Origin of the sequence: Streptomyces roseicoloratus, from assembly GCF_004117935.1 — a bacterium.
GTDB classification, from domain to species: domain Bacteria; phylum Actinomycetota; class Actinomycetes; order Streptomycetales; family Streptomycetaceae; genus Streptomyces; species Streptomyces roseicoloratus.
Genome location: NZ_SDOY01000170.1, coordinates 1 through 55,860, shown reverse-complemented (window position 1 = coordinate 55,860; position 55,860 = coordinate 1). Strand labels below are relative to the sequence as shown.

Annotated in this window: 52 protein-coding genes, 1 tRNA gene and 1 pseudogene (1 of these 54 only partly in view); 18 read left to right on the top strand and 36 right to left on the bottom strand. The window is 72.4% G+C overall.

Features of this window, described 5'->3' with window-relative positions:
• Together ESG85_RS30030 and ESG85_RS30025 are read right to left on the bottom strand one after the other, a co-directional pair.
• Positions 1–98: the 5' portion of a GntR family transcriptional regulator gene (locus ESG85_RS30030; RefSeq protein ID WP_128984328.1), read on the bottom strand. Its footprint begins 688 nt before the window's first position; the window shows 98 of its 786 coding nt (coding positions 1–98); it begins with the start codon at positions 96–98; its stop codon lies off the left edge, out of view.
• Between the two features lie 202 nt (positions 99–300).
• Positions 301–1,677 (bottom strand): aspartate aminotransferase family protein, encoded by a 1,377-nt coding sequence (locus ESG85_RS30025; RefSeq protein WP_128984327.1) that lies wholly within the window; start codon positions 1,675–1,677, stop codon positions 301–303.
• Between the two features lie 227 nt (positions 1,678–1,904).
• Here ESG85_RS30025 and ESG85_RS30020 point away from each other — a divergent pair, with 227 nt between their 5' ends.
• Together ESG85_RS30020 and ESG85_RS30015 are read left to right on the top strand one after the other, a co-directional pair.
• Entirely contained in the window at positions 1,905–2,531 is a 627-nt protein-coding gene (locus ESG85_RS30020; RefSeq protein WP_128984326.1) for a DJ-1/PfpI family protein, read from the top strand.
• Positions 2,528–3,013 carry a MarR family winged helix-turn-helix transcriptional regulator gene (locus ESG85_RS30015; RefSeq protein WP_128984325.1) on the top strand — a complete coding sequence of 162 codons (486 nt, stop codon included), beginning with the start codon at positions 2,528–2,530 and terminating at the stop codon, positions 3,011–3,013. The genes ESG85_RS30020 and ESG85_RS30015 overlap by 4 nt, the downstream gene beginning before the upstream one ends.
• 165 nt (positions 3,014–3,178) lie before the next feature.
• Here the strand turns inward: ESG85_RS30015 and ESG85_RS30010 are convergent, their stop codons facing one another.
• Entirely contained in the window at positions 3,179–3,748 is a 570-nt protein-coding gene (locus ESG85_RS30010; RefSeq protein WP_309548890.1) for a MarR family winged helix-turn-helix transcriptional regulator, read from the bottom strand.
• 96 nt (positions 3,749–3,844) lie between these two features.
• Here ESG85_RS30010 and ESG85_RS30005 point away from each other — a divergent pair, with 96 nt between their 5' ends.
• Positions 3,845–4,294 (top strand): MarR family transcriptional regulator, encoded by a 450-nt coding sequence (locus ESG85_RS30005; protein WP_128984324.1) that lies wholly within the window; start codon positions 3,845–3,847, stop codon positions 4,292–4,294.
• A gap of 226 nt (positions 4,295–4,520) precedes the next feature.
• Here ESG85_RS30005 and ESG85_RS30000 read toward each other — a convergent pair whose 3' ends face one another.
• A complete protein-coding gene (locus ESG85_RS30000) occupies positions 4,521–5,474 on the bottom strand; it encodes an NADP-dependent oxidoreductase (RefSeq protein ID WP_128984323.1) in 954 nt (317 codons plus the stop codon).
• 607 nt (positions 5,475–6,081) lie between these two features.
• On the opposite strand from ESG85_RS30000, the gene ESG85_RS29995 reads away from it, so the two are divergent.
• Positions 6,082–7,962, top strand: coding sequence for a serine/threonine-protein kinase (locus ESG85_RS29995; RefSeq protein WP_128984322.1), 1,881 nt, complete (start codon positions 6,082–6,084; stop codon positions 7,960–7,962).
• 44 nt (positions 7,963–8,006) lie between these two features.
• On the opposite strand, the gene ESG85_RS29990 is transcribed toward ESG85_RS29995, so the two are convergent.
• Both ESG85_RS29990 and ESG85_RS29985 read right to left on the bottom strand, forming a co-directional pair.
• The gene (locus ESG85_RS29990; RefSeq protein ID WP_128984321.1) at positions 8,007–8,372 is read right to left on the bottom strand and encodes a hypothetical protein; all 366 of its coding nucleotides are present in this window, start codon (positions 8,370–8,372) and stop codon (positions 8,007–8,009) included.
• Positions 8,369–8,899 carry a DUF6232 family protein gene (locus tag ESG85_RS29985; RefSeq protein WP_128984320.1) on the bottom strand — a complete coding sequence of 177 codons (531 nt, stop codon included), beginning with the start codon at positions 8,897–8,899 and terminating at the stop codon, positions 8,369–8,371. The genes ESG85_RS29990 and ESG85_RS29985 overlap by 4 nt, the downstream gene beginning before the upstream one ends.
• On the opposite strand from ESG85_RS29985, the gene ESG85_RS36355 reads away from it, so the two are divergent.
• Positions 8,886–9,080, top strand: a complete 195-nt coding sequence (locus ESG85_RS36355) for a hypothetical protein (RefSeq protein ID WP_128984319.1) — start codon at positions 8,886–8,888, stop codon at positions 9,078–9,080. The genes ESG85_RS29985 and ESG85_RS36355 overlap by 14 nt on opposite strands.
• 232 nt (positions 9,081–9,312) lie before the next feature.
• Here ESG85_RS36355 and ESG85_RS29975 read toward each other — a convergent pair whose 3' ends face one another.
• Positions 9,313–10,596, bottom strand: a complete 1,284-nt coding sequence (locus tag ESG85_RS29975) for an adenylosuccinate synthase (RefSeq protein ID WP_128984318.1) — start codon at positions 10,594–10,596, stop codon at positions 9,313–9,315.
• A gap of 143 nt (positions 10,597–10,739) precedes the next feature.
• Here ESG85_RS29975 and ESG85_RS29970 point away from each other — a divergent pair, with 143 nt between their 5' ends.
• Both ESG85_RS29970 and ESG85_RS29965 read left to right on the top strand, forming a co-directional pair.
• Entirely contained in the window at positions 10,740–11,573 is an 834-nt protein-coding gene (locus tag ESG85_RS29970) for a diacylglycerol kinase (protein ID WP_128984317.1), read from the top strand.
• 238 nt (positions 11,574–11,811) lie between these two features.
• Positions 11,812–13,305 (top strand): hypothetical protein, encoded by a 1,494-nt coding sequence (locus ESG85_RS29965; RefSeq protein WP_128984316.1) that lies wholly within the window; start codon positions 11,812–11,814, stop codon positions 13,303–13,305.
• Between the two features lie 22 nt (positions 13,306–13,327).
• Here ESG85_RS29965 and ESG85_RS29960 read toward each other — a convergent pair whose 3' ends face one another.
• The 17 genes from ESG85_RS29960 to ESG85_RS29880 all read right to left on the bottom strand — a co-directional run bounded on the left by ESG85_RS29960 (position 13,328) and on the right by ESG85_RS29880 (position 31,467).
• Positions 13,328–14,542: a cytochrome P450 gene (locus tag ESG85_RS29960; protein ID WP_128984315.1), complete on the bottom strand. Its 1,215-nt coding sequence runs from the start codon at positions 14,540–14,542 to the stop codon at positions 13,328–13,330.
• A gap of 52 nt (positions 14,543–14,594) precedes the next feature.
• A complete protein-coding gene (locus tag ESG85_RS29955) occupies positions 14,595–15,260 on the bottom strand; it encodes a response regulator (protein WP_128984314.1) in 666 nt (221 codons plus the stop codon).
• Positions 15,257–16,573 (bottom strand): sensor histidine kinase, encoded by a 1,317-nt coding sequence (locus tag ESG85_RS29950; RefSeq protein ID WP_128984313.1) that lies wholly within the window; start codon positions 16,571–16,573, stop codon positions 15,257–15,259. Before ESG85_RS29950 ends, ESG85_RS29955 begins: the two co-directional genes overlap by 4 nt.
• 95 nt (positions 16,574–16,668) lie before the next feature.
• Positions 16,669–17,538: an alpha/beta hydrolase gene (locus ESG85_RS29945; protein WP_128984312.1), complete on the bottom strand. Its 870-nt coding sequence runs from the start codon at positions 17,536–17,538 to the stop codon at positions 16,669–16,671.
• A gap of 109 nt (positions 17,539–17,647) precedes the next feature.
• Entirely contained in the window at positions 17,648–18,928 is a 1,281-nt protein-coding gene (gene kynU / locus ESG85_RS29940; protein WP_128984311.1) for a kynureninase, read from the bottom strand.
• Positions 18,921–19,781: a tryptophan 2,3-dioxygenase gene (locus tag ESG85_RS29935; protein WP_128984310.1), complete on the bottom strand. Its 861-nt coding sequence runs from the start codon at positions 19,779–19,781 to the stop codon at positions 18,921–18,923. Before ESG85_RS29935 ends, kynU begins: the two co-directional genes overlap by 8 nt.
• A gap of 108 nt (positions 19,782–19,889) precedes the next feature.
• Complete coding sequence (locus tag ESG85_RS29930) at positions 19,890–20,774, bottom strand: DUF3152 domain-containing protein (protein WP_128984309.1); 885 nt, start codon at positions 20,772–20,774, stop codon at positions 19,890–19,892.
• A 247-nt stretch (positions 20,775–21,021) separates the two neighbouring features.
• On the bottom strand, positions 21,022–21,435 hold the full coding sequence (locus tag ESG85_RS29925; RefSeq protein ID WP_128984308.1) for a DUF3151 domain-containing protein: 414 nt from the start codon (positions 21,433–21,435) through the stop codon (positions 21,022–21,024).
• A gap of 20 nt (positions 21,436–21,455) precedes the next feature.
• A complete protein-coding gene (locus ESG85_RS29920; protein ID WP_128984307.1) occupies positions 21,456–23,027 on the bottom strand; it encodes an MFS transporter in 1,572 nt (523 codons plus the stop codon).
• Between the two features lie 173 nt (positions 23,028–23,200).
• Positions 23,201–24,358, bottom strand: coding sequence for a MalY/PatB family protein (locus tag ESG85_RS29915; RefSeq protein WP_128984460.1), 1,158 nt, complete (start codon positions 24,356–24,358; stop codon positions 23,201–23,203).
• 132 nt (positions 24,359–24,490) lie between these two features.
• A complete protein-coding gene (gene fbaA, locus ESG85_RS29910; RefSeq protein ID WP_128984306.1) occupies positions 24,491–25,513 on the bottom strand; it encodes a class II fructose-bisphosphate aldolase in 1,023 nt (340 codons plus the stop codon).
• A gap of 233 nt (positions 25,514–25,746) precedes the next feature.
• A complete protein-coding gene (gene pyrE / locus ESG85_RS29905; protein ID WP_128984305.1) occupies positions 25,747–26,295 on the bottom strand; it encodes an orotate phosphoribosyltransferase in 549 nt (182 codons plus the stop codon).
• Positions 26,296–26,320: 25 nt separating this feature from the next.
• Positions 26,321–27,139, bottom strand: coding sequence for an aldose epimerase family protein (locus ESG85_RS29900; protein WP_128984304.1), 819 nt, complete (start codon positions 27,137–27,139; stop codon positions 26,321–26,323).
• A 41-nt stretch (positions 27,140–27,180) separates the two neighbouring features.
• A complete protein-coding gene (locus ESG85_RS29895; RefSeq protein ID WP_128984303.1) occupies positions 27,181–28,356 on the bottom strand; it encodes an SRPBCC family protein in 1,176 nt (391 codons plus the stop codon).
• Positions 28,357–28,433: 77 nt separating this feature from the next.
• Complete coding sequence (locus ESG85_RS29890) at positions 28,434–30,203, bottom strand: spermidine synthase (protein ID WP_246095393.1); 1,770 nt, start codon at positions 30,201–30,203, stop codon at positions 28,434–28,436.
• Between the two features lie 75 nt (positions 30,204–30,278).
• On the bottom strand, positions 30,279–30,797 hold the full coding sequence (locus ESG85_RS29885) for a DUF2617 family protein (RefSeq protein ID WP_128984302.1): 519 nt from the start codon (positions 30,795–30,797) through the stop codon (positions 30,279–30,281).
• Between the two features lie 469 nt (positions 30,798–31,266).
• Entirely contained in the window at positions 31,267–31,467 is a 201-nt protein-coding gene (locus tag ESG85_RS29880; RefSeq protein ID WP_128984301.1) for a hypothetical protein, read from the bottom strand.
• Positions 31,468–31,617: 150 nt separating this feature from the next.
• Between ESG85_RS29880 and ESG85_RS29875 the strand changes: the two genes are divergently transcribed.
• The 3 genes from ESG85_RS29875 (at position 31,618) to ESG85_RS29865 (ending at position 36,031) form a co-directional block, all read left to right on the top strand.
• The gene (locus tag ESG85_RS29875) at positions 31,618–32,799 is read left to right on the top strand and encodes a pyridoxal phosphate-dependent aminotransferase (protein ID WP_128984300.1); all 1,182 of its coding nucleotides are present in this window, start codon (positions 31,618–31,620) and stop codon (positions 32,797–32,799) included.
• 126 nt (positions 32,800–32,925) lie between these two features.
• Positions 32,926–34,701 carry an NlpC/P60 family protein gene (locus tag ESG85_RS29870; protein WP_128984299.1) on the top strand — a complete coding sequence of 592 codons (1,776 nt, stop codon included), beginning with the start codon at positions 32,926–32,928 and terminating at the stop codon, positions 34,699–34,701.
• A gap of 52 nt (positions 34,702–34,753) precedes the next feature.
• Positions 34,754–36,031: a glycosyltransferase family 39 protein gene (locus ESG85_RS29865; RefSeq protein ID WP_128984298.1), complete on the top strand. Its 1,278-nt coding sequence runs from the start codon at positions 34,754–34,756 to the stop codon at positions 36,029–36,031.
• 21 nt (positions 36,032–36,052) lie between these two features.
• On the opposite strand, the gene ESG85_RS29860 is transcribed toward ESG85_RS29865, so the two are convergent.
• Both ESG85_RS29860 and clpB read right to left on the bottom strand, forming a co-directional pair.
• Complete coding sequence (locus tag ESG85_RS29860) at positions 36,053–36,589, bottom strand: type III secretion system chaperone family protein (RefSeq protein WP_128984297.1); 537 nt, start codon at positions 36,587–36,589, stop codon at positions 36,053–36,055.
• 182 nt (positions 36,590–36,771) lie between these two features.
• Complete coding sequence (gene clpB / locus ESG85_RS29855; RefSeq protein WP_128984458.1) at positions 36,772–39,369, bottom strand: ATP-dependent chaperone ClpB; 2,598 nt, start codon at positions 39,367–39,369, stop codon at positions 36,772–36,774.
• Between the two features lie 121 nt (positions 39,370–39,490).
• Between clpB and ESG85_RS29850 the strand changes: the two genes are divergently transcribed.
• Positions 39,491–39,904 carry a pyridoxamine 5'-phosphate oxidase family protein gene (locus ESG85_RS29850; RefSeq protein ID WP_128984296.1) on the top strand — a complete coding sequence of 138 codons (414 nt, stop codon included), beginning with the start codon at positions 39,491–39,493 and terminating at the stop codon, positions 39,902–39,904.
• Positions 39,905–40,065: 161 nt separating this feature from the next.
• On the opposite strand, the gene ESG85_RS29845 is transcribed toward ESG85_RS29850, so the two are convergent.
• Complete coding sequence (locus ESG85_RS29845) at positions 40,066–40,401, bottom strand: Rieske (2Fe-2S) protein (RefSeq protein WP_128984295.1); 336 nt, start codon at positions 40,399–40,401, stop codon at positions 40,066–40,068.
• A 321-nt stretch (positions 40,402–40,722) separates the two neighbouring features.
• On the opposite strand from ESG85_RS29845, the gene ESG85_RS29835 reads away from it, so the two are divergent.
• Complete coding sequence (locus tag ESG85_RS29835) at positions 40,723–41,748, top strand: helix-turn-helix transcriptional regulator (RefSeq protein WP_181019155.1); 1,026 nt, start codon at positions 40,723–40,725, stop codon at positions 41,746–41,748.
• 123 nt (positions 41,749–41,871) lie between these two features.
• On the opposite strand, the gene ESG85_RS29830 is transcribed toward ESG85_RS29835, so the two are convergent.
• The 4 genes from ESG85_RS29830 to dnaK are packed head-to-tail and all read right to left on the bottom strand — an operon-like array spanning position 41,872 to position 46,005.
• Entirely contained in the window at positions 41,872–42,321 is a 450-nt protein-coding gene (locus ESG85_RS29830; protein ID WP_128984293.1) for a heat shock protein transcriptional repressor HspR, read from the bottom strand.
• 4 nt (positions 42,322–42,325) lie between these two features.
• Positions 42,326–43,504, bottom strand: a complete 1,179-nt coding sequence (gene dnaJ / locus ESG85_RS29825; RefSeq protein WP_128984292.1) for a molecular chaperone DnaJ — start codon at positions 43,502–43,504, stop codon at positions 42,326–42,328.
• Between the two features lie 33 nt (positions 43,505–43,537).
• Positions 43,538–44,164, bottom strand: a complete 627-nt coding sequence (gene grpE / locus ESG85_RS29820) for a nucleotide exchange factor GrpE (protein WP_128984291.1) — start codon at positions 44,162–44,164, stop codon at positions 43,538–43,540.
• On the bottom strand, positions 44,164–46,005 hold the full coding sequence (dnaK, locus tag ESG85_RS29815; RefSeq protein ID WP_128984290.1) for a molecular chaperone DnaK: 1,842 nt from the start codon (positions 46,003–46,005) through the stop codon (positions 44,164–44,166). Before dnaK ends, grpE begins: the two co-directional genes overlap by 1 nt.
• A gap of 215 nt (positions 46,006–46,220) precedes the next feature.
• Here dnaK and ESG85_RS29810 point away from each other — a divergent pair, with 215 nt between their 5' ends.
• From ESG85_RS29810 to ESG85_RS29800, 3 genes are all read left to right on the top strand, one after another.
• Positions 46,221–46,739 (top strand): sugar transferase, encoded by a 519-nt coding sequence (locus ESG85_RS29810; RefSeq protein WP_246095391.1) that lies wholly within the window; start codon positions 46,221–46,223, stop codon positions 46,737–46,739.
• A gap of 163 nt (positions 46,740–46,902) precedes the next feature.
• Complete coding sequence (locus ESG85_RS29805) at positions 46,903–49,182, top strand: (Fe-S)-binding protein (protein WP_128984289.1); 2,280 nt, start codon at positions 46,903–46,905, stop codon at positions 49,180–49,182.
• 160 nt (positions 49,183–49,342) lie between these two features.
• Positions 49,343–50,224, top strand: a complete 882-nt coding sequence (locus tag ESG85_RS29800) for a Yip1 family protein (protein ID WP_128984288.1) — start codon at positions 49,343–49,345, stop codon at positions 50,222–50,224.
• 130 nt (positions 50,225–50,354) lie between these two features.
• On the opposite strand, the gene ESG85_RS29795 is transcribed toward ESG85_RS29800, so the two are convergent.
• Both ESG85_RS29795 and dcd read right to left on the bottom strand, forming a co-directional pair.
• Entirely contained in the window at positions 50,355–50,852 is a 498-nt protein-coding gene (locus ESG85_RS29795) for a phosphoribosyltransferase (protein ID WP_128984287.1), read from the bottom strand.
• 12 nt (positions 50,853–50,864) lie between these two features.
• Positions 50,865–51,440 (bottom strand): dCTP deaminase, encoded by a 576-nt coding sequence (gene dcd, locus ESG85_RS29790; RefSeq protein WP_030690788.1) that lies wholly within the window; start codon positions 51,438–51,440, stop codon positions 50,865–50,867.
• A 416-nt stretch (positions 51,441–51,856) separates the two neighbouring features.
• Between dcd and ESG85_RS29785 the strand changes: the two genes are divergently transcribed.
• A tRNA-Gly gene (locus ESG85_RS29785) sits at positions 51,857–51,927 on the top strand.
• Positions 51,928–52,252: 325 nt separating this feature from the next.
• Complete coding sequence (locus ESG85_RS29780; RefSeq protein ID WP_128984286.1) at positions 52,253–52,720, top strand: hypothetical protein; 468 nt, start codon at positions 52,253–52,255, stop codon at positions 52,718–52,720.
• Positions 52,721–52,800: 80 nt separating this feature from the next.
• Here ESG85_RS29780 and ESG85_RS29775 read toward each other — a convergent pair whose 3' ends face one another.
• The 3 genes from ESG85_RS29775 to ESG85_RS29765 all read right to left on the bottom strand — a co-directional run bounded on the left by ESG85_RS29775 (position 52,801) and on the right by ESG85_RS29765 (position 54,850).
• Positions 52,801–53,952 carry a tyrosine-type recombinase/integrase gene (locus ESG85_RS29775; RefSeq protein ID WP_128984285.1) on the bottom strand — a complete coding sequence of 384 codons (1,152 nt, stop codon included), beginning with the start codon at positions 53,950–53,952 and terminating at the stop codon, positions 52,801–52,803.
• Positions 53,952–54,170, bottom strand: a complete 219-nt coding sequence (locus ESG85_RS29770; protein WP_128984284.1) for an excisionase family DNA-binding protein — start codon at positions 54,168–54,170, stop codon at positions 53,952–53,954. The genes ESG85_RS29775 and ESG85_RS29770 overlap by 1 nt, the downstream gene beginning before the upstream one ends.
• Before the next feature lie 185 nt (positions 54,171–54,355).
• Positions 54,356–54,850 carry a helix-turn-helix domain-containing protein gene (locus tag ESG85_RS29765; protein ID WP_128984283.1) on the bottom strand — a complete coding sequence of 165 codons (495 nt, stop codon included), beginning with the start codon at positions 54,848–54,850 and terminating at the stop codon, positions 54,356–54,358.
• A gap of 297 nt (positions 54,851–55,147) precedes the next feature.
• Here ESG85_RS29765 and ESG85_RS29760 point away from each other — a divergent pair.
• A pseudogene (locus ESG85_RS29760) lies at positions 55,148–55,860 on the top strand (DUF3631 domain-containing protein); the annotation flags it as partial.

Sequence of the window (55,860 nt, the reverse complement as noted above, 5' to 3'; positions counted from 1 at the left end):
TCGCCCGGTTGGAGACGCCCCGCGAGCACCTCGTCACGCAGCGCGTCCGCGATCTGCTGACGAAGGGTGTTGCGGGTGACTGCTCCGCTCGCGGGCATGGACTCCTCGGCCCCCTCCGTACGACTTCCGGGACACCCTAGTCCAGGCCACGCGGGGAGCGGCCAGGTCACGCGGAGTGGTGCGCGGAGGGAGCGTCCACGTCACGCGGAACGGTGCGCGGAGGGAGCGTCCACGTCACGCGGAACGGTGCGCGGGGCGAGGGGGCGGCGCGGGCTTGGGCCCGCCCGCCCCGGGCCGGTTTCAGACGGTGTGCTCGTCGGCGACGGACAGGGCCGCGTCCAGGGCCGCCAGGCCCTCCTTCGCCTCCGCCTCGGTGATGTTGCAGGCGGGGACCGCGTGGGTGCGGTTCATGTTCACGAAGGGCCACAGGCCGTTCTTCTTCGCCGCGGCGGCGAAGGCGGCCATGGGAGCGTTGGCCTCGCCCGCCGCGTTGTACGGCACCAGCGGCTCGCGGGTCTCCTTGTTCCTGACCAGGTCGAGCGCCCAGAAGACACCGAGACCGCGCACCTCGCCGACGGACGGGTGGCGCTCGGCGAGCTCGCGCAGGCCGGGGCCGAGGACGGTCTCGCCGATGTGGGCGGCGTGCTCGACGACCTTCTCGTCCTCCATCACCTGGATGGTGGCGACGGCTGCGGCGCAGGCCAGCGGGTGCCCGGAGTAGGTGAGGCCGCCGGGGTACGGGCGGGTCTCGAAGGTGGCGGCGATCTTCTCGCTGATGGCGACGCCGCCGAGCGGCACGTAACCGGAGTTGACGCCCTTGGCGAAGGTCAGCAGGTCGGGCACGACGTCGAAGTGCTCGGCGGCGAACCACCGGCCGGTACGGCCGAAGCCGGCCATGACCTCGTCGAGGATGAAGACGATGCCGTACTTGTCGCAGATCTCGCGGACACCGGCGAGGTAGCCGGGCGGCGGGGTCATGATGCCGGCGGTGCCCGGGACGGTCTCGAGGATGATCGCGGCGATCGTCTGCGGGCCCTCGAAGGCGATGGTGTCCTCGAGGTGCCGGAGGGCGCGGGCGCACTCCTCCGCCTCGGTGGCGGCGTAGAACGGCGAGCGGTAGAGGAACGGCGCCCAGAAGTGCACCACGCCGGCGGACGCGGTGTCGGAGGCCCAGCGGCGCGGGTCACCGGTCAGGTTGATCGCGGTGGAGGTGGCGCCGTGGTACGAGCGGTAGGCCGAGAGCAGCTTCGTGCGGCCCGTGTGCAGGCGGGCCATGCGGACGGCGTTCTCGACGGCCTCGGCGCCGCCGTTGGTGAAGAAGATCTTGTCGAGGTCGCCGGGGGTGCGCTCGGCGATGAGGCGTGCGGCCTCGGAGCGGACGTCGACGGCGAAGGCGGGCGCGAAGGTCGTGAGCTTCCCGGCCTGCTCCTGGATCGCCGCGACGACCTTGGGGTGCTGGTAGCCGATGTTGGTGTAGACGAGGCCGCTGGTGAAGTCGAGGTAGCGGTTGCCGTCGTAGTCCCAGAAGTACGAGCCCTCGGCGCCGGCGACGGCGAGCGGGTCGATCAGGCCCTGGGCGGACCAGGAGTGGAACACGTGCGCGCGGTCGGCGGCCTTGACGGCCGCGCCGGCCTGGGGATCGGGCTCGACCTGAGGGGTCGCGACATGAGGGGTCATGGCTCCGAGGGTAAGGAAGCGCAGGTGGGGCGGGCCATGGCCATCTTGTCCACCGAGACCGGGGCGGACGAGACAGGTTGCCGGGAGAGGCGGATACATTGACAGCATGCTGTCGACATGACAGTCTGCTGTCACAGGGAGGGTCACGACGGCCCTCCTGCGGAGGGTCGAGACGACCCTCCGCACCGAGGGTCGGAGACGACCCCACCGAGCCGGGGAGGCCCGCCATGACCAGCACCGCCCGTACGAGCGTTCCCACCACCGCCCGCACGACCGTCCATCTGGCCGTCTACGACACGCTCGCCGACTGGGAGACGGGCCACGCCACCGCCTGGCTCGCCCGCGCCGGATTCACCGTCCGGACGGTCGGCACGGTCGCCGGGGAGCCCGTCACCACCCTGGCCGGCATCCGGCTCGTCCCCGATCTCGCCCTCGCCGACCTCGACCCGGCGGACAGCGCCCTGCTGATCCTTCCCGGCGCGGAGAAGTACGACGAGGGCGACGAGCTCGCGCCCTTCACCGCCAAGGCGCGCGCCTTCCTCGACGCGGGCGTGCCGGTCGCCGCGATCTGCGGCGCCACGGCGGGTCTGGCGAAGGAGGGCCTGCTCGACGACCGTCCGCACACCAGCGCCGCCTCGTTCTACCTGGCCGCCACCGGCTACAAGGGGAGCGAGCACTACGTCGAGGCGGACGCCGTGACGGACGGCGATCTGATCACGGCCGGGCCGACCGAGCCGGTCGCGTTCGCACGGGAGATCTTCGCCCGCCTCGGCGCGTACGAGGGGAAGCGGGACGCCTGGTACCGCCTGTTCCACCACTCGGACCCGGCGGCCTTCGCCGAGCTGAACGGATGAGCCGCCGACAGCAGGCCGCCCTGTCCCGTACGGCACTGAGCGTCTTCCGGCTCAACGGCCAGTTCCTCGCCGTCTCCGAGAAGCTGGCCGAACCGGCGGGCCTGACCGCCGCCTGGTGGCAGGTCCTGGGCGCGGTGCTGCCCGAGCCGCTGCCCGTGGCCGGGATCGCCCGCGTCATGGGGATCACCCGCCAGAGCGTGCAGCGGATCGCGGACCTGCTCGTACGGGAGGGCCTGGCCGTCTACGAGCCCAACCCGGCCCACCGCCGCGCCAAGCTCCTCGCCCCGACCGACGCCGGCCGTGCCGCCGTGCGCCGCATCGACCCGGGCCACGCGGAACTGGCGGCCCGACTGATGCGTGAACTCGGCGGGCAGGAGGCCTTCGAGGAGACGGTCCGGGTCCTGGAACGACTCTCGCGGGCGCTGGACGCGGTGAGCACGGACCTCCCTGCGCCGACTCGGACACAGACACCCGAGGCGTAGGCCGCGAGGCGCAGGCCGCGAGGTAGGGACACCTGAGACAGCGGCCGGCTCGGGCACGGACACCCGAGGCGCAGGCCGGCCCGGGCACGCACTCCCGAGGCGCAGGCCGGCCCGGGCACGGACACCCGAGGCGTAGGCCCGCGAGGCGTAGGCCCGCGGCCGGTCCTAGCGGGTGAGCATGCGCTCCAACAGGCCCACGAGAAGGGCGCGCTCTGCCACGGACAGTGGCGCCATCAGCTCCTCCTGCGCCTCGGCGAGAACCTCGTCGAGGCGTTCGAGCTGACTGCGGCCCTGCGGAGTGAGGGTGACGACGTTGCGGCGGCGGTCGTCCGGGTCGGGAGTGCGGGCGACCTGGCCGCGCCGCTCCAATTCGTTGATGACGGAGACGAGATCGCTGCGGTAGATGCCGGTGCGGCGGCTGAGGCCGGCCTGACTGGTCGGACCGAACTCGTCGAGGGAGACCAGGACCGCGTAGTGCCACTTGCGGGCGTCCTCGGCGGCCAGGCGTTCGCTGACCATGCGATCCGCCCGGGCGGAGGTCATCGCGAGCAGACGGCTGGGCAGACCGCGAAGCCGGCCGGGGGTCTGCTGCTCGTCCACCTCGTCCATGGCGTCGGCCGCACGCGCCGCGTCGGCCGCATGCGCCGCAAACCTCGCGTCGAGGGCGCGCGTCGCGCTGATCGCGTCCGATGCGGCGTTCTCGCTGCCTTCGGCATTCTCGGGGCGCTCGCTCATGCCGTGCAGATTACCCCTTGCGTTAGTGACCCGAACGATCTACTGTCGTTAGTGCCACAAACGTTAGCTGGATGAACGTTAGAGGAGTGAACGAGCATGTCCGAGGTCACCACCGCTCCCGCTGCCGACGCGCGCACGCTCGGCCTCGCCCATTACGCTGCCCGCGCCGTCCTGGAGCACGTCCTGGCGGGGCACGGCATCACCTTCCAGCAGCAGATCGCCCTGCGCGCGGCGGTCACCGCCGAGACCGCGCAGACGCCGGACCAGCTCGTGGCGAGCGTCCGGGCCTCCCTCAAGGCGGATCCGACCGACGCCCGCGCCACACTCGACGAACTGGTGAACCGGCGACTGCTCGTCGCGGACGGCTCACATCTCCTCCCCACGGACGCGGGCCGCGCGCTGCTCACCTCCGTCGCGGCCGAGACCGCTCCCGTCACGGCCCGGGTCTGGGGTGGCATACCCGCCGAGGACCTCGCCGCCGCCGGCCGCGTCCTCGCCCTGGTGACGACCCGGGCGAACGAGGCACTCGCGGAACTGACCACCTGACGAAATCCGGGGAACGGGAGTTCGAAACCCGAGGGGCTGGGATTCGCGTTCCGTACGGGTCCCGGGCCGGCCCCGAGCGCGGGTCCTGGTCCCGGGTCACGGGTCATGGGTTACGGGTTACGGGTCACGGGTCCCGAGCACGAGGCCCGGGTTCCGAGCGGGGGTGACACTGGCAGCGTCGCAGGTCTCCTGGGCGCTTCCATCGGGTACAGGAGCGGGCAGCGGCTCAGATCATCAGGACGATCCGGCCGGGCCGGCGGCCTGCCTCGGCGCGGCGGTGGGCCTCCGCGGCCTCCTCCAGGGGGAGGACGTCCGCCACGCGGGTGACCAGCTCACGAGCGGCCACCTTCTCCAGGATCTCCGTCAGGCGGGCGGCGTCCGGACGGGCGCGGTCGAACTCGACGCGGATACCGCGCTCGGTCACGGGGACGCGGTCCGGGGCGATGGCCACGAAGACACCGCCGTTCTGGAGGGCGGCCAGCATCGGGGTGCCGACCAGGGCTCCGTCGAAGATGCCGTCCACGCCGCCCGGGGCAAGTTCTCCCACGGCACGGAGCACGTGCACCGGTTCGCCGCGGGGGACGCACTCCTTGGCGCCCAGGAGCTTCAGTTCGCTCTCGTCGCCCTCGTACGAGACGGCGATCACGTCCAGTCCGGCCCCGGCGGCCATCTGGACCGCGAAGCGGCCCACGACGCCGCTGGCGCCGGTGACCAGCAGCGTCGAGCCGGGCGGGAGACCGAGCTGGTCGAGGCCCTGGGCGGCGGTGAGGGCAGCCAGCGGGACCGAGGCCGCGGCGGTGAAGTCGACGTCCTCGGGGATGGGGGCCAGCCACTCAGGCTCGGCCCAGATGACCTCCGCGTAGGTGCCCTGACCGGTCAGCTCCGCGTACCAGGGCTCGAAGCCCGCCACCGGGGTGCCGGCGGGCAGGGTGCCCTGCGGGCCGGTCACGGGGTCGAGGAGGCGGCCCGCGAAGTCGGTGCCGAGGACGAACGGAGGACGCAGCATGCCCATCTGGGCGACGTACAGACCGGCCCGGATCCGGAGGTCCGCCACGGTCACACCGGCGGCCTTCAGCCGCACCCGGACCTTGCCGGGCACCTGACCGGCCTCCGGTTCGGGACGGCGGGCCATGCTCAGCACCTCGGGTCCGCCAAAGGCGGTCACTTCGACGACACGCATGGGGTTCTCCTCCTGCGGAAGCCCCCTCGTGGCCATTAGACCCACGCCCGCCACGCCCGGCAACAGCTGAAGGAGGCACGGGTGACACCCCGACACCAGGGCCCCTCCTGGCGCCCGACGACGGCCCCGGCACGGTCACGGGACCGGCCGGCTCAAGACGCCGACCGGGCGCACCGGCCCACCGGACACGGGCGGGCGCCGCCCTGCGGTCGGTCGAGGTCATGGGAGCCGGCGGCGCGTGAGGCACAGGGCGGCGCCAGGGGACCGGGCGGCGCCACGGGTACGGGCAGGGCGAGGGGACCGGGCGGCGCCACGGGTACGGGCGGCGCCACGGGTACGGGCAGGGCGAGGGGTATGGGCGGCGCCACGGGTACGGGCAAGGGGAGGGGTACGGGCGGCGCGCCAGGGGTACGGGCCACGGGCAGCGCGAGGACTGGGCACGGGCGGCGCAGGGGTACGGGCGGCGCGAGGATCGGGCGGGGGCGGGTCAGGGCTGCGGGAGGAGGTCACGGGCCGGTGGATCTGCGGTGCGGGCGGCCTTGGATCCGCGGTGCGGGCCGTGGATCTGCCGCGAGCGAGGACGACCGGTCTGGCATTCTCTTTCGACGTGGATCCCTTGAACGCGGAAGACCCGGTCGCCATAGGGCCGTTCCGGCTGCTCGGCCGGCTCGGTGTGGGCGGCATGGGCCGGGTGTACCTGGCACGTTCGGCGGGCGGGCGCGCCGTCGCGGTGAAGGTCGTGCACCCCGAGCTGGCCGCGCAGGACGAGTTCCGGCGCCGGTTCGCCCGGGAGGTCGCCGCCCTGGAGAGGGTCGGCGGCAGCGGCACCGCGCCGGTGCTGGGCGCGGACACCGGGGCCGAGTTGCCGTGGGTCGCCGTCGGCTACGTTCCGGGGCCCTCGCTGCGGGCCGTCGTCGGCGACGACCACGGGCCGCTGCCGTCCGCAAGCGTGCGCACCCTCGCCTCCGGGCTCGCCCGCGCCCTCACCAGCATCCACGCCGCCGGTCTGGTGCACCGTGACCTGAAGCCGTCGAACGTGCTGCTGACGGTCGACGGTCCGCAGATCATCGACTTCGGCATCGCCCGCGCCCTCGACACCGTCACCGACGGCGGGCTGACCAGCACCGGCGCCGTCGTCGGCTCGCCCGGGTTCATGTCGCCGGAGCAGGTGCGCGGCGAGAAGGTGACGCCGGCGTCGGACATCTTCTGTCTGGGTTCGGTGCTCGTGTACGCGGCGACCGGGCACTCGCCGTTCGGCGGGTCGGACAGCGGCGTGCACGCCACCATGTTCCGCATCGCCAACGACGAGCCCGAGCTGACGGGGCTCGCGCCCGAGCTCACCGGGCTGATCCGGGCCTGCCTGGCGAAGGACCCGGCGGCCCGGCCCTCGGCCACCGAGCTCGTCGAGACCCTCCAGGTCACCGACCCCTGGCTGCCCGCCGAGGTCCTCGCGCGGCTCGGCCGGCACGCCGCCCGGGTGCTGGAGGCCGAGAGCGCGAGCGGCATCGAGGCGGGTGACCCGACGCCCGCCACCCCGCTGCCGCCGACCGCCGGTTCAGGGCCCGGGTCCGGGTCCGGGCCCAGGAGCCGCCGTCGGGGCCTGGCCGCAGCCGTCGGTGCCCTCGTCGTCGTGGCCGCCGCGGGTCTCGCGTACGTCTACGGGCCGCTGGGCGGCCTCGGTGCCGGCGGTGACGACGGCGGGCAGAACGGCAAGGGACGCGGCGGCAGCGGGACGACCGGGGCGCGGCCCTCGGGGATCGTGCCGGCCGCGTTCATCGGCGCCTGGGAAGGCGTGCTCAAGGGGAGGGCGGACATCCCGTACGAGACGAGCCGGATCGAGATCACCCAGGGTGCGGAGGGCGCCCGTACCGCCGTCTACACCCATGTCACCGGGGAGCGGCTGTGCATGGGCCGGGCCGCGGTGCTCTCCGCGACCGAGAGCGAGCTCGTCCTCGGCGAGGCCGAGATCACCGCGAGCGTGCCCGCCCAGCGCTGTACGCCGGCCGCCCGCCAGACCCTGCGGCTGCGCTCCACCGACGTGGTCGAGTGGAGCTCCGGCGTGGCGAAGACGACCTTCCAGCGGGTCCCGGCCGGTCCGGCCGTCGTCCCCGCCACGCTCGTCGGCGGCTGGACGCAGTCCGAGGACCAGATCACGCAGCCCGAGGCCGACCGCTACACGTACCACCTGACCATCACCCAGGGTCCGGTCGGCGCTCCCCTGGTCCGTTACGAGCAGTCCTTCCCCCGCACCGACAAGGAGGGGAACACCACCTCCGAGGACGTGCGCTGCGTCGCCACCGCCGTCGTCGGCGGCGCCGGCAACCTCCTCGTCGTCGGGCCCGAGATCCGCGATCCGGAGACCTGGGACCCCGAGTGCGCCGAGAACGGCTCCGGCAACTTCCGCATCGTGCGCTACCAGGGCAAGGAGCTGCTGCACCTCTACGGGATGACGTCGGACGGCGAACCCGCGGAGTTCGTCCGCGACTGAACGCGGGCGGCGGGGGCGGCGACCGGGGCCCGGGGCCGGGGCCGTCAGCCGCCCAGGAGGCTCAGGACGGCGCGGATCGCGGTGGCCACCGGCTGGCCGAGGGTTTCGGCGAGCGAGGCGATGCCCATGACCGTCATCAGCGCCTGGCGGCGCTGCGCCGGTTCGGTCTCCTCCTCGCCGGTGATCGCCGGGAGGCTCGCGTCGACGGCCTGCGCGTCCTGTGGCGACAGCTGGGGCCGCAACTCCTCCAGGAGGCGGACGAGTTCCCGTACCGCGCGGGTCAGCTCTTCCGACGCCGCGCCGCTGTCCTCGCCGGTGGCGGCGCCCTGGTGGAAGACCATGCCGGTGTTGCCCGAACCGCCGTGCATGTTGACGGTGTTGCCGTAGTAGTGGTTCCCGCCGTTCGTCATGCCGCCATCCCCACGTTGCCCTGACCGCCGTACATGTTCACGGTGTCGCCGAAGTAGTAGTTGTTCGGGCTGCCGATCATCAGCCGCTCGACCCGCACCTGGAGCTCGGTGTCCGGGTGCTCGATCGCGTGGGCGATCGACTGGACGAGCCGGTGGAGCGTATCCGGGTTCGGGGCGGTGACCAGCGCCGTCGACCGGCCGTTGGACTCGACCGCGAGCACGTAGTGCGACTTGGCGCTCAGCACCATGATCATGTCGATCAGGAACCAGATGAGGGCGCCGATCGCGGCCAGCCAGATGAAGGTGAGCAGTCCGCCGAGGTCCGACTGCGTGCCGAAGGAGGCGAGGCCGGTGAAGAACGTGAAGGCCATGGCCACGATGAGCGTCAGGGCCGTGCGCTTCACGAAGCGCCGTACGGCCTCGGCCCGGCGCGGGTGGAGCATGAAGGTGTGGACGCGGGCGATGTTGTGCAACGGATAGACCGCGCCGCCGACCCATAACAGCCGCTTGCTGATGACCACGTCCACGCCGCTGAAGACCGTCGGCGGTGCCGCCGGTTTCGCCGCCGCCGTCGCGGCTGTCGCCGCGGGGCTCGCCGCCGCGGGCGAGGGCTGCGGCGGGACGGACGGAGGCGGTGGTGGTGGTGAAGGCGGCGTCGACGGCCTGTCGGGTGTCGTCATGGTGTCCCCTGAGGTCAGAGTGCGATGAGACGACGAGACAAGCGGAGGCGCTCACCTCCGGACAAGGCGCGAACAAGCCTTTCTCGGAACCGGCCGTTCCGCACGCGGCCCATCCGTACGCGGCCCATCCGTACGCGGCCGATCCGATGCGCGGGCGTTCCGTGCGCGGGCGTTCCGTGCGCGGGCTCGTGCGGCGAGAAAGGGCCCGCGTTCCGGTCGAGCCGGTACGCGGGCCCCTCACCCACAGGCCGTGCGGCGGCCTACAGGAACGAGTTGATCTCGATCGTCTCGTCGCGGCCCGGGCCCACGCCGATCGCGGAGATCGGGGCGCCGGACATCTCCTCCAGGGCCTTCACGTACGCCTGGGCGTTCTTCGGCAGGTCGCCGAAGGTCTTGGCCTTGGTGATGTCCTCGGACCAGCCCGGCAGCATCTCGTAGATCGGCTTCGCGTGGTGGAAGTCGGTCTGCGAGTACGGCAGCTCCTCGACGCGCTTGCCGTCGATCTCGTACGCGACGCAGACCGGGATCTGCTCCCAGCCGGTCAGCACGTCGAGCTTGGTGAGGAAGAAGTCGGTGAGGCCGTTCACACGGGTCGCGTAGCGGGCGATGACCGCGTCGAACCAGCCACAGCGACGGTCACGGCCGGTGGTGACACCGCGCTCGCCGCCGATGCGGCGCAGCGCCTCGCCGTCCTCGTCGAAGAGCTCCGTCGGGAACGGGCCCGCGCCGACGCGGGTCGTGTACGCCTTCAGGATGCCGATGACGCGGGAGATCTTCGTCGGGCCGACGCCCGCGCCGGTGCAGGCACCGCCGGCGGTCGGGTTCGAGGAGGTGACGAAGGGGTACGTGCCGTGGTCGACGTCGAGCAGGGTGCCCTGGCCGCCCTCGAAGAGCACGACCTTGTCGTCGTCGAGCGCCTGGTTCAGGATCAGGGTCGTGTCAGCGACGAACGGCTTGATCTGCTCCGCGTACTGGAGCATCTCCTCGACGATCTGCGCGGCGTCGATCGCCCGGCGGTTGTACAGCTTGGCGAGCAGCTGGTTCTTGCCCTCCAGCGCCGCCTCGACCTTCTGCGTGAGGATCGACTCGTCGTAGAGGTCCTGGACCCGGATGCCGACGCGGTTGATCTTGTCGGCGTAGGTCGGGCCGATGCCGCGACCGGTGGTGCCGATCTTGCGCTTACCGAGGAACCGTTCCGTCACCTTGTCGAGGGTGACGTTGTACGGGGTGATCAGATGGGCGTTACCGCTGATCAGCAGCTTCGAGGTGTCGACGCCGCGCTCGTTCAGCCCGCTCAGCTCGGAGAGCAGGACCGCCGGGTCGACGACGACGCCGTTTCCGATGACCGGGGTGCACCCCGGGGAGAGGATTCCGGAAGGGAGAAGGTGCAGTGCGTACTTCTGGTCGCCGACGACGACCGTGTGGCCGGCGTTGTTGCCGCCCTGGTAGCGCACCACATAGTCAACGGACCCACCGAGCAGGTCGGTGGCCTTTCCCTTGCCCTCGTCACCCCACTGAGCACCGAGCAGCACAAGTGCGGGCACAGGCGTACACCCCTTCCGGGCGGGGCATGTCCAAGGTCAGGGGGCCGACGCCGCCTCACCGGTGTGCCCCGGAATAGACGAAGCCCCTGGCGCAATAGCGCAAGGGGCTCTTGCACAAAGAGACTACCCGAGGAAGGACCGAGGTGTCGGCTCACGACCAGCTGCTGGTCATCATCGACCCGGTCGCCCGCCGAAGTGACGGCGAGTCCGTGCGGATCGCGAAAGATGTGCTGTCGGCGGGCGCGGAAGCGAAGATCTGCCTGCCGGACGACGTCGAGGAATTCGCCCGTGCCCTTGCCCGGCGCGGCTCCCGGCGCCCCGTGGTCCTCGGTGACGACCGCGCGCTGCTCCGCGCGGTGACCCTGCTGCACCGCGAGCGCGAGACGGTCGGCGGGACGCTCTCGCTCGTTCCGATCGGTGCGCCCGACCGGGTGGCGACGGCCCACGCGCTCGGTGTGCCGCCGGGCACCGTCGCCGCGTCCCGGGCCGTCCTCGACGGGACCGTGCGCCGGCTCGACCTGCTCGTGGACGACAGCGACGGCGTCGTCCTCGACCACCTGGACGTGCCCGCGGCGCGCGCCCTCGCCGCCGGCCCTGACGTCGCCCCGGCCCCCGCGGGCGTCTGGGGCACCTGCCGCTCCCTGGTCCGCACCCTGGTCAGGCCCGCTCCGACGGCCCTGGCGGACCGCACCCACCGGCTGCGGGTCGAGGCGGACGGCGTGCTGCTCACCGACCTCGACACCCCGGTCACGGGCCTCACCGCCCGCGCCCTGGCGGGCACGCTCAGCCTGACGCTGCTCCCCGCCGGCTCCCCGCCCGTCCACACCACGGCCCGCACCCTGACGGTGGCCGGCCCCGACTTCCGCTACCGCGCCGACACGACGGTCTCGGGCCCGGTGCGCCGGCGCACCTGGACGGTCCGGACGGGAGCCTGGGGGCTGACGGTTCCGCGCGAGGGCGGCCGGGACGCGTCGTAGGGCGGCGGCCGAGGAACCGGCCCCGCCGAGGAACCGGCCCCCGCCGAGCAACTGGCCCCCGCCGAGAAGCGCCCTTGACGCCTTAGCCTCTGCGTGGAGCCTGGGCATCCAGGCGTACGGGCCTCGGGGGAAACCGGGCGTCCAGGAAGCCGGGCGTCCGGGAAGCCGGGCGTCCGGGAGCCCGTGAGGGCAGAGAGCAGAGGGCGGGGGCGGAGGGGTGGGGTCCGTGGAGGCCGGGGTGGAGTGTGCGCTGGGCCGGGAGGCGACCGCGCGGGCGCTCGGGCGGTACCGGCGGCGGGTGGTGTGGGGCACGGCGGCGGGAGCGGTCCTCGTGGGGCTCGGCCTCGGCTTCGGCCTGCTGCCCGGCGGCCTGCTGCCCGGCGTTCCCGGGGCCGGTGGTCCCGGGGCCGGCGGCGGCACCTGGGCGCGGGACGTGGCCGCCGGGTTGTGCACCGCCGGAGTGCTGATGCTGCTCGTCGGCCTCGGCGCGCTGCGGACCGCGCGGATGATGCGCCGGACGCTGGCGGCGGGACCCTGGTCGGCGCATCCCGCCGTGGCGGTCGTCCGCGGCGGCATGACTCCCGCGACCGTCGTCCTGAGCGACCCCGACGCGGGCCGGGCGTGGCCGCTGGTGGTGGCGGCGACGAGGCAGCGGTACGAGCGGGTGCGGCCGGGCCCCGACGCCGTCCTGTGGTGGTGCGGCGACCCGGGCAGCGGTGGCGTGCTCGCCCCGCCCGGCGGCGCGGAGCTGGTCTGGGCGAGACCGGTACGGGGCCACCACACCCGGCGCCGGGCCGTCGGTCTCGCGGCGGCCGCCGGGCTGCTCGACCGGCCGGCGGCGATGCGGCCGCGGGGCTCCGCCCTACGGCCGGAGGTGCGGCGGACCACGCGTCGGCGGGCGGTGCTGCGGCGCGGGCCGGAGGCCCCCGTGGTGACGGGCGCGGTGACGCACCCGCCCGCTCCCCGGGTCGGCCCCGTCGACGACGCGGCCCGTCCCCCGCTGACGTACGCGACGCTCACCGCCGCCGCCGGGCGGCAGGCCGTCCCACGGTCCGGCCGGCACCGCCCCGAGGCCGACGTGCGCGTCGTGCCGTGGTGGCGGGTGCGCTCGCTGCGCCGGGTGGCGGACCTGCCGAGGACGGCCGCGGGCCTGGTCACCCTCGCGATCGGCTGTGCGGCGCTGCTGCTCCGGCCGGAGGACGCGAGCGTCCAGACGTACGCGGTCGTCGCGATCGGCGCCGGCCTCGTCCTCCACGCCGGCCACCGCCTCCTCACCACCGGCCGCCGTACCGCCCTGCGCCTCGCCGAGGCGGCGCGGTCGCCCGAGGCCGTGCCCGGGCGGTACGCGCTGCTGTCCGACCCGTACGGCGGCACCCCGGTCCTGCTGGTCTTCCCGGCCGGGGACGGCGCCCACAACGCCGCGGACGACCTGCCGGAAGGGGTGCTGCGCCTCTTCTCGCCCGGCCTCCGGCCGCGGACCTGGACGTGGCCGGGGCTGCCCTCGGCCCCCAGCGGCGCCATGGAGCTGCGCGGCGGGACCTCAAGAGCCGGGACCGCGGCCGGGGGCGGTCCGTTCCTCGTCCCGTGGATCGAGGGACGTCCGGTGTGGCCCGTCGGGCCGTACGAGGAGCTGCGGGCGGGCGATCCGGCCGTGCGGGAGTTCCTGGAACGGCTCGCGCCGCCTCAGGTGTCCTCGGCGGACCCGGGTGCCTCGGCGGGCTCGGCTCGCTGAGCTTCCTGGGCGCGCGTCCCCGTCACGTCTCCACGAGGAGCTCCTCGAAGCCCCGGATCACGTAGCCCGGCTTCCACTCCGGCTCGGCCGTCAGTCGCAGCCCAGGCGCCTGCCGGAGCAACTCGCCGAAGACGGCCTGGAGTTCCAGGCGGGCGAGTGGGGCGCCGAGGCAGTAGTGGATGCCGGCGCCGAAGCTGACGTGGGGGTTGTCGGCGCGGCCGAGGTCGAGCCGGCCGGCGGTGGGGCCGAAGCGGGCGGGGTCGCGGTTGGCGGAGCCGAAGAGCAGGGCGACCTCGGCGCCGCGCGGGATGACGACGCCGCCGAGCTCGATGTCGTCGAGGACCCAGCGCTCGAACATCTGGAGCGGTGTGTCGTAGCGCAGCAGTTCTTCCACAGCTGTGGACAACGCCGCTGGATCGTCCGGGTCGGGTCGCACGCCGTGGGTGAGCAGCGTCCGCATGCCGTTCACCGTGGTGTTCACGGTCGCCTCGTGGCCCGCGTTCAGCAGCAGGACACAGGTGGAGATCGTCTCCTGCTCGGTCAGCTCCGCCACGCCCACCAGGCCCGAGATCAGGTCGTCGCCCGGGTCCTTCCGCCGCCGGGCGATCAGCTCCCGCAGGTAGTCGGAGAACTCGATCGAGGCGCGGACCGCGCGGCGGGCCGTCTCCTCCGACGGGTTCAGCTCGAACATCCCGCAGATGTCCGCCGACCACGGCCGCAGCCGCCCCCGCTCCTCGTCGTCCTCGGGGACGCCCAGCATCTCGGCGATCACCGCGACGGGCAGCGGCTCCGCGACGCCGGACAGCAGGTCGCCGCCGCCCTCGGCGACCAGGCGTCCCACCAGGTCAGCGGCCAGCCGCCGTACCGTCGGCGCCAGGTTCTCGACCGTCCGCGGGGTGAACGCCTTCGACACCAGCCGCCGGATCCGGGTGTGGTCGGCCCCCTCCAGGTCGAGCAGCCCGTGGTCGTTGAGGGTGTGGAACGGCTCGTGCGCGGCGTCCGGCGCCTCCCGCCCGAACTCCTCGTGGGTGAACCGGTGGGTGTACGTACGGCCCAGGCGGCGGTCGCGGAGGAGGGCCGACACGTCCTCGTGGTGCGGGACCAGCCACTGGCGGGTGGGCCCGTACCAGTGGGCGCGGCCGGTGGCGCGCAACCGCTCGTAGGCGGGATACGGGTCGGCGACGAACTCCGGGGACCAAGGGTCGAAGGCGGCATCGGCGGCGTCGGCAGCGTCCATGACCGGACGCTACCCCCGGCGGCCGCCGTCGGGGAGCCCCCCGCTCCCGCCGTCAGCCGCCGACCTGGACCAGTCTCGCCTCGTACGCGAAGACCGCCGCCTGCGTGCGGTCGCGCAGGCCCAGCTTCACCAGGATCCGGCTCACATGGGTCTTGATGGTGGACTCGGCGACGACGAGGTGGTCGGCGATCTCGGCGTTCGACAGGCCCTGCGCGATCAGCACCAGGACCTCCGTCTCGCGCTCGGTCAGCTCCCCGACCTGCGCCGTCGCGGGCCGGCTGGGCGACACCTCGGCCGACCGGGCGAACTCGGTGATGAGCCGCTTGGTGACGGTCGGCGCGAGCAGCGCCTCGCCGGCCGCGACGACCCGGACGCCGTCGGCGAGCTGCCGGGCCGAGGCGTCCTTGAGGAGGAAGCCGGAGGCTCCGGCGCGCAGCGCCTGGTACACGTACTCGTCCAGGTCGAAGGTGGTGAGGACGAGCACCTTCGCGTCGGCGTCGGCGGCGACGATCTCGCGGGTCGCGTCGATGCCGTTCATCTCCGGCATGCGGATGTCCATGAGGACCACGTCGGGGCGCAGCGCCGCGACCTGGGAGACCGCCTCGCGGCCGTTGACGGCCTCGCCGACGACCTCGATGTCCGGCATCGCGCCGAGCAGCACCGAGAAGCCCTCGCGGACCATCATCTGGTCGTCGACGATCAGCACCCGGACGGTCATGCGGCGGCCTCCTCACGTGCCACGGGGATGAAGACCGCGACCTCGTAGCCGCCGTCGTCCGTCGTCCCGGCGGTCATCTCGCCGTCGAGCATCGTGACACGCTCGCGCATGCCGGTGATGCCGTGGCCGGCTCCCGGCGACGGCTTGACCAGGCCGCGGGCCGGGCCGTTGACGACGCGGACGCCGAGGCCGCCGAGGACGTACGACACCTCGACCGTGGCGGGGGCGCCGGGCGCGTGGCGCAGCACGTTCGACAGCGCCTCCTGCACGATCCGGTACGCGGAGAGCTCGACGCCCTGCGGCAGCTCCCGTACGGAGCCGGTCACGGTCTTCGTGACGTCGAGGCCGGCCTCGCGGACGTTGCCGACCAGGCCGTCCAGGTCGGCGAGGGTCGGCTGCGGCGCGTCGGGCGCCTCGTAGTTCTCGGCCCGTACGACCCCGAGGACGCGGCGCAGCTCGGTGAGCGCGGCGACGGCGTTCTCGCGGATGGTGGCGAAGGCCTGCTCCAGCTCCGGCGGCGGGTTCTCCACCCGGTACGGCGCGGCCTCGGCCTGGATCGCGACGACCGACATGTGGTGGGCGACGACGTCGTGCAGCTCGCGGGCGATGGTGGTGCGCTCCTCCAGGAGCGTCCGCTTCGAGCGTTCGACGGCGGTCACGGTCTGCTGGGCGGTGACCTCGCGGGCGGCCTCGCGGCGTACCTGGAAGGTCGTGACGAGGAGGAGGGCGATGCCGGCGGTGAAGAGCAGCGGCACGGCGTCGCTGGGGCCGGCGCCGACCCGGAGGAAGACCTGGACGAAGAACGCGTACCCCGCGGTGACCAGCCACATCCAGCCGGCGGTGCGCGGCCTGGTGCGCATCGCGACGACGACCAGGACGAAGAGGTGCATGGCGAAGAAGTGCGGCGGCCACGGCCAGCCGTCGTCGGAGCCGCCGACGAGGCCGAGGACCGGCGTCGAGGCGAGCGAGGCCCAGAAGGCGAGCACCGGCCGGATCAGGGTGAGCAGCACGATCGCCGCGGGCACCCCGGCGTAGACGACGGTGAACGGCCCGAAGGCGTCGGGGGCCGCCTCGCCCCCGAGGGCGAAGACGATCAGGGCGAGGAAGCCGACGGCGAGGTGCGGCAGCACGCCGAATTCGTCGCGTATCCGCGCCGGGAGGATCCGGAGCGGTCCGCGCGTCACGTCCATGCGGGGCAGCGGGCGGTAGGCGAAGGCGTCGGTGACGAGGTCGGCCCGCAGACCGCCGAGCGCCTTCAGCGTCAGGCGGAGCTCGGGGCTGCGGCTCGTTTCGGTGGTCCGGGTCGAAGTCACGCGTCCACGGTACGGCCGCACCGCGAGCCGGTCGTCCGGCTCGAAGGGGATCCTCCGGGATCCGTCTTGAGGACTACCCGGCGCCCGCCCGGTGGCTACCAGGCCAGCTGGGCGATCTCCTCCGCCACCACCGCGCACGCGTCGGCCGACGGGTCGATCAGGGGGAAGTGGCCGACCTCCTCCAGGAGCGTGCAGCCGACCGTCTCGCCCGCCTTGGCGGCGGCCTCGGCGTAGGACTCGGCGACGGCGGGCGGGACGACGACGTCGTCGCGGCCCTGGACGACGGTGGTGGCGATGCCGGTGGGCAGCAGCAGGGACGGGTCGGCGTGCGGCGCGCGCGCCGCGAAGTCGTCGCCGTCGCCGAGGAGTTCGGTGACCGCGTCGCCGCACACGCCGAGCTCGACGGCGCGGTCGAGGTGCGCGATCGGGGCGAGCGCCACGACGCCGCGCAGGGCGGGCGGGGCCGGCAGGCGCCAGGGCGAGCCCGCGGGCAGGACGTGGCGGGCGGCGGCCCACAGGGCGAGGTGGCCGCCCGCGGAGTGGCCGGTGAGCACGATGCGCCGCGCGTCGGCCTGCGGCAGGTGTGCCGCGGCCAGTTCGGGCACCGCGTCCATCGCGGCGGCGACGTCGTCGAAGGTCTCCGGCCAGCGGCCGGCCACCGGGGCGGCGCCGCCCTGCCGCGGGATGTCGCTGCCGCGCCGGTACTCGACGCTGGCGACGGCGAAGCCGCGCCGCGCCAGGAAGTCCACGAAAGGAGTCAGGTGCCGCCGGTCGTACGGGGCCCGCCAGGCGCCGCCGTGCAGGGCGATGACCAGCGGCGCGTTCGTCCGGCCGTCGCGCGGCGCGTAGAAGTCGACGACCTGGTCGGGGTGCGCGCCGTACGCGGCGGAGGCGTCCGGGTCGACGGCCGGGTGCGAGAAGGCCGACGCTTCCTCGGCGGCGTCGCGCGCGGCGGGGTCCGGCATGCTGCTTCCAACCTCTCCTCAGACGGGGCCGATTGATGATCCCGTCGGCCTGACCTGCGGGGACGGTACCAGGAGTACGGGCCCCGCAGATCAGGCGATCAGGTGATGATCAGGCCCCTGCCGGAGGGATGTCCGCGAGGACGTCCGCGAGGGTGCGGGCCGCCCGTTCCGCGTCGGCGAAGCCCACGTACAGCGGGGTGAAGCCGAAGCGCAGGATGTCGGGGCGGCGCAGGTCGCCCACGACGCCCCGCCGGATCAGCTCCGCCATGACGGCCGGTGCCTCGGCGCAGCGCAGCGCGACCTGGCTGCCCCGCTCCGCGTGCGCCTCGGGCGTGACCGCCGTGACGCGGCCCCCGGGGGCGTACGCCCGGACGCACTCCAGGAAGAAGTCCGTGAGGGCGAGGGACTTGGCCCGTACGTCCTCGATCCGGACGCCGTCCCACACGTCGAGCGCGGCCTCCAGGGCCAGCATGGACAGGATGTCGGGCGTGCCGACCCGGCCCCGCGCGGCGCCGTCGGCGGCCCGGTAGCCCGGGGTCATGCCGAACGGGTCGGCGTGCGAGTTCCAGCCGGGCAGCGGCGAGTCGAAGCGGTCCTGGTGGCGCTCGGCGACGTACAGGTACGCGGGCGCGCCGGGGCCGCCGTTGAGGTACTTGTACGTGCAGCCGACGGCCAGGTCCACGCCGTGCGCGTCGAGGCCGACCGGCAGGGCGCCGGCGCTGTGGCACAGGTCCCAGACGGCGAGCGCGCCGGCCTCGTGGAGGGCGGCGGTGATGCCGGGCAGGTCCTGGAGCCGGCCGCTGCGGTAGTCGACGTGGTTGACCAGGGCGAGCGCCGTGCGGTCGGTGACCGCGCCGGGTATCCCGGCCGGGTCGAGCGGCACGATCCGGTGACCCGTGAGGCGCGCCGCGGACTCGGCGATGTACCCGTCCGTGGGAAAGGTCGTCGCGTCGACGAGGATCTCGTCGCGTCCCCCGTCCGCGAGACGGGTGGCGGCGACGACCGCCTTGAAGACGTTCACGCTGGTCGAGTCGCCGACCACGATCTGGCCCTCGGCGGCGCCGACGAGCGGGGCGATCCGGTCGCCGATCCGCTCGGGCGCGGTCCACCAGCCGGACTCGTCCCAGGAGCGGATGCGCAGCTCGCCCCACTGGCGGGCGACGACGTCGGCCAGGCGGGCGGGGACGTGCGCGGGCAGCGCGCCCAGCGAGTTGCCGTCCAGGTAGACGCCGGCGTCCTCCTGGCCGGAGCCGCCGCCGAGGGCGAACTTCTCGCGGTGCTTGCCGAGTTCGTCGGCGGCGTCGAGTGCGCGGGCGCGTGCCGCGAGGTCCGCGGCGGAGGCGGAGACGGAGGCGGATGCGGCCGCGGTGGCGGTGGTGGGCTCAGACATGGCTGCGCGCCGTCCACAGCTCGGGGAACACGTTCTTCTGCGCGCGCTTCTCCAGCCAGGCGACGCCCGCGGAGCCTCCGGTGCCGGTCTTGGCACCCATGGCGCGCCGGGTGGCGACCAGGTGGTCGTTGCGCCAGCGCCACACCAGTTCGGCGACGTCGCTCAGGGCCTCGCCGAGGCGCACGAGTTCGCCGTTCTGGTCGGGGTCGGCGTAGATCCCGGCCCAGATCCGCTCGACCTCCGCGGAGGGCTCGTAGCGCAGTGCGAGGTCACGGCCGAGGACCTCGGCCGGGACGGGCAGGCCGCGCCGGGCGAGCAGCCGCAGCGTCTCGTCGTACAGGCTGGGCTCCTGGAGCGCCTTCTCGAGCTCGGCGTGGACGCGGGGGGCGCCGCGGTGCGGCACCAGCATGGACGCCGACTTCTCGCCGAGCAGGAACTCCATGCGCCGGTACATCGCCGACTGGAAGCCGGAGCCCTCGCCGAGGGCGCCGCGGTAGGCGTTGAACTGGGCGGGAGTGAGCTGGGCCAGCGGACGCCAGGAGTGGTTGAGCGCCTCCAGCTCGCGGACGGAGCGCTTGAGCGCGTCCATGGCGACGGGCAGGTCGTCGCGGCGCAGTGCGTGGCTCGCGGTCTCCCACTCGTGGACGATCACCGTGAACCACAGCTCCATGACCTGGGTGGTGACCAGGAAGACCATCTCGCCGGGGTCGTCCGAGCGGAGGTGCTGGAGGTGGGTGAGGACGTCCGCCTGGACGTAGTCCTCGTACGGCGTGGTGCCCGCGAAGTCGAGGTTCGGCGCGTCGTTGACCGCACCGGCTCCGGAGGCATCGGGAGAACCTGGAAAGGTCGACATTTCTGTCTCCTCGATACGAACTACCGGGTAGCGGTCCGCTCCTTTCGTGTGACGACGGAGCCCCGGTCCCCTCGGGCGACCCGCTTCGGCGCACGCCGCCCACGCGCATCATGACACGAGCGGGCCCTCGATGTAGATCCCTTCTTCGTCATACGGATACGCGTTCGAACGACACCCCTTCAGGCCCTTGATCTGCTGCATCATGACCGGCGCGGGCCTGCCCTGGCCCGGGCAGCCCATGTGCTGCCGGATGCCGATCTCGTGCCCGACCTCGTGGTTGATGATCAGGTGGCGGTACTCGTGGGGCGGGCCGGCGAAGGTCGGCGAGCCGAGCATCCAGCGCCTGAGGTTCACGACGACGCCCTCGGTGGTCTCGCAGTTCAGCTCGCCGCGGGTGTCCATGCCGTGGGCGGCGCAGAGCTTGTCCGCCGTGTCCGGCGTGGCGATCCGGATGACGAAGTCGGCGTCGTCGGTGACCAGCTGGAAGCGCCCGCGGCCGTGCGCGGCCCAGCCGCGCGGGTGGGCCAGGATCCGTTCGATCTCGGCGGCGGCCTCCTTGGCGGAGACATCGACGCCGTCCTCGACCTGCACGCGGTAGCGGCGCAGCTGCCCGCCGGCGCCGACGGGCTCGCCGACGGCCCGGGCGGTGGTGAAGGTGCCGGGGCCGGAGCGGGGCACGTCCGTCTTCTCCGGGGAAGCCTCGGGCTTCGGCTTCTGCGCCGGCCTCTTCGGCGGGGGCTTCGGCGCGGGCGGGGGCGGGGGCTTCGCGGTCGTCGTCGCGGTCGGGGCCTCCGCCGTGGTGGGCGGGGCCGTCACCGGCTCCGGCGGCGCGGCGGCGAGCCCGTCCCACCGCCCCTCGTAGTGGGCGAGTGCGGCTCCGCAGCCCAGCGACACGAGGGCGAGCGCGAGCACCGGCGGTACGAGCCGGCCCCGGCCCCGCCGTCTCCCCGTCCTGCGTCGGCGGCGGCTCTGCTGCGCGGCACGCTTGCCCAAGACAGACTTCTCCCCTGCGTGCGTCGGGGTGGGGCGAGGAAGACTGGGCCTCGGCGCGCCGACGGCTCGGTGTGCGGTCCGGTGGATCGTATTCCACCGACTCGAACGCGCTCGAACACTCGCGGGCGGCTGTTACAGCATGGGTGCACAAGGGCCGGTCAGGGGCGCGGTGCGTCCCGTACGGGTCACGTACGGTCACGGGCACGGCGCCCCTGGGGCCTGCGGGCGGGGCGGCCGGGGCCGGGCGTCAGCCCAGGGTGTCGGCCGCCGTCGCCGACGAGTCGCGCAGGAACGTCGTGCAGCGCTCGTGCTCGTCCTTCTCGCCGATCTCGCCGGCCGCGCGGGCCAGCGCGTGCAGCGCCCGCAGGAAGCCGCGGTTCGGCTCGTGCTCCCACGGCACCGGGCCGTGGCCCTTCCAGCCGTTGCGCCGCAGGGCGTCGAGGCCCCGGTGGTAGCCGGTGCGGGCGTAGGCGTAGGACTCGATCACCCGGCCGCTCTCGTACGCGTCGTCGGCGAGCTGCGCCCACACGAGCGAGGAGGTCGGGTACTTCGCCGCGACGTCGGCCGGCGCGGCCCCGCTCGCCAGGAGCTCACGCGGCTCCGGGTCGTCGGGCAGGTGGGTGGGGGACGGTCCCCCCAGCAGGTTCTCGTGGATGGCCATGGGGCCAGTCTGCCTCAGGCTCAGGAGCTGTCCTCCGGATCCCGCCTTCCGCCGCCCGTTCCCGGGGGCTTCTCCTCCCGCCGCCCGGCCGTCCCCTCGCCCCGGCCGGCCCTCTCCGCCGTGCTCCCCGGGTCCAGCGGCGGCGCCGTCACGCCGCAGTGGACCTTGCAGCCGGGGTGGCAGTCCGCGTGGGCCGGGGCGCGCAGGGTGAACCAGGCCAGGACCGCGCCCGCCACCAGGACGCCCGCGAGAATCGGCATCGCCCGCCGGAAGGTCGCCCCGAACTCCGCCGCCGAACGGTACGCCTCCGGGCCCATGCCCACGAGCAGCGGCAGCGCGGCGACCGCGATCAGGCCCGCCGCCCGGGCCGCCGCGTTGTTGATGCCGCTGGCCAGGCCCGCCCGGGAGACGTCCACGGAAGCCAGCACGGTCGCGGTGAGCGGGGCCACCAGGGTCGTCATGCCGAGCCCGAGCACCAGCATCGCGGGCAGCACGTCCGTCAGGTAGGAGGCGTCCTCGCCGGCCCGCAGCATCAGCAGCATCCCCGCCGCGCACACCAGCGGCCCCACGGTCAGCGGCAGCCGCGGCCCGGTCTTCTCGCCCAGCTCGCCGGACTTCGCCGACAGCAGCAGCATCAGGACGGTCGTCGGCAGCAGCGCCGTTCCGGCGGCGAGCGCCGAGTAGCCGGAGACCACCTGCAGCTGGAGCGCGGCCAGGAAGAAGAAGCCGCTGAACGCCGCGTACACGCACAGCGTCACCACGTTCACCGCGGTGAACGTCCGCGAGCCGAAGATCGACAGCGGCATCATCGCGTCCTCGCCACGGCGCCGCTCCACCACCACGAACCCCGCGCCGACCGCCGCACCCGCCACGCCCGGCCACCAGGTCGCCGCGATCAGCGCGTACGTGACGAGCCCGAGCGCCGCCGCCCCCAGGACCGCGCCGAGTACGTCGAAGCGGCCGCGCGCCGTCGAGTCCCGGGACTCCGGGACGTGCCGCAGGGCCACGGGCACGCAGACCAGCGCGAGCGGAACGTTCAGCAGGAACACCCACCGCCAGCCGGGCCCGTCCACCAGCCAGCCGCCGACGAACGGGCCGACCGCCGCGCCCACGCCGCCGAAGCCCGACCACAGGCCGACCGCCCGCGCCCGGTCGTCCTCGTGGAAGCTCGACTGGATCAGCGCCAGCGAGCCGGGCGTCAGGAGCGCCCCACCGACGCCCTGGAGGGCGCGGGCGGCGACGAGCACGCCGGCGTTCGGGGCGAGCCCGCACAGCAGCGAGGCGATCGCGAACCACACCACGCCGATCACGAAGACCCGGCGCCGTCCGTAGCGGTCGCCGAGCGATCCGCCGAGCAGGATCAGGCCCGCGAGGGTGAGCATGTAGGCGTTGACGGTCCACTGCAGAGCGGCCAGGTCGGCGTTCAGGTCGTCGCCGATGTGGGGCAGGGCCACGTTGACGACGGTGGAGTCGAGCAGCGCCATCCCCGAGCCGAGGACGGTCGTGAGGACCACCCACCGCCCGGTCGCCGATGCCAGCCGGATGCCCGGGCCCGGTGCCGGTACCGATGCCGCGCCCGCCGAGTCGGTCATGCCTGCATGGTCCCGCGAACCGGCCGCCCCCGCAGCCGCTGCCGACCGGTGACGCCCGGGCCGGACGCGCCGCCCCGGCGCCGCGGCCGTCGGGCGCACGGCCCCCACCGGCCCCCACGGCAGCCACCCCCGGTCGGCACCGGCCCCGTATCCGCCGTCCCGGCCCCGAGGCCTCAGCCCCGCAGCCGCCTCGCCGCGCTCACCAGCGCGGACACTCCACGGTCGGCCTTGGCGCGCGGGCAGCCCAGGTTGAGGCGGACGAAGCCCGGGGTGCCGTAGACGCTGCCCGGCATGATCGCGACCTTCTCGGCGGTCACCAGCTCTTCCTGGAGCGCCGCCTCGTCGAGGCCCAGCGGACGCAGGTCGATCCAGGCAAGGTAGCCGGCCTGCGGCGGGGTCCAGTGGACGTCGGGGAGGCCGGTGGCGAGCCGCTCCCGGACCAGGGCCATGGTGTCGGCGACGTAGCCGCGCAGCGCGTCCAGCCAGGGTGCGCCGTGCCGGTAGGCGGCGACGTGCGCGGTGAGGGAGAGCACCGCCGGGGAGGCCAGGCCCTCGCCGGTCTCCATGCGCCGGACGAACGCGGCCCGTTCGTCCGGGTCGCCGAGGAAGCCGTACGAGCCGGAGAGGGCGGGAAAGTTGAACGTCTTGCTGCCGGAGGTGACGAGCGCCCAGCGCCGGCCCCGCCCCGGCTCGGCGACGGCCGTCCACGGGATGTGGCGGTGGCCCTCGGCGGTGAGGTCGGCGTGGATCTCGTCGCTGACGACGGCGGCGCCGTGCCGCTCGGCGAGCCGCGCGAACTCCTTCAGCTCCTCCTCGCGCCACACCCGGCCGGTCGGGTTGTGCGGGGAACAGAGCAGCAGCATCCGGCTGCCGGGCCGGGCGAGCTCCCGCTCCAGGGCGTCGGGGTCGCCGACGGGGACGCCGCGCAGTTCACGGCCGAGGCCGGTGACCACCTTGCGGAAGCCGTCGTAGGTGGGTGTGTGGACGACGACGCCGTCGCCGGGCTCCGTCCACATGTGGAGGAGCTGGGAGAGCTGGCTGAGCACGGAGGGCGCGTAGACCATCGCCTCGGGGTCGACGGCGGTGCCGTGGCGGCTCGCGTACCAGTCCCGTACGGCCTCGCGGAACTCGCCGAGGCGCCAGTCGGTGTAGCCGAACACGCCGTGGTCGATCCGCTCGCGCAGCGCGCCGAGCACGGCCGGCGGGGAGGCGAAGTCCATGTCGGAGACGGTGAAGGGCACCAGGTCGGGGACGCCGAGCCGGTCGGCGAGACCGTCCCACTGGACCGATGCCGTCCCGCGCCGGTCTATGGCGCGGTCGAAGTCGAACACCACGGGTCGTACCTCCAGAGAGGGAGCAGGAGCGCGGACGGGGAAACGGGGCCGGCCGCGCGGACCGAAACGGGTACGGCGAAGGGCCCGGCGCCGTCCTCGTGGCGCCGGGCCCTCCGTCCTGCAGAGCGCTTACTTCAGCTTGGTGCCGGCCGAGCGCAGCGCCGCGCACGCCTCGACGACACGCGTGGCCATGCCGGCCTCGGCGAGCTTGCCCCAGGTGCGCGGGTCGTAGGTGGACTTCTTGCCGACCTCGCCGTCGACCTTCAGGACACCGTCGTAGTTCTTGAACATGTGGTCCGCCACCGGACGCGTGAAGGCGTACTGCGTGTCGGTGTCGAGGTTCATCTTCACCACGCCGTTCTCGAGGGCGGTGGCGATCTCCTCCGCGGTCGAGCCGGAGCCGCCGTGGAAGACGAAGTCGAACGGGGAGGCCTTGCCGAACTTCTCGGCGACGCCCGCCTGGAGGTCCTTGAGCAGCTCGGGGCGCAGCACGACGTTGCCCGGCTTGTAGACGCCGTGGACGTTGCCGAAGGACGCGGCCAGCAGGTAGCGGCCCTTCTCGCCCAGGCCCAGGGCCTCGGCGGTGCGGATGGCGTCGTCGACGGAGGTGTACAGCTCGTCGTTGATCTCGTGGCTGACGCCGTCCTCCTCGCCACCGGTCGGGGTGATCTCGACCTCGAGGATGATCTTGGCGGCGGCGGCCTTGGCGAGCAGCTCCTGGCCGATGGCCAGGTTGTCGGCGAGGGTCTCGGCGGAGCCGTCCCACATGTGCGACTGGAACAGCGGGTTGCGGCCGGCCTTGACGCGCTCGGCGGAGATGTCGAGCAGCGGACGGACGTAGCCGTCCAGCTTGTCCTTGGGGCAGTGGTCCGTGTGCAGCGCGACCGTGATGTCGTACTTCGCGGCGACGATGTGCGCGAACTCGGCCAGGGCGACGGCGCCCGTGACCATGTCCTTGTTGTGCTGGCCGCCCAGGAACTCGGCGCCACCGGTCGAGATCTGGATGATGCCGTCGCTCTCGGCCTCCGCGAAGCCGCGCAGGGCGGCGTGGAGCGTCTGCGACGAGGTGACGTTGATGGCCGGGTAGGCGAACTTGCCTGCCTTCGCCCGGTCGAGCATCTCGTTGTAGACCTCGGGGGTTGCGATGGGCATTCGTCCGCTCCTTGTGATGTGCGGGTGTGTGCGTTGCTGTCCCTGACCTGGGGGGCGACGTCATCGTCGCCCCCATCCTTCCAGACTCTTGTCCGGGCTCCCACAGGCCCGGCACGGCGAAGGGCGGGGTGTTTCACGTGAAACACCCCGCCCTTCGGAAAAACAGCAGGTCAGGAGGGTCTCATACGAGGCCCGGGACCCAGGTCACGACTTCGGGGCGATACCTCCGATGACTACGCCAGGCCGAGCTCGTCCAGCGCGAACGCGGAGAGGTACGGCACCCCGGCCGTCGTGCTGATCTTCTCGCCGGCGCCCGTGGCCCGGTCGACGATCGTCGCGACGGCCACGACCTCGGCGCCCGCCGCGCGCGCCGCCTCGACGGCGGTCAGCGGCGAGCCGCCGGTCGTCGAGGTGTCCTCGACGATCAGGACCCGGCGGCCCTTGATGTCCGGGCCCTCGACCTGGCGCTGCATGCCGTGCGCCTTGGCGGCCTTGCGGACCACGAAGGCGTCCAGGCGCTTGCCGCGCGCGGCGGAGGCGTGCAGCATCGAGGTCGCGACCGGGTCGGCGCCCAGGGTCAGACCGCCGACCGCGTCGAAGTCCAGGTCCTCGGTCAGTTCGAGCATGACCTGGCCGACGAGCGGCGCGGCCGCACCGTCGAGCGTGATCCGGCGCAGATCGACGTAGTAGTCGGCCTCAAGACCCGACGAGAGGGTCACCTTGCCGTGCACCACGGCCTTGTCCTTGATCTGCTGGAGCAGCTCAGCGCGTACGTCAGTCATGCTCACGAGCTTAAAGCCCGCCCGCTCACAGACCGCGCCAGCTCCAGGTGGTCGCGGCCTCCAGCGGGTCGATCGGGGTGACCAGCCGCGGGTGGGTGTTGAGGCCGTTCGGCGGGCCGGTCTGCGGCTCGACGCAGACGGCGTCGGCGGGCTCGTCGTAGATCACGACCCACTCGGCGCGGCTGGTGACGCGCAGCTCCAGCCGGCCCGGCCAGGTGAGGGTGACGTCGACGCCGTCCGGCATGCCGAAGCAGTCGTCCCAGGGCCGGGGCAGGGGGTCGATCCGGCGGCCGGTGGGGAGGTGGTCCTCGCCGCGCTCCTCCTGCCAGGCAGGACGGAAACCGAGCTCGACCTCGGGACCGGCCGGTCCGTCCGGGCCGTCCGGCCCGTCGAGCGTCCTCCGGAACCAGGGGTGCCAGCCGACCTGTGCCGGAAAGGAGTCCGCGAGGGTCTCGACGCCCAGCCGGAGGGTGAGGGAGTCCTCGGTCAGTTCGACGGTGTGGGTGACCTTGCCGGTGTACGGCCAGGGGTCGGCGAGGTCGGTGACGAAGGCGGCCGTCGTCCCGGTGGCGTGGGCCGTTTTCCACGGGACGTCACGGACCGTGCCGTGCAGCGCGTGCGGGGCCGCGTGCTCGCTGATGGGCAGCTGGTGGACCTCGCCTCCGTTGCGGAAGCGCCCGTTTCCGGTCCGGCCCGCCCACGGCGCCATCACGAAGCAGCCGTGGCGCGCTCCCTGGAGCAGCACCTCGGTGCCTCCGATACGAAGGCTGTCGATCCGGCAGCCGTGCTCCGGATCGATGGTCAACTCGGCGTCACCGGCCGTCAGTCGCGTCAGATTGCTCACGCCCCCGAGCCTAGGGGGTCTGTCGCCGAGACGGCGGGCGGTCAGCGGCGGCGGCGCATCACGCGGGTGACGACGACGGCCGAGGCGAGGGCGAGCGCCGCCGCGGGGGCGATCCAGCGCAGGGTCGCGGAGGCGCCGGAGGCCTCGGCTGCCGGGACCGGCGCGTAGCGTCCGCGCGGCGGGGCGTGGTCGACCTCCTCCGCGCTGCGTCCGATCATGGTCCGCCGGGCGTGCGCGGCCTCGGCGGGCTGGGCGGCGGCGCCCGCGAAGTCGCCGGTCCCGGCCCGGGTCTCGTCCGTCGCCCCGGGGATCTCCTCCACCGCGTCGAGGTCCTCGCCGTCGAGGTCGCCGGCGTCGACGCCGTCGGCACCGACGCGGTCGACGTCCTCGTCGCGGTCGGACCGCTCGTCGCGGTCGAATTCCTCGTCGGCGCGCGGGTCCAGGGACGGCGGGGGCACCGGCGCGTCGAACACGGAGGAACGGCCGGGCTCCTCCACACCGTCGTCGACGCCGTCGTCATCGCTGTCACCGGCGTCATCGCTGTCACCGGCGGCATCGCTGTCACCGTTGGCTTCGCTGTCACCGTCGGCACCACTCTCACCGTCGGCGTCGCTTCCGGCGGCGGCGTCGTTTCCGGCGGCGGCGTCGTTTCCGGCGGCGGAAACAGCGGCGTCCGCGTCGGCGCCCGCCCGCGCCGCCCGGCCGGCGGCCGCCGCGCGCGCGGCCTCCGCCGCCTCCGCCGCTTCGGCCCTGGCCTCGGCCGCCTGCTCCGCCGCGACCTCCGCCTCCACGTCCGCGACCGCGGACAGGGCCTCCGCGAAGCGGTCGAGCAGGCGGGCGCCCGCCGTGGTCCTGGCCTCCGTGCCGGCGTCGGCGAGCCGGCCGGCCGCCGTGACCGCGCCGCTGAAGGCGATCGTGGTGCCGTCGGCCACCGGGGTGAGCGTGAGGGCCAGCGTGAGCGCCGCGGTGCCCTTGCCGCGGACCTCGATGCCCTCGCCCTCGACGGCGAAGCGACCGCCGCGCGCGGCGATCCGCAGGGCGCCCCGGTAGGTGATGGTGTTGCCGGCGACGCGGATCCTCAGCCGGCCGGCGAGCGGGCCGCCCTCCCCGTCGGCGTCCCGCTGGAAGCCGGGGATGCAGCGCGCCACCCGGGCGGGGTCCTTCAGCGTGGCGCGCAGGACCTCGGCCGGGACCGGGACGAACACCTCATGCTCCATGGAAGCCGAGCCTACTCAGGCCCGGCCCGCCCGTCGCCTGTTCGCACCCCATCGGCTCGCCCTTCACCGGATCCCCCTCAGTAGCGCGGGTGCACGAGCGTCGAGGGCGGCAGGCCGGTCGCCGTGTCCGTACGGGTGCGCTCCACGCGGCTCACGCCCTCGGTCAGGGTGCCCGTGGTCAGCGAACGGAGCCGGGGTGCGGTGGCGTCGAGGCCCAGCACGGGCGGGCTCGGACCGGGCGCGGCGAGCAGGAAGCCCCACTCCCCCTCGCCGGGCGCGGCGGCGGTGGAGCGGCCCGCCCGGTCGGGCCCGCCGGTCAGACCGGAGGCGCGGCCGTCGAAGCCGTACGGGCGGGTGGCGAAGCCCGCCGCCCGGAGGGTCGCGTCGACCGTCCAGTACGTACGGGGGCGGGCGGCGGCCGATCCGGCGTGCACCACGAGCCGCCCGACGTCGCTGAGCGCCCCGGCGGCGAGTCCGTAGAACTCCTCCGAGTAGAGCTTGGCGCTGGGGGTGATGCCGGGGTCGGGAAGGTCGGAGATCACCACGTCGTACCGTTCCTGCACGGGCCGGGACCGGCGCAGCCAGGTGAAGGCGTCTCCGTGGACGACGGTCACGCGCGGGTCGCCGAAGGCGTTGCCGTTGAGCGCGGCGAGGTCCGGGTCGGTGCGGGCGAGCCGGACGACGCCGGGGTCGAGCTCGACGACGGTGACCGCGCGGACGTCCGGGTAGCGCAGCACCTCGCGGGCGGCGAGCCCGTCGCCGCCGCCGAGGATCAGCACGCGCGCGTGCGGCCCGTTCATCGCCGGGTGGACCAGCGCCTCGTGGTACCGGTACTCGTCCTGGCCGCCGACCCGGAGCCGGCCGTTCAGGAACAGGTCGGGCGGGCCGCCCTGTTCGCCGGTCACCACCACTTCCTGGAGGTCGGTGTGGACGGCGACCCGGATGCTGTCGCCGTAGACCGCGCGGCGCGCCGCCTCCTCGAAGTCGTCGACGAGGAGGGTCGCGGTGGCGAGGACGGCGAGCACGGTGACGTTGGCGCCGATGAGCAGGGTCCGCGAGCGGGTCGTCAGGTCGTGCCGGAACAGCCAGAGCACGAGGCCGCCGCCCGCCACGGCGTTCACGGCGCCGGTGACCAGCGCGCCGGTGAGCTGGCCGAGCCAGGGCAGCAGCAGGAAGGGGAAGGCGAGTCCGCCGACGAGCGCGCCGACGTAGTCGGCGGCGAACAGGTCGGCGACGGTCCCGGCGGCGTCCTGCCCCTCCCGCCGCCCGGCCCCGCCCCGGCCCTCGTCCCCGCCGGAACCCTCGCCGTCGCCAGAATCCTCGCCATCGCTAGAACCCTCGGCCCCGCCAAGGCCCTCGCCCCCGCCGCCCCCACCGGCCGCGCCCTGCCCGCGGGTCGACTCCGCGCGCTGGATGAGCGACATGAGCAGCGGGATCTCCGCGCCGATCAGCACGCCGATGGCCAGCGAGAAGGCCACCAGCACGTACCGCGACTCGCCGAGCCAGGCGAAGGCCGCGTACAGCACCATCGCCGAGCAGCCGCCGATCAGCGCCAGACCGCCCTCGACCAGTCCGAAGCCGACCGCCGCGCGGCAGCGCAGCCGTTTGGCGAGCAGCGAGCCGACGCCCATCGCGAAGACCATGACGGACAGCACGACGGACGCCTGCGTGACCGAGTCGCCGATCAAGTACGAGGCGAGTGCCACCAGTTCGAGCTCGTAGACCAGTCCGCAGGCGGCGCACACGAAGACCACCGCCAGGACCGGGTACCGCACCGCGCCCGGCCGCACGGGCAGCCGCGCCGCCCGCTTGGGAGGCAGGGGCATGGTCACGGGCGGGTCGATCATGTCGGTAACGCTACGTCACACACCTATCGCCGCCTGTCACCCACACGAGTGCACCTGAGGCATGTGTACGGCGCGTCAGAGCGAAGCGGGCATACGGGCCCCGATCTGCGTCCGGGTCACCACCAGCTGCCCTTCCTGCGGGTACGCGTGCCAGGTGCGCCACCGCACCTGGCCCTCGTGGCGCTGCGCCAGCATCGCCGTGAAGGCGTGCGGCGAGCCGGGGAAGGTCCCCGCGAGGCCGTGCGGATGGTCGGCGACGAGCGCGAGCAACTCCTGGGCGCGGCCCGCGAACGAGCCCCGGGTGAGGGTCTCGACGCGCGCCGCGAACTCGTACTCCCACTCGCCGACGCGCTTGGACACGCCCAGCGGCAGCGGCGTGCTGCTGCCGGGCATGCAGGCCACGGTCTCCGAGCAACTGCGGTCCTCCTCCTCGAGGAGGACCTGGTGGGAGGCGCCGAGCAGCCGCAACTGCATCTTGGCTCCGGCGAGTTCGAGATCGAGCACGGCGAGCGCCGGCAGCGGGTCGCGCCCCAGCGCCCAGGCGAGGTCGGCCGCGCGGGTGTCGGTGTAGGAGGTCTTCAGGGTCGTGAGCATGGATCGGCTCCGCAAACACGGTTTGACGGGTGGGCCGGGGGCGTCCCGGTGAAGCGTTCTACCGGGAGTGGGGATCGCCGGCTCGGGTCCACACACGGTCCGAGGGCTGGATGTTCTCGACAGCGAGGGAATCATGAACCGCGGGTAGCTCACAGCGTTTTTACCCAACTTGACGTGGTTTCCATCCCCTCGGGGGCCCCACGGTTCAACTGTTCAGTGGGAATCGTTCGCATGATTCCCACAAACACCCAACGGAACGGCCTCCGCGGGCCGTTGCCCCGGGACACCATCCCGCCGCGCCCCCCACCACCCCGCCCCGCACCTCCCGCCGGACCGCGCCCTCCCCCGGACCGCGCACTCCCCCGGACCGCGCCCTCCCGCCGGGCCCGCGGCCGGCCCCGGCCGGCCGCGTCCCTCCCGTCGCTTCTGTCGCCCCTGTCGGCTCCGTCGCCTCCGTCGGCCCCGGTGTTCAGTCGCCGCCGCCTCCGCCGCAGCCGCCGCCACCGCACGAGGACGAACCGCACGACGAGCTGCTGCAGCCGCCACCCGTCGTACCGCCACCGCCCCAGCCGCCGCGGCGCCGCCGGCGCCGCCGCGAGCTCGCGCGCGAGGCCGCCGAGAAACCGACGATCACCATGATCACCACGGCGATGCCCACCACAACTTCCATGTCGTCCCCCGTCAGTGAGAAGGATTCCTTCCGCCCGCGTCGGCCCCGTCGCCACGCCGACGCTCCGAGCCCCGTCGGCTCTGCGACGGGGATGCCCGCCCCCGACCGCGCCCAAAGCGCACTTGAGCAAGTCCAGAGCTTCGCCCCAGGATGGCGGGCATGACACGACCGCTGCTCAACCGACGGCTCGCGGAGTTCGGGACCACCATCTTCGCCGAGATGTCCGCGCTCGCCGCCCGGACCGGTTCGATCAACCTGGGCCAGGGCTTCCCCGACACCGACGGCCCCGAGGAGATCCGCGAGGCCGCCGTCCGCGCGCTGCGCGAAGGCCGCGGCAGCCAGTACCCGCCGGGCCCCGGCGTCCCCGAGCTGCGCGCGGCCGTCGCCGAGCACCAGCAGCGCCGCTACGGACTCGCGTACGATCCCGACAGCGAGGTGCTGGTCACCGCCGGCGCCACCGAGGCCATCGCCGCCGCGCTGCTCGCGCTGGTCGAGCCCGGGGACGAGGTGATCGCCCTGGAGCCGTACTACGACTCGTACGCCGCGTGCATCGCCATGGCCGGCGGCACCCGGGTGCCGGTCACCCTCCGCCCGCACGAGGGCGCCTTCGTGCTCGACCTGGACGAACTGCGGGCCGCGGTCACCGACCGGACCCGGCTGATCCTGCTCAACACCCCGCACAACCCCACCGGCACCGTGCTCGACCGCGCCGAGCTGACCGCGATCGCCGAACTCGCCCGGGAACGCGACCTGCTGGTCGTCACCGACGAGGTGTACGAGCACCTGGTCTTCGACGGCGCCGAACACGTGCCGATCGCGGGCCTGCCGGGCATGCGCGAGCGCACCGTGACCATCGGATCGGCCGGCAAGACGTACTCCTTCACCGGCTGGAAGGTCGGCTGGGCCACCGGCCCACGTGAACTCGTGACCGCCGTCCGGACCGCCAAGCAGTACCTGACGTACGTCAGCTCGGGCCCGTTCCAGTACGCCATCGCCGAGGCACTGCGCCTCCCGGACACGTACTACGACGGCCTCCGCGCCGACCTGCAACGCAAGCGCGACCTGCTCGGCGACGGCCTTCGGGCGGCCGGCTTCGAGGTCTACCGACCCCAGGGCACGTACTTCATCACCACCGACATCACGCCCTTCGGCGAGAAGGACGCCTACGCCTTCTGCCGCGCCCTCCCCGAACGCTGCGGCGTCGTCGCCATCCCCAACTCCGTCTTCTACGACGACCCCGATGCCGGCCGCAGCCAGGTCCGCTTCGCCTTCTGCAAGCGGAAGGAACTCTTGGATGAGGCAGTAGCCCGTCTCAAGCGACTCGCCCCCTGAACAGGGTCCCCCTCGCCCGCCTGCTCGAGCCGGGCGGGGCCGCCCGGCCGTACGGGCGGGCGCGCGGATAGGGTCCCCCTCGCCCGGCCGCCCGGTCGGGCGACGTTCCCTGGGGGGTACCCGCACATGTCCGCACCGAAGTTCCGGCCGAGCCGCAGATCGGCGCTCCTCGCCCTCGCCGGCGCGACCGCCGGAGGCGCGCTGCCGCCGGTCGCGGCGCCGGCCGCCGCCGCGGCGGACACGCCTGCGGCCCTGCCGTGGGCGGAGCCGTCCGCCCCGACCGTGCCCGGCGCCCGCATGCCGATGCTGATCGACCCGACCGATCCCTGGCACTTCACTCCGCGCCCGGCCGGAGCACTGGCCACCCGGGCGATCGCCGGCGGTCTGGAGGTCTCGGACGGCGGGGGCGTGCTGGCGACCCTGACGACCGGGGCGCGGACGGTGACCGTGCGCGGTCCGAGGCGCTGGTTCACCGAGCAGAAGCGGCGGGTCGAGGACTCCTTCTCGCGGGAGCTGACCGGCGGCACCACGGGCTGGGGCACGTCCCCGGACGGCGGCACCTGGTGGCCGAACTCGAAGGACGACGCCCACGTCGCGGACTACAAGGTCACCGCCGGGCGGGCGGCCGTCACGCTCTCCGCGACCGGCTCCAGCCGCCACGCCTACCTCTCCGACAAGGGCCTCGGCGACGTCCGGGCCCGCGCCCGTTTCTCCTTCACCCAGGTGCCCGTCGGCGCGCCCCTGTCGCTGGCGCTCACCTTCTCCCTGAAGAGCCTCGACACCCACTACCGCGCCCGGCTGGTCGTCACCCCGGCCCGGGAGGTCCAGCTCGTCCTGGAGAAGGCCCTGGACAACGTGGTCACGGTGCTGGGCGCGCCCGTCACCGTCGGCACCGGCTTCGCCGCGTACGACCACTGGTGGGTGCAGGCCGAGAAGACCGGCGACGTGCTGCGCGTCCGCGCCTGGAAGCACGGCGTGGCCGAGTCGGCGCTCCCGGCCTGGACCCACAGCCTGCGCGATCCCGACGGCACCACGGCCCTCGGCGCGGGTGCCGTCGGCGTCCGGGCGTACGCGAACAGCGGCGCCCAGACCGGGGTGGAGGCCCGGGTGTACGACTTCCTCGTCGAGGAGGCCTCGTGGACGGACCCGCCGGTCGTCACCCACGACACCTGGGTACGGGTCCTGCCGGAGCCCTTCGACGGCACCTGGACGCCCGAGCTCGAACAGCGCGTCCGCGCCTGGGCGGGCGACCTCTCGCCCGACGCCCTCGCCCACGCGGCGATGTTCCTGCCGTACGCGTCCTCGGTCACCGACCCGGCGCGCGGCGGCGCGAAGGTGCTGGGGCCGTCCCTGTACAGCAGGCCGGACCCGGTGACGGGGCTGCGGACGGTCGGGGCCGACTTCCAGGAGTACGCCGGGATCAGCTGGACCTTCCCCGGCTTCCCGGCGCGCGCCCCGGAGGCGGAGTTCCTGGGATGCCTCGACTGCTCGGGCTTCGTCCGGATGGTCTACGGCTACCACATGGGCATTCCCCTGCTCCACGAGAGCGCGGCACCCGACGGGCACGGCCTGCCGCGCACCTCGGCGCAGCAGTCGGCCGCGGGCCCCGGCGTGAAGATCGCCGACGGCGGCACCGGCACCGTCCCGCCGCTCACCGGGCTGCGCATCGGTGACACGGTCTTCTTCGACACCGACGAGGACTCGGACGCGGGCGGGCACATCGGCATCTACCTGGGCCCGGACCAGTACGGGAAGCGGCGTTTCGTCTCCAGCCGCAAGACGCCGAACGGGCCCACCATGGCGGACGTCGGCGGCAAGTCGATCCTCGACGGCACGCCGGCGTCGGAGACGGCCAAGGGCGACCTGTACACCAACACGCTGCGGGTGATCCGCCGCTTCTGACGGGCGCGCCCCCTCCGTGCCGTGGCCCCGGTCAGGTAAACCGACTTGTCGGATGTCGACCGTTCTTCGCCGCGCACGGAGGTGCCCCCTGTCCGCCGAGACCCTCGACCGCCCGGCGTCCGCGACCACCCCGGCCCCCGCCCGGCGCGTCCCCCGCTGGCGGGCCTCGCTGCACCGGGCGGCGCCCGCGCTCGGGCTGTTCGCCGCCGCCCGGCTCACCGGGATGCTGGTGCTCGCCCTGTGGGCCTGGCACGTCGGGCGCTCGCCGCGGGCGCTGCTCGCCACGTCCTGGGACTCCGACTGGTACCTCCGGATCGCCGCCCACGGCTACGGGCGCACGCTGTACTGGCCCGACGGCGCGGTCCAGTCCGACCTGGCGTTCTTCCCGCTCTATCCGGGGCTCGTGCGGGCCGTCACCACCGTCCTGCCCGTCGCCTACGGGACCGCGGGGCTGCTGCTGTCCTGGCTCTCCGCCGGGGCCGCGGCCTGGGGGATCTACGTCCTCACCGAGCGGCTGTGCGGCCGCCGGACCGCCGTCCTCACCGTCCTGCTGTGGGGCCTGCTGCCGCACTCGATCGTGCTGTCCATGGCGTACACCGAGCCGCTCATGACCGCCTTCGCGGCCTGGTCGCTGTACGCCCTGCTGACCCGCCGCTGGCTGTGGGCGGGCACCCTCGCCGCGCTCGCGGGCCTCTCCCGGCCCAACGGGATCGCCGTCGCCGCCGCCGTGCTCGTCGCGGCCGGTCTGGAGCTGTGGCGGCGGTACGGACGAGGGGACCGGCCGCTCCGGGCAGGCCGGCGGTCCGGGGCGGAGCCGCCCGTGGGGACCGGCCTGCGGCTGTGGGCCGGGGCCTTGCTCGCGCCCCTCGGCTGGCTGTCGTACCTGCTGTGGGTCGGCGCCCGGCGCGGCGACCTGCTCGGCGGCTACTTCGCCGTCCAGGACGGCTGGACCTCCCGCTTCGACCTCGGGCGGGGCGCGCTGCGCTTCGTCCGGGGCATGGTGACCGGGCCGACCGAGCTCGGCTACGTGATGGCGCTGCTGATCACGGCGGCGGGAGTGCTGCTGTTCGCGCTGCTGCTGGGCGGGGAGCGCCCGCCGCTGCCGGTGCTCGCGTACACCGCCGTCCTGCTTCTGATCACCGTCGGCGGCTCGGGCTTCTTCGAGTCGAAGCCGCGGTTCCTGCTGCCGGCCTTCCCCCTGCTGCTGCCGCTCGCCCGCGCGATGACGAGAGCCCGGCCGGGCGCCGCGATCGTGGTGATCGCGGGCCTGGCCGGGCTCTCCTTCGCCTACGCGCCCTACGTGCTGACGCTCGCGCGCATGGCCCTGTGAGGCCGGGGGCCGGAGCCGGGACTACTCGGCGGAGTCGCCGGGCTCCTTGTCCTCCGGGGACTCGAGGCCGAACTGCTCGACGATCCACTTGTCGAACTCGATCGAGGCCCGCACCCAGCTGACGGTGGAGGACACGAAGTGCTCCAGCGCCACGCCGGTGCCGATCAGCATCTGGGCCTCACCGATGAGGCGGAGGGTGGCGGAGCCGTCCTCCTCCTCGTGCAGGTGGGTGTAGACCTTGGGCCACAGGGTGCGCCGGTTCCAGTCGTCGATCGCGTCGAGGATCTTCGCGCGGTCGTCCGCGGCGTGCGGGCGGTCGTAGAACGTGCGCACCGAGAAGACCTGCTGCTCGGCCTCGCCGCGGAACATGAAGTACGTGCGGAATTCCTCCCACGGCGCGGCGAGGTCACCCTCGTCGTCCACGACGTACTTCAGCTCCATCTGGTCGAGGAGCTGCTTGACGAGGTCCTGGTCGGGAACGACGGGGCCCGCCGGTCCTGCGGCCTGAGGCTGGGGCTGCGCCCCGAAATTCGGAATCGAGGACGGGTCGATGGTCACCGGGATTTCCCTTCGTACGGATGCCCGCCATCCTCCCTCATCGCGGGCGGGTTGTGGCAACCCCGCGCCTGATCGGAGCAGACCGAGGTCGAGCGGGAGAGCCCGGTCGAGGTCGCGAGCTCGTCGACGGCGTCGAGGGCGTCGACGCCGTCGAGGGTGCCGGGCGATCCGGGAGCGCCTCCCTACCGGCCCTCGGCCCGCCCCACGATCAGCCCGTCCTCGAACCGGTCCACCCGGACCGTGTCGCCGTCGCGGACCTCGCCCGCCAGGATCTCCCGGGCGAGGCGGTCGCCGATCGAGGTCTGGATCAGCCGGCGCAGCGGTCGCGCGCCGTACGCCGGGTCGTTGCCCTCCGCCGCGAGCCAGGCCAGGGCCTCGGGCGTGACCTCCAGGGTGAGCCGGCGGTCGGCGAGGCGGCGCGCCAGGCGGTCGATCTGGAGCCGGGCGATCCGGGCCAGCTCGTCCTGCTGCAGGGCGGAGAAGACCACGATCTCGTCGAGCCGGTTCAGGAACTCGGGCTTGAAGCTCGCGCGGACGACCTCCAGGACCTGCTCCCGCTTCTCCTCGGGGCTGGTCAGCGGCTCCATCAGGAACTGGCTGCCGAGGTTGGAGGTGAGGATCAGGATCGTGTTGCGGAAGTCGACCGTGCGGCCCTGGCCGTCGGTGAGCCGGCCGTCGTCGAGGACCTGGAGCAGGATGTCGAAGACCTCCGGGTGGGCCTTCTCCACCTCGTCCAGGAGCACCACGCTGTACGGGCGGCGGCGGACGGCCTCGGTGAGCTGGCCGCCCTCCTCGTAGCCGACGTAGCCGGGAGGCGCGCCGACGAGCCGGGCGACGCTGTGCTTCTCGCCGTACTCCGACATGTCGATGCGGACCATGGCCCGCTCGTCGTCGAAGAGGAAGTCGGCGAGCGCCTTGGCGAGCTCGGTCTTGCCGACGCCGGTGGGGCCGAGGAAGAGGAAGGAGCCGGTGGGGCGGTCGGGGTCGGCGATCCCGGCCCGGGTGCGGCGCACCGCGTCCGAGACGGCCCGCACGGCCTCGCTCTGGCCGATCAGGCGGCGGCCCAGCTCGTCCTCCATGCGCAGCAGCTTCTGCGTCTCGCCCTCCAGGAGACGGCCCGCGGGGATGCCGGTCCAGGCGCCGACGACGTCGGCGATGTCGTCCGGGCCGACCTCCTCCTTGACCATGGTGTCCTTGGCCGCCTCCTGCTGGGCCTCGGCCTCGCTGGCGGCCGCCAGCTCGCGCTCCAGGGCCGGGATCTCCCCGTACAGCAGCTTGGAGGCGGTGTCGAAGTCGCCGTCGCGCTGGGCGCGCTCGGCGCGGCCGCGCAGCTCGTCCAGCCGCTCCTTCAGCTCGCCGACCCGGTTGAGGGACTGCTTCTCCTTCTCCCAGCGGGCGGTGAGGCCGCGCAGCTCCTCCTCCCGGTCGGCGAGGTCGCGGCGCAGCTTCTCCAGGCGCTGCCGGCTGGCCGCGTCGGTCTCCTTGGAGAGCGCCAGCTCCTCCATCCTCAGCCGGTCGACGGTGCGCTGGAGCTCGTCGATCTCGACGGGCGAGGAGTCGATCTCCATGCGCAGCCGGGACGCGGCCTCGTCGACCAGGTCGATGGCCTTGTCGGGCAGGAAGCGGGAGGTGATGTAGCGGTCGGACAGGGTCGCGGCGGCGACCAGCGCGGAGTCGTTGATCTGCACCTTGTGGTGGGCCTCGTAGCGGCCCTTGAGTCCGCGCAGGATGGCGACGGTGTCCTCGACGGACGGCTCGGCGACCAGGACCTGCTGGAAGCGGCGTTCCAGGGCGGGGTCCTTCTCGATCCGCTCGCGGTACTCGTCGAGCGTGGTGGCGCCGACCATGCGCAGCTCGCCGCGGGCCAGCATCGGCTTGAGCATGTTGCCGGCGTCCATGGCGGAGTCGCCGCCGGCGCCCGCGCCGACGACGGTGTGGAGCTCGTCGATGAAGGTGATGATCTGGCCGTCGCTCTCCTTGATCTCGGAGAGGACGGTCTTCAGGCGCTCCTCGAACTCGCCGCGGTACTTCGCGCCGGCGACCATCGCGCCGAGGTCGAGGGAGACCAGGCGCTTGTCGCGGAGCGACTCGGGCACGTCGCCCTTCACGATCCGCTGGGCGAGGCCCTCGACGACGGCGGTCTTGCCGACGCCGGGCTCGCCGATGAGGACCGGGTTGTTCTTGGTGCGGCGGGAGAGGACCTGGACGACGCGCCGGATCTCGTGGTCGCGGCCGATGACCGGGTCGAGCCTGCCCTCGCGGGCGGCGGCCGTGAAGTCGGTGCCGAACTTCTCCAGGGCCTTGTACGAGCCCTCGGGGTCGGCGGTGGTGACGCGGCGGGTGCCGCGGGCCTTCTCGAAGGCGTCCTGGAGGCGGCGGGCGGTGGCTCCCTGGCCGTCGAGCAGCTCGCCGGCGCGGCCGCCCTTGGCGGCGATGCCGATGAGCAGGTGCTCGGTGGACAGGTACTCGTCGCCGAGCTTCTTCGCGCGCTGGTCGGCGTCGGCGATGACGGCCAGCAGCTCGCGGTTGGGCTGCGGGGGCGCGACGGTGGACCCGGTGACGCTCGGCAGCGCGGCGAGCAGCCGCTCGGCGCCGGAGCGCACGGCGGCCTGGTCGGCGTCGACGGCGGCGAGCAGGTCGGTGATGTTCTCGTTGTCCTGACCCGCGAGCAGGGCGAGCAGAAGGTGCGCGGGGGTCAGATCGGCGTGCCCCTGGGACACGGCGCGGCTGCTCGCCGCGTTCAGCGCGTCCCGGCTCCTGTTGGTCAGTTCGGCGTCCACGTGCGGTTTCTCCTCCTCGGGATCCACGACTCCTTCTTTATGACTCTTCCAGCGTACACAAAGTTGAGTCCGTTCCGCTCAAGGTACCGCGCACGGTTCCTCCGGGAGTAGTTTCCGGGGCATGGCCATCGACCCGAGCAAGCCGAGCGACTCGTACCTCGCCTTCTGGCGCGAGTACCACATGTGCACGCTGACCACACCCCGCCCCGACGGCACCCCGCACGTGGTGGCGGTCGGCGTGACGTACGACCCCGAGGGCGGCGCGAAGGGCATCGCCCGGGTCATCACCAACAAGCACAGCCGGAAGGTCGCCAACGTCCTGGCGGCGGGCCCGGAGGGCGCGCGGGTCGCGGTCTGCCAGGTCGACAAGGGGCGCTGGGCCACGCTCGAGGGCGTGGCGCGGATCCGCACCGAGGCGGAGGTCGTCGCGGACGCGGTGGACCGTTACGCGGCCCGCTACGACCGGGTCCCGGCACCGAACCCGGACCGGGTCGTGATCGAGATCGCCCTCACCCGGGCGATGGGCCGCGCCTGAGGCGCGCGGGCCCGGGCGGCGTCCGGGACTCCCGCGCGCGAGGGGCCTCGCCGGCCCACGGCCGTACGGAGACGCACAGCGGCGCCATCGCGTTTCAGGTCCGCGATGGCGCCGCTGTGTGGGGGAAGCACCTGAACGATCTACAACGACGGGGGAATCGTTCAGGCACTGCGGGGGGTGGCGGTGATGGTCTCGGTCCCGACCAGCGGGGACTCGACCAACTGGTGGTCGCGCTGATCGAGATTGACGAAGATCATGCCGTACCGGATGGCACAGCGGACGGGCTGAGGGGCACCGCGTGGGCGGCGAAGACACCGGTAGGCACGGACGTCCTCGTCCTGTTCACGGGCGACGACGATCGGCTCCCCGAAGAGGGTCACCATCAGCGAGTCACCACGGTGGGGGATGGCCGTGACGAGATCGATGAAGTGCCACCCGGATCGGTAGGCCGAGGCCATCTCCCGGCGGAAGGACCGGTCGTCCGGCGGGACGATCATGCTTCCGAGCCCGCCGGGGTGAACTCCCAGGACGGCTCACCGGGAGATGCGAGGACGACGGTCGCAGGTGTGCTCTCCCACGAGGGCTCATTCGGCTCCGCCACCACGGAATGGGACGGGGGGATCTCCCACGAGGGCTCGCCGTTCAGGGCGAGTGCGCCAAGAGCAGCCGCCGCAACGGCTATGGCGCCAAGTGCACGAACCATCCTGGTCATGGCCGATCTCCACCTCTTTTGATCACTACCTCCCCCCCGCGTCCAAAACGATGGCTCACGATCGCCCCCCACACCAGCCACGCCGGGCATCATGTTCCTGTAATTCATGACCCTGAGGGGGGTGCAAATGAGGCGAGAATCCAGCGAATCCAGACATAACCACAGTCGCGACGAACTGTGCGACGTGGCCAAAGAGCTGTATGCGCAGGCTCTGCGCACGGGTCGCCTCGCCCGCGCCGAAGCCGACGCCGCACCGTGCCTCACGGAACTGGTCCTGCTGCGCCCCACCCCCGACGACGCGGATTGGCTCTACCCGGTGCCGCCGTCGGTGGCCCTCAACCAGCTCATACACCCCATCGAGCAGGAGATCCAGACCCGGCGTCAGCACGCCATCGCCCTCGCCGACGCGTTCGAGCCGTTCATGGCGATGAGCCCCCGGGAATCCTCCACCGGCAGCGCGATCACCGTCCTCGAAGGCCTCGGCGCCATCAACGCGACGCTGGACCAGGTCATCAGCGCCTGCACGGAAGAGCTGCTCACCATCCAGCCCGGCAGCGGCCGGCGCCCCGACACCCTCGAACAGGCCCTGCGCCGCATGGAGCCGCTCCTCGACCGCGGTGTCCGCATGCGCACGCTCTACCAGCACACCGCCCGGCACCACCCCGCCACGCTCGCCTACGTCGAACGCGTGGCCCCCTACGGGCTCGAACTGCGCACCCTCGAGGAAATCATCGACCGGCTGATCATCGTCGACCGGAAGGTCGCCTTCGTGCCGGCCCGCAGCGACCGCCAGGTGGCGCTCGAACTGCGCCACGAGGGCCTCGTGCAGTACCTCGTCGGCGTCTTCGACCAGTTCTGGCTGCACGCCGTCCCCTGGGACGAGGAGGTGCCCTCCTACACGCCCTCCGTGGACGGCATAGGGGGCGTCCAGCGCTCCATCGCCAAACTCCTCGTCGAGGGCCACGTCGACGAGGCCATCGCCCGCCGCCTCGGCATGAACGTCCGCACCTGCCGGGCCCACATCGCCAAGCTCGCCGCCGCCCTCGGCAGCGGCAGCCGCGCCCAGCTCGGCTATCTCATCGCCCAGTCCGGCATCCTCGAACAGGACCAGGACGAGCCCCGCGACGACTGACGCACCCGCACGGCCGCCGGGGCGGGAAAGCCCGTGAGGCCCCCTCCGCCGCAGCGGAAGGGGCCTCGGAAGCCGTTCGGGGAGCCGGAGCCCGGCGCGGGCCGGGCGCGGGCCGGGCGCGGGCTATTCGCCGCGCTTGTGACCCGGCCGCCACACCACCAGCGCACTCGCCTGCTGGACATCGGTGTACGGAACCAGGTCACGCCGGTACGAGGCGTGGACCTGGGCCTCGCGCTGGCGCATCGCCGCCGCCGCGCCCTCGACCGCGGTCGACAGCTCGGCCACCCGCTGCTGCAGCGCCGCGACCTGGTTCTCCAGCTCGATGATGCGTTTGATGCCGGCCAGGTTGATGCCCTCGTCCTGGGACAGCTGCTGCACCTGACGGAGCAGCTCGATGTCCCGGGCCGAGTAGCGGCGGCCCCGGCCCGCCGTGCGGTCGGGCGAGACCAGACCGAGGCGGTCGTACTGGCGCAGTGTCTGCGGGTGGAGACCGGAGAGCTGGGCCGCCACCGAGATGACGTACACCGGGGTCTCGTCGGTCAGCTGGTAGGGATTACGGCGGCGGCCTTCCATCTCCTCAAGCTCCCTTCGCGGCCTGGAACAGCTCTGCCCTGGGGTCCTCGCCCGCGGTCGCCTCGCGGAAGGTCTCCAGCGCCTCGCGTGCCTTGTCGTCCAGCTCCTTCGGAACCGCGACCTCCACCGTGATCAGCAGGTCGCCGCGGGTTCCGTCCTTGCGGACCGCGCCCTTGCCCCGGGCGCGCATGGTGCGCCCGTTGGGCGTGCCGGCGGGCAGCTTCAGCGTCACCGCCGGGCCGCCCAGCGTGGGCACCCTGATCTCGCCGCCGAGCGCCGCCTCGTCGAACGTGACGGGCACCGTGACGGTGAGGTTGTCGTCCTTGCGGCCGAACACCGGGTGGGTGTCGACGTGCACGACGACGTACAGATCGCCGTTCGGCCCGCCGCGCTCGCCCGGTGCGCCCTTCCCGCGCAGCCGGATCCGCTGGCCGTCGGAGACGCCCGCCGGGATCCGGACCTGCATGGTGCGGGAGGACTTGGCCCGGCCGCTGCCCTTGCAGACCTCGCAGGGGTTCTCCGCGATCAGGCCGCGGCCCTTGCAGTCCACGCACGGGTCGGTCAGCGAGAAGCCGCCGCCGCTGCCGCGCGAGACCTGGCCGGTGCCGACACAGGTCGGGCACACCCGCGGCGTGCCGTTCTTGTCGCCGGTGCCCGAGCACGCCTTGCAGGGCTGCTGGCTGGACATCCGCAGCGGCACGGTCGCGCCCTCGATGGCCTCGGTGAAGCTGAGCGTCACCTCGGACTCGACGTCCTGGCCGCGCCGCGGCTGCGTCCGCGTACCCGCGCCGCCGCCCCGGTTGAAGAGGCCGCCGAAGACGTCGCCGAGACCGCCGCCGAAACCACCGGCGCCGCCGGCCCCGCCCTGGGCGCCGCCGAAGAGGTCGCCCAGGTCGAAGTTGAACGAGCCGCCCGCGCCCGGGCCGCCGGCCCGGAAGCCGCCGTTGCCGAAGAGCGCGCGGGCGTCGTCGTACTCCTTGCGCTTCTTCGGGTCACCGAGGACGTCGTTAGCCTCGGAGATCTCCTTGAAGCGCTCCTCCGCCTTGGTGTCGCCCTTGTTGGCGTCCGGATGGTTCTCGCGCGCGAGCTTCCGGTACGCCTTCTTGATCTCGGCGTCGGTGGCGTCCTTGGGGACGCCGAGAACCTTGTAGTAGTCCTTCTCGACGAAGTCCTTCGTGCTCATCGACGTCCCTCCTCCCGCGTGCGGGTACGGCTCTTACTCGCTGTCCTTCTCGGAGTCATCCGACTCCTCCGCCTTGCCCTGAGCACCCGGCTGGGGCTCGGCGACCGCCACACGGGCGGGGCGGATCGTACGATCGCCGATCCTGTAGCCCGGCTGCAGGATCGCCACGCAGGTCGTCTCGGTGACGTCCGGCGCGTAGCTGTGCATCAGGGCCTCGTGGATCGTCGGGTCGAAGGGCTCGCCCTCCTTGCCGAACTGCTGCAGACCCATCTTGGCGGCGACGGTCTCCAGCGACTCGGCGACCGACTTGAACCCGCCCACGAGCTCGCCGTGTTCCCGGGCCCGGCCGATGTCGTCGAGCACGGGAAGGAGCTCGGACAGGAGACCGGCGACGGCGATCTCCTTGACCGTGACCCGGTCCCGCTCCACGCGGCGGCGGTAGTTCTGGTACTCGGCCTGCAGCCGCTGGAGGTCGCCCGTGCGCTCGTTGAGCGCGGTGCGGGCCTGGTCCAGCTGCGCCAGCAGGGCTACGTCCGTAGCGTCCCCGGCCGGGGCCGCGCCCTCCGCCTTCGCGGCGGACTCGGCGGCCTCGGTCTCCTCGGGCGTGCCGTCGGCGGGGACGTCGGGCTTCTCCTCGAAGCCCGGGGTCTCCTCCGACATCAGGCAGCGCCACCCTTCGGCTTGTCCTCGTCGACGATCTCGGCGTCGACGACGTCGTCGTCCTGGGCCTGCTGGGCGCCCTCGGCGCCGGCGGCGCCCTGGGCGGCCTGCGCGTCGGCGTACATCGCCTGGCCGAGCTTCTGGGAGACGGCCGCGACCTTCTCGGTGGCGGTGCGGATCTCCGCGGTGTCCTCGCCCTTGAGCTTCTCCTTCAGCTCGGCGACGGCGGTCTCGACCTCGGTCTTGACCTCACCGGGGACCTTGTCCTCGTTGTCCTTGAGGAACTTCTCCGTCTGGTAGACGAGCTGCTCGCCCTGGTTGCGGGTCTCGGCGGCCTCGCGGCGGCGGTGGTCCTCCTCCGCGTACTGCTCGGCCTCCTCGCGCATGCGGTTGACCTCGTCCTTCGGCAGCGAGGAGCCGCCGGTGACGGTCATCTTCTGCTCCTTGCCCGTGCCCAGGTCCTTCGCGGTCACGTGCATGATGCCGTTGGCGTCGATGTCGAAGGCGACCTCGATCTGCGGGACGCCGCGCGGGGCCGGCGGGAGGCCGGTCAGCTCGAACATGCCGAGCTTCTTGTTGTACGCCGCGATCTCGCGCTCGCCCTGGTAGACCTGGATCTGCACGGACGGCTGGTTGTCCTCGGCCGTCGTGAAGATCTCGGAGCGCTTGGTCGGGATCGTGGTGTTGCGCTCGATCAGCTTGGTCATGATGCCGCCCTTGGTCTCGATGCCGAGGGACAGCGGGGTGACGTCGAGGAGCAGGACGTCCTTGACCTCGCCCTTGAGGACACCGGCCTGCAGGGCGGCGCCGATGGCGACGACCTCGTCCGGGTTCACGCCCTTGTTGGCCTCGTTGCCACCGGTCAGCTCCTTGACGAGCTCGGCGACGGCCGGCATGCGGGTCGAGCCGCCGACGAGGACCACGTGGTCGATCTCGGACAGGGCGATGCCCGCGTCCTTGATGACGTTGTGGAACGGGGTCTTGCAGCGCTCGAGGAGGTCCGCGGTGAGCTGCTGGAACTGGGCGCGGGTGAGCTTCTCGTCCAGGTGCAGCGGGCCCTCGGCGGAGGCCGTGATGTAGGGCAGGTTGATCGTGGTCTCCGTGGAGGAGGACAGCTCGATCTTGGCCTTCTCGGCCGCCTCGCGCAGACGCTGCAGCGCCATCTTGTCCTTGGAGAGGTCCACGCCGTGGCCGTTGGCGAACTGCTTCACCAGGTAGTCGACGACGCGCTGGTCCCAGTCGTCACCACCGAGGTGGTTGTCACCGTTGGTGGCCTTCACCTCGACGACGCCGTCGCCGATCTCCAGGAGGGACACGTCGAAGGTGCCGCCACCGAGGTCGAAGACGAGGATGGTCTGGTCGTCCTTGTCGAGGCCGTACGCCAGGGCGGCGGCGGTCGGCTCGTTGACGATGCGCAGGACGTTGAGGCCCGCGATCTCGCCGGCCTCCTTGGTGGCCTGGCGCTCGGAGTCGTTGAAGTACGCCGGGACGGTGATGACCGCGTCGGTCACCTTCTCGCCCAGGTAGGCCTCGGCGTCGCGCTTCAGCTTCTGGAGGATGAAGGCCGAGATCTGCTGCGGGTTGAAGTTCTTCCCGTCGAGCTCGATCTTCCAGTCGGTGCCCATGTGGCGCTTCACGGACCGGATGGTCCGGTCGACGTTGGTGACCGCCTGGCGCTTGGCGACCTCGCCGACGAGCACCTCGCCGTTCTTCGCGAAGGCGACGACGGACGGCGTGGTCCTGGCGCCCTCGGCGTTGGTGATGACGGTGGGCTCGCCGCCTTCCAGAACGCTGACGACGGAGTTAGTCGTGCCCAGGTCGATGCCGACCGCACGTGCCATTTCGATTCCTCCAGCTGACTGACTTGAGTGGAACTGACTCAAGGATGCACGAGGCCCGGACGGGAGTCAACAGACCTGAGCGGAGGCGACTCAACTCTTCGGTCCGCCCGGCACTCAAGAGACGGTTCCCCAGGGCGCGTCGGTTCCCCTTCCGACGGCTCCCGCGTGAGAGAGTCCGGACATATCCCATGATTCTCGCCGGAAGGTGCTCGCGCATGACGGGGATGACGGTGAAACGCGCCTTCGACCTGGTGGGCGGGGTCGCGCTTCTGGCGCTGCTCTCCCCGCTGATCGCCGCCGTCACCCTCTCCGTCACCCTCGGGACCGGCAGCACCCGCGGGATCCTGCGCCGCCGCCCGGTCGCGGGCCGCGGCGGCCGGATCTTCACGATGCTGACCTTCCGCACGAAGAGCCCGCTCGCGAACCTGCCCCTGCTGCTGCACGTCGTACAGGGCAGGATGTCGCTGGTGGGACCGTGTCCGCTGGCGCCCGGCCACCGGGAGTCCACCGGGGACGGGCGGCGGCGGCTCTCCGTACGGCCGGGGATCACGGGCCTGTGGCAGATCAGCGGGCGCTCGGAGCTGCCGTGGGAGGAGCGGGAGCTGCTCGACCTCCACTATGTGGACCACCACTGGCTCGGGATGGATCTGGCGATCCTGGCGCGTACGCTTCCAGCAGTCCGTAAACGTCGCGCGGCAGCCCGGACGCCGGTCCCCGCGGCCCGGGTCGCCTGAGCCACCGGCGAGGGACGCCCGGGTCACGGCAAGGGTTGCCTGAGCGACGCAGATCACCGTGAGCTCCGCTACAGCGCGGGCCCGCGAACCGGTAATCTCGGCACGGACTCAATAAGTTACCGCTTAGTAGGCCCGAAGCAGAGGCCCGCTCGAGGAGCCCGTCATGCAACTCGCCGCGATCATTGTGTCGCTGACCCTGACCGTGGTCGGCGTTGCCCTGCTCGCTCGCGCCATCGGCCAGTTCGTCCGGTACTTCAAGCTCGGCCAGCCGGTCCCGGCCGGCACCCGCACGGACAACCCCTACCAGCGCAGCGTCACCCTGGTCCGGGAGTTCCTGGGCCACACCCGGATGAACCGCTGGGGCATCGTCGGCTTCGCCCACTGGTTCGTGGCCGTCGGCTTCCTGACCCTGCCGCCGACCCTCGCGCAGGCCTTCGGCCAGCTCTTCCAGGCGGACTGGACCCTTCCGGTGATCGGCGGCTTCCTGCCGTTCGAGCTGTACATCGAATTCATCGGCGTCATGACGATCCTCGGCATCGCCGCGCTCATCGTCATCCGCCTGCTGAGCCTCCCGAACCGGGCCGGCCGCAAGTCGCGCTTCGCCGGCTCCAAGGCCGGTCAGGCCTACTTCGTCGAGTACGTCATCCTCACCATCGGCCTGGCGATCTACGTGCTGCGCGGCCTCGAGGGCGCCATCCACCACGTGGAGCACTACGAGGCCGCGTACTTCGCCTCGTACCCGCTGGTCCTGGCCTTCAAGGGCCTGAGCGTCGCCACGCTGCAGACCCTGATCTACTTCACCGCCATGGTGAAGATCAGCACCTCGTTCATCTGGATGATCGTGGTGTCCCTCAACACCAACATGGGCGTGGCCTGGCACCGCTTCCTCGGCTTCCCGAACATCTGGTTCAAGCGCAACGCCACCGGCGAGACCGCCCTCGGCGCGCTCCAGCCGATGACGACCGGCGGCAAGCCGATCGACTTCGAGGACCCGGGCGAGGACGACGTCTACGGCGTCTCCCAGGTCGAGCAGTTCTCCTGGAAGGGCCTGCTCGACTTCTCCACCTGCACCGAGTGCGGCCGCTGCCAGTCGCAGTGCCCCGCCTGGAACACCGGCAAGCCCCTCTCCCCCAAGCTCCTCATCATGTCGCTGCGCGACCACGCGCACGCCAAGGCGCCATACCTGCTCGCGGGCGGCGGCAAGGACATGGAGGGCAACGAGAAGGCGACCGAGGAGCAGCTGAAGGACGTCCCCGCCGCGGCCCTGGCCGAGGCCGAGCGCCCCCTCATCGGCACCGTCGAGGAGAACGGCGTCATCGACCCGGACGTCCTGTGGTCCTGCACCACCTGCGGCGCCTGCGTCGAGCAGTGCCCGGTCGACATCGAGCACATCGACCACATCGTCGACATGCGCCGCTACCAGGTCATGATCGAGTCCGCCTTCCCGTCCGAGGCCGGCACGATGCTGAAGAACCTGGAGAAGAAGGGCAACCCCTGGGGTCTGGCCAAGAAGCAGCGCGTCGAGTGGACCAAGGAGGTCGACTTCGAGGTCCCGATCGTCGGCAAGGACATCGAGGACCTCAGCGAGGTCGACTACCTCTACTGGGTCGGCTGCGCCGGCGCCCTGGAGGACCGCGCCAAGAAGACCACCAAGGCCTTCGCCGAGCTGCTGCACATCGCGGGCGTCAAGTTCGCGATCATGGGCGGCGACGAGAAGTGCACCGGTGACTCCCCGCGCCGCCTGGGCAACGAGCCGCTGTTCCAGCAGCTCGGCCAGGAGAACGTCGCGATGCTGAACATGGCGTTCGGTGAGTCCCTCGACGAGGACGGGGGTGTGGACGAGTCGACGAAGAAGCCGAAGTCGGCGAAGAAGATCGTCTCGACCTGCCCGCACTGCTTCAACACCATCGCCAACGAGTACCCGCAGCTCGGCGGCGAGTACGAGGTCATCCACCACACCCAGCTGCTCCAGCACCTCATCGACGAGGGCAAGCTGATCCCGGTGACCCCGGTCGAGGGCCTCATCACCTACCACGACCCGTGCTACCTGGGCCGCCACAACAAGGTCTACACGCCGCCGCGCGAGATCATGTCGGCCGTCCCCGGCCTGCGCCAGCAGGAGATGCACCGCCACAAGGAGCGCGGCTTCTGCTGCGGCGCCGGTGGTGCCCGGATGTGGATGGAGGAGCGGATCGGCAAGCGCATCAACACCGAGCGCGTCGACGAGGCCCTGTCCCTCAACCCGGACATCGTCTCCACCGCCTGCCCGTTCTGCCTCGTCATGCTGACCGACTCGGTCAACGGCAAGAAGAACGACGGCAAGGCGAAGGAGAGCCTGCAGGTCGTGGACGTGGCCCAGCTGCTGCTCGACTCGGTGAAGACGCCGGTGGAGCCGGAGGCCCCGGAGACGGCCGACGAGCCGGAGCCGGAGCCGGCGGCGTAACCGCTGCCGGAGGACACCCCGAGCGAACCGGAAGGGCCGCCCCGCGCGTCACGCGGGGCGGCCCTTCCGCTCGCTCCGCGTCCCCTAGGGGATGTCACAGCTCTGCCGCACAATGCCCGTGATGCGCGAGCGCACGGCGCGACCGGGTACGTTTCATGACGTGGCTGGATTCAGGAACGGACGCGGCCGGGCAGGCGGCCCCCCGCGACAACAACCGCAGCAGCAGGCGCCGTACGGGTACAACGCGCCGCCGCCGTCGTACCCGCAGCAGTACCCGCCGCGGCAGCAGCACCCGCAGCAGCAGTGGGCGCAGCAGCAGGGCGGCCAGGCGCCGTACGGCGAGCCGGAGTACTTCGGCGACCCGCACGCGCCGCAGCAGCACCCGCAGCAGCACTACGCCGCGAACAACCCGGGCCACACCCAGGCCTTCAGCGTCCACGACGACCCGTACGGCCAGGGCGCGCCGTACGAGGCCGGTCCGGCACCCGTCGTGCCGACGGGCCCGCGGCTGCCCTGGAAGGGCCTCCTGAGCGGCATCGTGCTGCGCCCGGCGGACACCTTCCTGCGGATGCGGGACCACGCGGTGTGGGGCCCGGCGCTGGTCGTCACGTTCCTCTACGGACTCCTGGCGATCTTCGGCTTCGACCAGGCGCGCGAAGAGGCGATCAACGCGACGCTGTCGACGGCGATCCCGTACGTCCTGATGACCGGACTCGGCTTCGTCGTCGGCGGACTGATCCTGGGCGCGGTGACCCACACGCTGGCCCGCCAGCTGGGCGGCGAGGGCTCCTGGCAGCCGACGGTGGGCCTGTCCATGCTGATCATGTCGATCACCGACGCGCCGCGCCTCGTCTTCGCCCTGTTCCTGGGCGGCGAGAACGGCCTGGTCCAGGTCATCGGCTGGGCGACCTGGCTGGCGGCGGGCGCGCTGTTCACGCTGATGGTGAGCCGCTCCCACGACCTGCCCTGGCCGAAGGCCCTGGGCGCGTCGGCGATCCAGCTGGTGGCCCTGCTGAGCCTGATCAAGCTGGGCACGCTGTAACGGCGCCGCCGTCCGCAGGCACGACGCACCCGACCGGGACGCGAGGAGGCCCCCACCAGGAACGGTGGGGGCCTCCTCGCGCTGCCAGGCCGATGCCGGCGGGCCGGCCGGGGCCGACCGGGCCGGCGGCTCAGGCGTCGAGGACCTGGCCCTCGCGCTTGACGACGGGCGGCAGGACGCTCCAGGGGAAGTTGATCCACTCGTCCGTCTTCTTCCACACGTACTCGCACTTCACGAGGGAGTGCGACTTCTCGTAGATGACGGCGGAGCGGACCTCGGCGACGTGGTCGACGCAGAAGTCGTGGACGAGCTTGAGGGTCTTGCCGGTGTCGGCGACGTCGTCGGCGATCAGGACCTTCTTGTCGGAGAAGTCGATCGCGTTGGGAACGGGCGCGAGCATGACCGGCATCTCCAGGGTGGTGCCGACGCCGGTGTAGAACTCCACGTTCACGAGGTGGATGTTCTTGCAGTCGAGGGCGTAGGCCAGACCGCCGGCGACGAAGACGCCGCCGCGGGCGATGGAGAGCACGATGTCGGGCTCGTAGCCGTCGTCGGCGATGGTCTGGGCGAGCTCGCGGACGGCGTGCCCGAAGCCCTCGTACGTCAGGTTCTCGCGTACGTCACTCATGCGGCTACCGCCTCACACCTGGGTCCGATGGAAGTTCATGTACGAGCGGGAGGCGGTGGGGCCCCGCTGGCCCTGGTACCGCGACCCGTACCGTTCGCTGCCGTACGGGAACTCGGCGGGCGAGCTGAGGCGGAACATGCACAGCTGCCCGATCTTCATCCCCGGCCAGAGCTTGATCGGCAGGGTGGCGAGGTTCGACAGCTCCAGGGTCACGTGCCCGGAGAACCCGGGGTCGATGAACCCCGCGGTGGAGTGCGTGACGAGACCGAGCCGCCCCAGGGAGCTCTTCCCCTCCAGGCGGGAGGCGATGTCGTCCGGCAGGGTGATGACCTCGTAGGTCGAGGCGAGCACGAACTCGCCCGGGTGCAGGATGAACGCCTCGTCGCCCTCCGGCTCGACCTCGCGCGTCAGGTCGAGCTGCTCGACGGCGGGATCGATGTGCGGGTAGCGGTGGTTCTCGAACACCCGGAAGAAGCGGTCAAGCCTCACGTCGATGCTCGAGGGCTGCACCATGGATTCGTCGTACGGGTCGATGCGCACCCGCCCGGCATCGATCTCGGCCCGGATGTCCTTGTCTGAGAGAAGCACGCTCCCACGATACGCAGAGGGCGCGGAGCTCCCCCAATCGGGAGACTCCACGCCCTTTCCCTCGTCAGCGCCGCTCGAGCTCCACGGGCACCGCGTGCCGCAGCCGCGCACACCGCGGGCATCGGATCAGCCGCGCGGGCCCGATCCGCCCGGCACCGAGCTGCGCGAGCGGAAACGAAGCAGTACTGAACACGTGCCCCTCGGCACAACGGACGACGGTGCGCTCCATCGAACCCATCAAGTCCCTTCCCCGACAAGTGGTGGACGAGACAGCCACATTAGGGGATCGACGCCCCACCCCCGGGGAGGGCACTCCGACCACCTTCACCGGCCTTCCGCTCCGGAGAGGCGCTTCGTCCGGGGGGCGGGATGGGGTACAGTGTGCAACGATGCCGGATCGATCTTCGACGGCGTTTGCGGATGTAGTTTAATGGTAGAACATGAGCTTCCCAAGCTTATAGCGCGGGTTCGATTCCCGTCATCCGCTCTTGAACGAAGGCCCAGGTCAGAGACCTGGGCCTTCGTCGTTGTCTAGACCTGTCGGGGGCTGCCGTGCCCTCCGCGTGCCCCAACTCGCGGGAATGCCCTGCCCGGATCCCCTCTGGTGCACCACGCGCATCACCCAGGCAGGTCGCGGGCCCGAATGGCGAGACGCATTTCCAGTGACCTGCGTCACGCTCGGCCATGGATTCGCGACGCTCGCTCGGCGATCGGCAGCCACGTCTCACGGGTGTCTGCCGTCCGGGGGGACACACGGCGAGCCCGATCTCAAGTGCATGACGCCAGCCCCGCCGGTCGTGACAATCGCGGCCATGGCATCGATGACGGAGACCTTCCGCCAGGCCCTGCAGCATGAGTTGGCCTGTCGGGACACAGTCAGCATCCGCAGCACCCTGATCAAGGTGCTGGAGCGGGAGCCCTCCAAGGGAGAGCTCTCGGCAGCCCACAAGGCGGCGCGAAAGATCGCCGAAGACGGGGACGCTGTCCTCATCTCCCTGCTTCCTGACCAGGCTGGCGTCGACGCCTACGTGCCCACGGCCCGTGGGGCCGCAAGGCGGGCATCGAACTACCTGACCGTGAACGAGGAGATCATCAAGGGCTTGCCCTGCCGGGTCGAGCTCGCCACAGAGAAGTGGGACGCGGTCATCGATGAGGGCATGCGGCTTACCCAGCAGAGGATCGAAAGCGACCCGATGCTGTCGGCGTTCCTGCCCGGCTGGAATGCGGAACCACGCGCCGAGAAGCGAGCCCGCCTCGCGGCAGAGCCAGCAACCAGGTGAACTACCCAATCCTGTGGACAGGCTGTGGATGACCTGCCCTCGGGGCCGGGTAGGCGCTCTGCCTACCCGGCCCCGAATCATCAGGCTTCTCGCGCCTGCCTCGGCAGGACCTTCGGCTTGTCACGGGCCGCCCGGACCCGTGCATCGATACCCCCAGCGACCTCCTGCTGACGTTCATCGTCGGAGTGCTGGTAGATCATCGCGGCCTTCTCCGAGGACTGGCCCGCGCGAACCATCGTGTCCTTGAGCGTGGCGCCGGACTGGGTGGAGAGGGTGTGGCCCGTGTGCCGGAGGTCGTAGAAGCGGAAGTCCTTCGGCAGGCCGACCGCCGCACGAGCCTTCGCCCACTTCCGGCCGAAGGTGGTCCGCCGGAAGGGCGCTCCCTTCTCCCCCACGAACAGGAGTCCGTCGGGCTCCTTCTCCGCGAACCAGTCCAGGTGCCGCTTGACCTCCATGTACAGGAAGGCCGGCAAATGGATGGTCCTGACACCGGCCGCGGATTTGGTGTCGCCCTCGACGCGACGTCCGGTGTTCAGTTCCGGAGCGGCCTCCGTGACCCGTACAGCGAGCGGGTCGAGGGTGACCGAGGTCCGGCGCAGAGCCGCCAGCTCCTCCGGGCGCATCGGGCCGTAGGCGCCGAGGTACACCATCAGGCGCCAGCGGATCCCGAGGGCCTCGGCAAGGGCGTCGACCTGCTCGACGGTGGCTGTCGTGCGTTCCTTGGCCCTCTCACTGCCCGCGCCCCTGATCCGGCACGGGTTGCGGCGGATCAGCTCGTCGTCCGCAGCCGTCTCCATGATCGCTTTGAGGAGGCGGTAGGACTTGGCGACGGTCGTGGCTCCGGTGGCGGCGAGGCGCTCGGCCCGCCAGGTTCGCACCGTCGGCGGAGTGATCTCGTCGAGGTCCACCTCGCCGAAGAACGGCAGGATGTGCAGCCGCAGCAGGCGGCGGTACAGCTCGTCCGTCGTGGCGGACAGCCCGCGCTCCACCACCCACTTCCAGGCGTACTCCCCGAAGTTGACCGCCCCGACCTCCGGGTCCACCCAGACGTTGCGCTGGATGTCCGCCTTGGTGAGGGTCAGCCAGTCCTGGGCCTCGGCCCTCGCCCCGAAGGTCTCCGGGGCGGTGCGCCGGGACCCGTCCGGCGCCCAGTAGCGCGCCTGCCAGCGCCCCGAGGGCAGCTGGCGCACCGTGCCGAACTCACGCCGCCGCTGCGGCTTGCGGCCCGTCATCAGGCCGCCTTCCCGAAGCGGGAACGTGCGTCGCGAAGCGTGGGAACCGTGCGCTCCTCCACGTACGCGTTAAGCACGCTGTCGGCGATGCGGACGTGCTTGCCGAGCTTGACGTAGCGGATCCGGCGCTCGGCGACGAGTCGGCGGATGAAGCGGACGCCGGTGCCGAGGCGTTCGGCGGCCTCGTCAACCGTGAGCAGGCGGTCGTTGTTGTTCACCTCCTTCGCCGTGCGGGGCCGAGTGGAGGCGTGGGGTATTGCCGTGTGGCGCAAGTGGGTGTCCTCTCCTGGCCTCGGCGGTTGGGGCGGCAACCCCGGCCGGGCCGGTGTCGTTCAGGGATGGGATGGGCGTGTGGTGCGGCCGGGGACTGGGGTTTGCGGTCCAGGGCGGCCGGAGGAGCGGGCTACGCCTGGGGCGGCGGCCCGAACTCCTCCTGGTTGATCTTCATGGTGCTCTCGGCGATGGCGTTGCTGACCATCACGTCGGCCGCCTCTCGGATGTCCGGGTGCTCATCGAGATAGGCGGTGAGTTCGGCGGTGGCCCGGCGGTACGCGTGCTGGGCTCGCTGGGCGGCCGCACTGGCGGCCACGACGGTGTCGATGAGCTCCATCGTGCGGCCGGCGGCGGCCAGGCCCGGCGGGCCGACCAGGTTGGACAGAGACACCCCGAAGACCTCGGCGAATCCAATGGCCTCGTCGAGGTTGATGCGGCGCTTGCCGTTCTCGATGCGCCACACCCCCGACGGATTCATCTCGTAGCCGGCCTCGTTGAGGCGGTCGGAGAGCGTGGTGGTGCTCCAGCCGCGCTGGTCACGCTCGGCCTTGATCCGCTTGGCGGCGTTCTCCTCACCCTTGAGCAGGACACCCTCTGGCTCCTCGTCGTGCTCATCGTCCGACATCGGCCCCTCCTTCCTGTCGCAGCGTGCCGCTGCACTCCGCAGGGCCAGTAAAGACAATACAGCACCTTATGCTAGTTGCAAAGCATCTATGCGTAGTGCATAGTGATAGACATACCGCACCGCCCCGAACCGCTGGAGACCGCCATTGCCTAGACCGACAAACAGAAAGCCCCCCGGTGCTTGCGACACCGAGGGGCTCAAAGCGCAAACCTCACGCCGCCCATCCCTGAACGACTAGCTGCATGGCCGGGATTGCCGTCCCGTATGGCCCGCAGATTGAGGAGCTCGATGTCCAGTATGGACGAAGCCACCCCGAACACGCCATCGCTTCCCGCCGCCTGGCCGCCGGTCGCCGTCCCCGGCCAGCCGACCGCCCCCACGCCCACCCCTGCCCCGGACCCCGAGGGCGTAGACGTCCTGAACCTGCTCCGGGACGCCATCCGACGCTACGTCGTCATGCCGAGCGACGAAGCCCTGACCGCGACCACGCTGTGGGCGGCTGCGACCCACCTGCAGACCGTGTGGCAGCATGCGCCGCGCCTGGCCGTGGTCGGACCGGCCAAGCGCTGCGGCAAGTCGCGGCTGCTCGAAGTCCTGATCGAAGCGGTCCACGAGCCGCTGATCACGGTCAACGCCTCCGCCGCCGCGATCTTCCGCTCGATCGGCGAGGGCGACCCGCCCACGCTCCTCGTGGACGAGGTCGACACCATCTTCGGCAGCCCGAAGGTCGCGGAGAAGAACGAGGAGATGCGCGGCCTGCTCAACGCCGGCCACCAGCGCAACCGACCCACCCTGCGCGTCACCGGCCCCAACCACGAGGTGGTCAAGTTCGACACCTTCGCCATGGCCGCCCTCGCCGGAATCGGCGACCTCCCCGACACGATCATGGACCGGTCGGTCGTCATCCGCATGCGCCGCCGGGCCGAGACCGAGAAGGTCAGCTTCTGGCGCTACGGCCGCGACGACCTGGCCGTACGCGAGCTCCGCACACGGCTGGCGGCCTGGCTGGC

What these genes read in the sequence shown, in the direction of transcription:
- ESG85_RS30025 (WP_128984327.1), bottom strand. Translation starts at nt 1,677, where the DNA reads ATGACCCCTCATGTCGCGACCCCTCAGGTCGAGCCCGATCCCCAGGCC.
- ESG85_RS30020 (WP_128984326.1), top strand. Translation starts at nt 1,905, where the DNA reads ATGACCAGCACCGCCCGTACGAGCGTTCCCACCACCGCCCGCACGACC.
- ESG85_RS30015 (WP_128984325.1), top strand. Translation starts at nt 2,528, where the DNA reads ATGAGCCGCCGACAGCAGGCCGCCCTGTCCCGTACGGCACTGAGCGTC.
- ESG85_RS30010 (WP_309548890.1), bottom strand. Translation starts at nt 3,748, where the DNA reads ATGAGCGAGCGCCCCGAGAATGCCGAAGGCAGCGAGAACGCCGCATCG.
- ESG85_RS30005 (WP_128984324.1), top strand. Translation starts at nt 3,845, where the DNA reads ATGTCCGAGGTCACCACCGCTCCCGCTGCCGACGCGCGCACGCTCGGC.
- ESG85_RS30000 (WP_128984323.1), bottom strand. Translation starts at nt 5,474, where the DNA reads ATGCGTGTCGTCGAAGTGACCGCCTTTGGCGGACCCGAGGTGCTGAGC.
- ESG85_RS29990 (WP_128984321.1), bottom strand. Translation starts at nt 8,372, where the DNA reads ATGACGAACGGCGGGAACCACTACTACGGCAACACCGTCAACATGCAC.
- ESG85_RS36355 (WP_128984319.1), top strand. Translation starts at nt 8,886, where the DNA reads ATGACCACGTCCACGCCGCTGAAGACCGTCGGCGGTGCCGCCGGTTTC.
- ESG85_RS29960 (WP_128984315.1), bottom strand. Translation starts at nt 14,542, where the DNA reads ATGGACGCTGCCGACGCCGCCGATGCCGCCTTCGACCCTTGGTCCCCG.
- ESG85_RS29955 (WP_128984314.1), bottom strand. Translation starts at nt 15,260, where the DNA reads ATGACCGTCCGGGTGCTGATCGTCGACGACCAGATGATGGTCCGCGAG.
- ESG85_RS29945 (WP_128984312.1), bottom strand. Translation starts at nt 17,538, where the DNA reads ATGCCGGACCCCGCCGCGCGCGACGCCGCCGAGGAAGCGTCGGCCTTC.
- kynU (WP_128984311.1), bottom strand. Translation starts at nt 18,928, where the DNA reads ATGTCTGAGCCCACCACCGCCACCGCGGCCGCATCCGCCTCCGTCTCC.
- ESG85_RS29935 (WP_128984310.1), bottom strand. Translation starts at nt 19,781, where the DNA reads ATGTCGACCTTTCCAGGTTCTCCCGATGCCTCCGGAGCCGGTGCGGTC.
- ESG85_RS29925 (WP_128984308.1), bottom strand. Translation starts at nt 21,435, where the DNA reads ATGGCCATCCACGAGAACCTGCTGGGGGGACCGTCCCCCACCCACCTG.
- ESG85_RS29920 (WP_128984307.1), bottom strand. Translation starts at nt 23,027, where the DNA reads ATGACCGACTCGGCGGGCGCGGCATCGGTACCGGCACCGGGCCCGGGC.
- fbaA (WP_128984306.1), bottom strand. Translation starts at nt 25,513, where the DNA reads ATGCCCATCGCAACCCCCGAGGTCTACAACGAGATGCTCGACCGGGCG.
- pyrE (WP_128984305.1), bottom strand. Translation starts at nt 26,295, where the DNA reads ATGACTGACGTACGCGCTGAGCTGCTCCAGCAGATCAAGGACAAGGCC.
- ESG85_RS29895 (WP_128984303.1), bottom strand. Translation starts at nt 28,356, where the DNA reads ATGGAGCATGAGGTGTTCGTCCCGGTCCCGGCCGAGGTCCTGCGCGCC.
- ESG85_RS29890 (WP_246095393.1), bottom strand. Translation starts at nt 30,203, where the DNA reads ATGATCGACCCGCCCGTGACCATGCCCCTGCCTCCCAAGCGGGCGGCG.
- ESG85_RS29885 (WP_128984302.1), bottom strand. Translation starts at nt 30,797, where the DNA reads ATGCTCACGACCCTGAAGACCTCCTACACCGACACCCGCGCGGCCGAC.
- ESG85_RS29880 (WP_128984301.1), bottom strand. Translation starts at nt 31,467, where the DNA reads ATGGAAGTTGTGGTGGGCATCGCCGTGGTGATCATGGTGATCGTCGGT.
- ESG85_RS29875 (WP_128984300.1), top strand. Translation starts at nt 31,618, where the DNA reads ATGGCGGGCATGACACGACCGCTGCTCAACCGACGGCTCGCGGAGTTC.
- ESG85_RS29870 (WP_128984299.1), top strand. Translation starts at nt 32,926, where the DNA reads ATGTCCGCACCGAAGTTCCGGCCGAGCCGCAGATCGGCGCTCCTCGCC.
- ESG85_RS29865 (WP_128984298.1), top strand. Translation starts at nt 34,754, where the DNA reads ATGTCGACCGTTCTTCGCCGCGCACGGAGGTGCCCCCTGTCCGCCGAG.
- ESG85_RS29850 (WP_128984296.1), top strand. Translation starts at nt 39,491, where the DNA reads ATGGCCATCGACCCGAGCAAGCCGAGCGACTCGTACCTCGCCTTCTGG.
- ESG85_RS29845 (WP_128984295.1), bottom strand. Translation starts at nt 40,401, where the DNA reads ATGATCGTCCCGCCGGACGACCGGTCCTTCCGCCGGGAGATGGCCTCG.
- ESG85_RS29835 (WP_181019155.1), top strand. Translation starts at nt 40,723, where the DNA reads ATGACCCTGAGGGGGGTGCAAATGAGGCGAGAATCCAGCGAATCCAGA.
- ESG85_RS29830 (WP_128984293.1), bottom strand. Translation starts at nt 42,321, where the DNA reads ATGGAAGGCCGCCGCCGTAATCCCTACCAGCTGACCGACGAGACCCCG.
- dnaJ (WP_128984292.1), bottom strand. Translation starts at nt 43,504, where the DNA reads ATGAGCACGAAGGACTTCGTCGAGAAGGACTACTACAAGGTTCTCGGC.
- grpE (WP_128984291.1), bottom strand. Translation starts at nt 44,164, where the DNA reads ATGTCGGAGGAGACCCCGGGCTTCGAGGAGAAGCCCGACGTCCCCGCC.
- dnaK (WP_128984290.1), bottom strand. Translation starts at nt 46,005, where the DNA reads ATGGCACGTGCGGTCGGCATCGACCTGGGCACGACTAACTCCGTCGTC.
- ESG85_RS29810 (WP_246095391.1), top strand. Translation starts at nt 46,221, where the DNA reads ATGACGGGGATGACGGTGAAACGCGCCTTCGACCTGGTGGGCGGGGTC.
- ESG85_RS29805 (WP_128984289.1), top strand. Translation starts at nt 46,903, where the DNA reads ATGCAACTCGCCGCGATCATTGTGTCGCTGACCCTGACCGTGGTCGGC.
- ESG85_RS29795 (WP_128984287.1), bottom strand. Translation starts at nt 50,852, where the DNA reads ATGAGTGACGTACGCGAGAACCTGACGTACGAGGGCTTCGGGCACGCC.
- ESG85_RS29780 (WP_128984286.1), top strand. Translation starts at nt 52,253, where the DNA reads ATGGCATCGATGACGGAGACCTTCCGCCAGGCCCTGCAGCATGAGTTG.
- ESG85_RS29775 (WP_128984285.1), bottom strand. Translation starts at nt 53,952, where the DNA reads ATGACGGGCCGCAAGCCGCAGCGGCGGCGTGAGTTCGGCACGGTGCGC.
- ESG85_RS29765 (WP_128984283.1), bottom strand. Translation starts at nt 54,850, where the DNA reads ATGTCGGACGATGAGCACGACGAGGAGCCAGAGGGTGTCCTGCTCAAG.